This window comes from Streptococcus sp. SM5 (assembly GCF_027497975.1).
Genome location: NZ_JAJNSC010000011.1, coordinates 1 through 57,671 on the forward strand (window position 1 = coordinate 1; position 57,671 = coordinate 57,671).

The window sequence follows — 57,671 nt, forward strand, 5'->3', positions numbered from 1 at the left end:
CCATCATAAACGAACTTTGCTGAAAAGAATGGTTTATCTTCTAAAAGCCACTCTACAAAGGTGTGGTCCCCTTCCCAAGTCGGCTTGTTTAGAACCTCATCATAGGGAACCCATTCTAAAGTCCCTTCATTACAGTCAATCAAATCACCCTCAAACTCCGTCACCTTAAACACATAGGTGTACCAGTCCAGGTCAGGAGTGAATTCAGGAAAAGTGATAACTCCCTTTAAAACCGGCTTAGCTTTCAACCCTGTTTCTTCCAAAATCTCACGTGCAGCACATTCTTGTGGAGTTTCTCCACGCTCTAACTTTCCACCTACACCGATCCATTTTCCTTCATGGACATCATTAGGCTTTTTATTTCGATGAAGCATGAGTAATTCTTTTCCGTTATCAATGTAGCAAATCGTCGCTAACTGAGGCATATTCTCTCCTTATCTAAGCCAATCAATTGACTCTTGTCCTGTTTCTTTTAAGAATGTATTGGCCTTAGAATAAGGCTTGGAACCCCAAAATCCTCTGTAAACAGAAAGAGGACTTGGATGGGCTGATTCAATAATCAAATGTAGAGGATTGGTCACTAAAGCCTTCTTCTTACGTGCATAAGCACCCCAAAGTATAAAAATGACTGGTCTATCTAGGTTATTGACAACCTTAATCACAGCATCTGTAAAAGGTTCCCATATCTGACCAGCATGACCATTTGCTTGACCAGCTGGAACTGTCAAACAAGCATTAAGAAGCAAGACTCCCTGCTCGGCCCAAGAGGTCAAATCATGTGAAGATTTAGATCCAACATCATCTGCAAGTTCTTTTAGAATATTTTGCAAGGAAGGAGGTGCTGGAATACTATCTGGAACAGAAAAACTCAATCCCTGCGCCTGACCTGGTCCATGATAGGGATCTTGACCAAGGATAACCACCTTAACCTTTTCTAGAGGAGTTGTCAAAAGAGCTTGAAAAACTTTATCTTTTGGTGGATATACAGTTCCATTTTTATATACTTGCTCCATAAAATGATTAATCTGAGTAAAATACCCTTCAGGAAGTTCTTGCTTAATCAATTCATGCCAAGATGAGTGTTGCATAGCTTTCTCTCCTTTATCGAATCCATCTAAAAGCACGTCTTAATTCATCCGTGCCATTTTTAAAAAAGCATAAGCCATGTGCAAGTATGATTTTATCCGGTTTCCAGTTTAACATACGGGAAAAGGAAACCTTTGCTTCCCTTTGTCTTCCTAAAAAAGTCATCCGATAATCGATAGGAGTTTGACCATCAGGGGATGTTACACGAGCTAAACGATAGAATCTTCTGCGGATTGGACTAGCTATCTTTTCAGGTTCAAAGTTCTCTATGAGGTCTGTTACAATCAGTGTTTTAGTTGATTTATGAAAAAACACTACCTCTTCAATGACTGAACTTCCCTTAAAAATGAGTTGATCAATCTCATCAGACCATAAGTTGGGAGCCTTATCTGTTAAGGCAGCATCAAATACAACCTTGACTTTCTGACTTTCCGCTCTCTCTTCTACTCCTGGACTAGACCATGCTTGCGCATGAGGATATCTTTGTTTCCAATCTACAATATAGGAATAGTGAATTTTATTTGGTGAAATCAGGTAAGCGACTTTTCCCAAAGCGTCCAGTTCAGTAAACAGTTCCTCATTTGGCGCAATCGGAGAGTGAATCCAAAGTTTGCCATCATTTAACTTAATCACAGTCATACGTGTCTGAAAAGGAAGTTTGAAGATCTTCATATCCATTTGAATCAAATCACCGTCTACTATCCAGATATTTTGATCAACTTCCTTTAGTGAATACAACGGTTCATAAAGAGAAAGAATTGGCCTAGACATCATTTACTGCTACCGTTCCTTCATTTATATTGCCTCTATTATAGCAAAAAGTGGCTATCTAAACCACTTTTTACACTTTCTCTAAGCAATCAAGCAAGTCTTCGTAAGAATGAACTTCATAAGTCGGCTGAGCTTGTGTATTATTTTCTAAATGGTAGGGATTATACCAAACTGTATCAATACCAGCATTATTTCCCCCTTGAATATCAGCTGATAAAGAATCACCAATCATAAGGGCGTCGTTTTTATCAAAGTTAGGGATTAGAGCCCCGATTTTCTCATAAAACTCAGTATTTGGTTTTTGAGTATGAAGTTGTTCTGAAATAAAGATCTCCTTGAAAAATGGTGCAATACCAGATTGCTCTATACGCCCTGTCTGGATAAAGGTTATTCCATTTGTTGCAGCATAGAGCTCATATCCCTCATCAATCAAAGTTTTTAATAGATTTTCAACGCCAGGAAAAATTTGTCCCTGTTTTGATAAAAAAAACTGATAACGTTTAGCTAAGTATACCCCATCTTTTTGAATTCCAAAGTGAGAAAACAATTTTGAAAAACGAGTGTTAACCAGATCTGCTTTTGCAATTTTTTTCTGTTCTAAATCCTTCCAGAGAGCCTTATTCATAGGCACATAATAATCCTTGTACGCTTGGATATCCTCTACTCCTTCTTCTTCTAGGAGTTGCGTTAAGGCTATATTCTCGGCACTATCAAAATCAAGCAAAGTGTGATCGAGATCAAAAAGTAAAAATTTGTAAGTCATAAAAATAGTATCCTAAAGTTTCTAAATAATGATTGTTAAAATACCTTCACAATCCTTTGCTCTAAGTATATCATATTGACTACCTTATTTCTAAAACTAAGTTCATATCTAAACTAAATCATTAACACTGTATAGATAAAATTAGTTTAAAAGTTTGTAAAAAATGAACAATCTTTTTCCAATTTTTAAAAATTTATCGGAAATTTCTTATTATTTTGTGTTATTATTTGCCCTATAATATTTATTGTGATACAATTCACTTTAAAGGATGGTTTTTATTTATAGATTGGAGGAGGCGATATGTTGCTTGTCTAAAAATTTTCCTATAATTTTTCAGTTGTCTGTCTACGAAATTTATCGTGCTATATCTATCAATCGTTAACTATACTCTATCTTCAATAGAAAGGGCGAAATATGAATAAGAAAAAAATAAGAATATTTGCATTTTTTGTATGCTTACTAACTACATTATTTTCATTAGGCTATAGTAAAACTTTTGCTGAAAGTCCTGAAGTATCAGTATCTGGAAAGTTTGTTGATACAATTACTAGTGTCAATGTCACTAACAATGAAGGTGGTAACCTAACTTGGGATTTGGAACAATGGGCTACTTTCAGAATAAATGCTACTTATGATTTGTCAGGTAAAAGCGTCAAGGCTGGCGATACTACAGTTCTAACTGTTCCTGAGGCTCTAATCATCACTTCAGATACTTTTACGATTCGAGACATTAATACCAATGAAGTTATTGCTAACGCCAAAGTAAGTGCTGATAATAAATCTATTTCTATTACATACACAGACTATGTTGAAAAACACTCAGATACTAATGGTTCATTCTTCTTCTATTCGAGAGTAGATTTTAAAAAACATCCTCAACAAGGAGAGATTCCGATAGAAATTACCATCAACAAGGAAACTAAAGTTGCTGGTAAAATTACTTTTAAAGGTATCGGAGATGGTAACCCAAGACTCTTGACTAAGACTAGCTGGGTAGACAATACAGATTATAAAACAGTTGAGTATACAATCTCAGTTAACCGCACAAGAGAGAATATTCAACAAGTGACAATTGAAGATCAATTAAAATTTACAAATGCAAGCTACATCAAAGATAGTATTAAAATTATTAAGGGTAAATTCGCATTTGTTGAAGGTGAGTGGCAATTTACTGATAGAACTGATGTAACCGACCAACATACTATCACGATATCTGAAGATGGTAGTTCTTTTGTAATCGACTTAGGAGATATCACTGAACAAGATCAGTATCGTATCGCTTATAAAGTTCGAATGAATTACCAACCTGTAGACGGTGAGTTATTGAAAAATGATGTAACTTTGAAAGGTAAGGGCATTGTCCTTAAAGAAGCTAGCAATACTGCTGCTGTTCAAATAGCTGGTGGAGCTGGTGTTGGTTATGTTTACTCAATCAATATTCACAAGATTGATGATACTAACCAGCCACTTAAAGGAGCCAAATTTAAAGTAGTTCGTCAAGCCAATAATCAGGTAATAGGTGAGTTTGAAACAGATGAAAATGGTAATATTGCTGTAAACAAACTTTTGAAAGACAAGTATATCTTAACCGAGATTGAAGCTCCTTCAGGATATATTATTCAAGATGCTGATACAATTGTCAATGTTGAGGATTTCGGAAGTGATCATGCGGTAACAAAAACCATTGTAAATACTAAAGAAGAACCTACGACTACAGTTACGACTACTGAAGCTCCAACTACGACTACAGTTACGACTACTGAGGCGCCAACTACGACTACTGTAACGACTACTGAAGCGCCAACTACGACTACAGTTACGACTACTGAAGCGCCAACTACGACTACAGTTACGACTACTGAGGCTCCAACTACGACTACAGTTACGACTACTGAGGCTCCAACTACGACTACAGTTACGACTACTGAAGCGCCAACTACGACTACAGTTACGACTACTGAAGCTCCGACTACTACTGTTACAACCACAGAAGAACGAAAGACAACAACAACAACTGCAGATGTACCTACAACAACAGTAACTACAACTGAAGAAAAGCCTGGACTTCCATTCACTGGGGAGAGCAAAGGAACTCTTATGCTAGTTCTTGGTTCACTTGTTCTAGTTTCTTCTATTACGGTTCTTGCAAAGGCTCGTAAAACTGAAAATGAGTAGGGTTATGAAAACTAAGATTTAGTATTTTAAGTCTTTAATCATAATAAAATTAAAAGGATTTACATATAAAGTAAATCCTTTTATATTTCTTTTAACATTTTGAATAAAAAAATTAACTAGAATAAGTATAAAAAAACGATAACTAAACTATTAAGTTATCGTTTTTATATATTAGTCTTTATCACCGAGTCTACTGTTGATAGTCATCATGATACTAGCAATCTTTTCTCCCCAATAAGGATCAGAGGCATAAAGAACATTCATTCCAGATGATTTGTTTCCTAGGTGAGTTCTACCTTGATCATAATAGTTCTGTCTAATCCATTTAGCAGCTCCTAAAATTCCTTTATCGACATTATCAAAGCTCTTAGCTGATTGATAGGGTGTTGAATCATAAGCTGCTATACCAAAGAAATTATTCTTATCCTTTGCAATTTGACTACGTCCCCATGAACTTTCTAGAGCACTATGAGCCATCAAATATAGGGCATTAATCTGATAACGTCTTTCAGCTTCCTTAAAAATAGCTCCCTTACCAGCTAAGCGACTACCTTTGATATTCATAAGAGAGTATACTTTGTCTAACTCTTCAGCAGTATAATTAGTAGGTTTACTTAAATCTCTAAATTGGAATGGATTATTAATTGTGAAGTTGTCAAAATTAATTCCATCTGCAGAATAATATTTTTTGCCAACTGTCATTGACGAATGATGTGGCGCAACACGAATACTAGAATAAGGTGACAGTTCATGATATACATAGTGTCCATCACTAGTATAATGAGGAATGAACTCGTTGCTAGCGCTAACTGATGTTAAATCACTTTTATTCATATAACCTGACAAACCAGAAACTTGAACTGGTATTCTGCCATTTTGAGTTTCAGAACCAGTGACAGTAACAATACTACCTTGGTTAATATAGCTCAGACGTGTACCTGATTCACTATAAATATAAGCCGTAATTGGTTTCACTTTATAATGTGTCGATTGATCAGAAATCCATTTTCCATTACTATGGAAAGTGTAGTCTTTACCTTTTATATTATAAGTACCAGTTACATACGCACCATTTTCTTTCAAATAATACCAAGCATAGTAGTTTTTATCATAAATCCATTCATTTATGGCCATGTAACCACCAGACTTAAGATAGTACGCTCCCTGCCAGTCATTTTCAGCGTATGTTCCATCAGGTTTTATATAAAACCAGCTATTGTATTTCTGATCAAAAATCCATTCGGCTGAGGCCATGGCTCCACTATTTTTAAGGTAATATTTGTTTTTCCAGGTGTTACTTTCCATGATGCCATCAGTATCAAAATGATACCAGACACCTTTAATTTTTTCCCAATTATCTCGAGAGATTTTACCTTCTTGATTAGCATAAAACCAGTTGTCACCTAGTTTAACCCAACCATTTTCTACTAAAGCACCACTAGCATTAAATAAATAGTTATTGTAAATGGTGTTATTCAGCATGATCCCATCTTGATTGAAATAATACCAAACACCAGAAATCTTCTTCCATTTATTTTTAGCTATTTTACCTTCTTCAGAAGCATAAAACCAGTTGTCACCCAATTTTATCCAAGAATTCTTAACTAGTGCACCACTTTTGCTAAAAATATAATCATCAAAGACTGTATTACTAAGCATGACCCCATTTTGATTGAAATAGTACCAAACTCCACCAATCTTTTTCCAATTGATCACTGGTTGATTATTTTCGTAAAAAAGCCACTGACTATTTTCTTGTCGCCAACCTTCTTTTTTTACCTCAGATACTTTTTCTTTTGGCTGAGCTTTCTCAGCTTCTTTTTTGGAATCTTTTTCCTTTTCTGTATCTTGCTCAGGTTTTACAGTAGTTTGAGAAGTTTCCTTTTCACTTTTATTTTCTTCTTTTTGCTCCTTAGCTTCACTACTAATGACTGATGTTGTAACTTGTTTATCTTTATTTGTAACATTAGACTCATCAGCAAAAATAGAAGATTGTGAAATACTTGCTACCGAAAGAGAAAGAGCGCATAAAAGCATTACTTTTTTCATTCTAAACTCCTAATAAATATATTCTTTCTGTATATATTTTTCTAGATATTATTTTTAATAGGGATATTATCCATTATATTATACATTATTATTTTAAATATAAAAGCTATTTTGGGGGAAGAAAGAAACTTGTAATCTATTTAAAATATTTTAGAAACAAACGTAAAAAAATAGTCGTACATGAGCTGTATGACTACTTTTATTAATGATGTTTATACCTGACTATAGACTTCTTTGCGTTTTGTTTTGCTTGCTTTAGAAGAATTCTTCCAAATATTTGGATTTAAAAAAATCGATACGATAGATAGTGCTGCAAACGCAATTCCTACATACCAATAGGGCGAATCTAACGTTGTTGAACGTCCCGATAAACTGACAATTCCACGGAAAAGAGTGCCTGCTGTAACAATCGCTACAGCCGAATTCCATAAATTAAGACTAATACGAGAGAAATGAGGAATCGTCTTAAGTAATACTGCTAAAATAATTCCACCTAGAAGAGGTACTGCAAATAAATAGTGCATATGAAGGGAAACTTCCCCGAAACTAAATGCTTCATAAATTCTAGAAAAAGCAAAGAAGAAAATCGTAATTAGTGTATAAGAGATGACAGTTTTTTTTAAGCGTATTTTGTTTGGATTAATAACCGATGTAGACAATATCACTCACCGCCCTTTCTGAAATTTTATTTCCTCCAGTCGTTGGCTTGTTAATAACCCGACTGTTGAAGTAAAGCGTAGATGATCCACCACCATCAAGGTTGTAGGCGGTTTTTACACCGTATGATTTCATGACTTCAGCCATTTGGTATAGGGATAGGCCCTTGCTTTCGGATGTACGTCCGTCAGAAACTACGATAATATAGTGGTTTTCATCAATGATTCCAATCGCAGTACGAGGATTTGAAGCCATAGCTTGACCAACTTCTTCATTTGTTCCTACCGCAATCTCACCATTTTCAACTAAAGCTGGGCCAAAAGCCAAGAGATTAACAACACCATCTTTTACTAGTTGGTCAGCTGAAATTTGATCTTCGTAAATAATCTTGAAAGAACCATCCTTGTAAATAGCTAAATCACCATTACTAGAATCTTCTCGTACAGTATCTCGATAGACGACTCCATTACGAATAACATATCCAGTAGAGTTGGCACCGTAGTAGTCTCCATTGACTGCTAAAATAGCATAATTAGTAGCAGCTGTTTCAGAAGTTTTTGCAGTTACGTTGGTACCGAAGGCATTTTGAGCGAATGCCGTTTTAAGATAATCTGATGAACTAACCGTAACATCTGCAATGTAAACCTGGGTATTATTAACCGTCGTTTCTGATAAGTTAATGGAAATATTATCATCTTTGTAACTTGAGTCTGTTACTGTTGCTGATTTAGCTGCTTGGCTTGCCGTGGCAGTATTTGTACTAGTGCTAGTTGTTGCTACTGTTGAAATAGTCTCAGCGAGAACAAAGGTCTTCAGCATAGAGTAGCTAAAGGATCCTGTTAAAAACAAGCCAAGAACCGTGGCATAAGCATATCGTTTCTTTAAAAATTTCATAGTACAGTTGATGTCCTTTCCTTAAAAATGAATTTCTTCTGAACGGTCCAAGAAACAGCAAAAAGAAGAATTCCAACAATAATCTTAACGATTAAGAGATTCATTCCAAAGACTGCATTGAATAGACGAATAAGAAGCGTGTCTAAAACAAAGAGTCCTACTGCCAGACCAAAGTATCCCATACCTGTTTTTACAAGACTATCCTCGTTTTTAAAGACTAGTTTTTTATTGGTTGAATAGTTAAAAATCGAGCTAGTCACACGGGCTAATCCATTAGCAAGAAAAATCCGTAAACCAGTTGGGACTGTTGATAAAAACAAGATTGCAATGGCGTAGACAAGGTAGTCTACAAGAAAACTACTGAATGATGACAAGGCGAATTTGAAAATATTTTTATAAATCATTAACCCATCTCTAATCGGACGGAAGTGGGATCCTTCATTATCGTTGATATAGACAGTTTCGATTGGCACTTCTAAGATTTCATAATGTCTGCTTGCTTCCAGAAGCATGTTCATTTCGTATTCATAACGTTGACCTTCTATTTCCAACATAAAAGGAATGAGATTTGTTGTAAAAGCACGAAGTCCTGTTTGTGTATCTGTTACTCCTAGTCCTGTTTGTAATTTAAAGAGTGCTTTTGTCAAGCTATTCCCAAAACGGCTACGGAGAGGAACTTTACCTGTGAAGGCACGCACACCCAAGATTAGTTTGTTAGGATTTTCAGAAGCTTTGTTAGCCGTACGGAAAATATCCCAAATCTTATGCTGACCATCTGCGTCTGCTGTGACTACTGTTCCATAGATGTTTTGTTCTTGGATATAAGAAAAGGCTGTTTTAAGGGATTGTCCTTTCCCTTGATTTACTTGGTGACGGAGTACTGTAGCGTATTGCTCAGCTTTATCAAAGATTTTTTGGCACTTTGATGAACTACCGTCGTCGATAACTAGAATATGAAAATCACTCTTTTCGTGAATTTTTTCGATGAGTGTGATAAGTTTATTATCAGGTTGATAAGCTGGAATGACTATATAGTTCATATCGATACCTCTTTCTTTGATGATGGAATAACTATACAGAACATCGCTTAAAGATAACTTATATCAGTTTTCTTTAAGAAAAAGTTAAAGAAACTTTATGATAAGGACAGGTTTTCTCTAGCAAGTAAAAATATTCAAGGTTAATAAATATACAAAAAAATCCTCAAATAGCAAGTCTACTTGAGGATAAAATTTATTATAAAATAGAAAATTTACTCTAATTTTTCTCTTAATTTCTCAACGAAGAGATAGGCCGCAGGACAGGTTAAAGTGTTTTTGATAGTCAGATTATTGATTTGATAAATCTTTTTTCGGTCGGTATGTGGAAATTCTCTACAAGCCTTAGGACGAACATCATAGATAGAACATAGATTATCGCCACCTAAGAAGGGACAAGGCATTGACTTAAAGACTTTATCACCGTCTTCATCTACTTGGAGAAACTCAGCTTCGAAAGCAGGTAATTTCATTTTAAAGTACTTGGCAATGCGTGTGATATCTGCTTCTTTAAAGTCCGGTCCAAGGCTCTTGCAGCAATTGGCACAGGCTGTACAATCAATTTCTGAAAACACTTCTTGGTGAATCTCCAGCGCAATCTTATCCAAATTTTTAGGAGCTTTCTTTTTCAGATTTCCAAGAAATTTACGATGCTCTTTTTGCTTTTGTAATGCTAATTGGTGATAGTATTCGATATCGATTTCTTTTGGCATAGATTCTTTTACATCCTTTTCTGAAACTAGTATACCATAACTGAAAATAAATAAAAACTACTGTCAAGTATGACAATAGTTTTTACAAGATTAGTTCACCTCGACCACTTCAACCATATCTTTGCCAAGCAAAATCAGATATTTTTCAACCTTGTCTATCTGATAAGAACGGGATAAGGCTTCTGCATATAGAGATAATTGACCTCTATAACGTTCAATCAGTTGACTTGGATATTCATAATGATCTGTCTTGTAGTCAAAAAGAACAATTTTATCCTCATAGAGGAGATAACCATCTAAGATTCCACGAACAACAAAGTCTTCCTGACTCTTAGCATCTCTTTTTAACATAGAGAAGGGTTGTTCTCGATATAGTTTATCTTGATTTGCAAGAATCTCTTGACCAAGAGCTGTATCAAAGAAAGACAAGATTTTATCAAGATTAACTTTATCTTTAACAGCTGAAGTTGCTTGAACTTGCTCCAAGGCTTCTGTCAAGATTTCCAAAGTAGATTCTTTATCGAGATTGATTCGCTGCATGAGTTCATGGGTAGCACTACCAATTTCAGCTCCAGTGACTTTTTCTGTCTTGGAGAAGTCTGGAAGTTCAAACTGAATAGTATTTTCTTTTGGTTTACTTTGACCTGCTACTACTACACCTTCCATATCCATGACTGGTTCATAAAACTTCTTAATCTGACTCGGTGTCTGAACACTTGGAAGATTGATTGCTGCACGGTGGATTTCGTTATAGACTTCCACTTCTTTCAGCATTTGTAGAGCTTCCCTGATGGTATCGGATTGACGATTGTCTGCTTGGGACTGATCTTGAAGTTGACTTTTATGTTCCAATTCTCCGATAGCTTCTTTGGTTAGGTCTTCTTCACCTTCAAAGCGCACACTAAAGTGCAAATCCTCTTTAGAAAATGCTTGATAGATGGCCCAAATCCAATCCTGGAAATTTTGAGCGTCTAGTCTAATTTCTCGACTCAAAAGACCTTTTCCATTTGTCGGATATTCTTTAGACTCTAATTTTTCACGTGATCCTTTTCCAACTAGATAGAGTTTTTTCTCAGCACGTGTCATGGCTACATAGAGCAAACGCATGAGTTCAGAATAACTTGCTAATTGGAGTTCTTCCTCATTTTGCGTATATGTTAAGCTTGGGATAGATAACTTAATCGTAGATGGAACATATTCCTCTTTTGCATTTGTAGCGACTCTAGCTACATAATTTAATCCAATTCCATTTGTGCGACTGAGGATAACCTCAGACATAGTATCCTTCTTGTTGAATTTTTGATCAATATTGAGGATAAAGACATAAGGAAATTCAAGCCCTTTACTCTTATGAATACTCATAAGTTCTACTGCATCCTTAGGTGGTGCTACAGCAACATTGGCAAGATCATGCTGGGCTTCCAAGACTTGGTCAATCATTCGAATAAAGCGAGATAATCCCTTAAAATTACTCTTTTCAAACTGATCAGCTCGTAAAGCTAAGGCATAGAGGTTAGCCTGTCTAGCCTGACCATTTGGCAAAGCACCAACATAATCATAGTAGTAACGTTCGCTATAGATTTTCCAAATAAGGTCATAAAGCGAATGAGTTTTTGAGAACAAACGCCAAGAATTAACAGTTTCCAAGAAAAGGTTAAGCTTTTTATGGAGTTCAGATTTTATTAAATCCTTTTGGAGGCTAGTTTGTGCTTGAGCATTGACTAATTTTTCATAAAAGTTCTCTTGAACTTTATCCTCAGATTTTTGAAGTGCGAGACGTGCTAATTCATCCTCATCAAAGCTAAACATCGGAGACTTCATCAGAGCTACCAAAGCGAAGTCTTGCAGAGGATAATGGATGACACGAAGAGTATCCAACATCACCTGCACTTCTAGGGATTGCAAATAGTTTGCTTGAGCACCGTCTGTCTTGACAGGAATACCATATTCAGACAAGGCTAGCAGAACTTGATCATTACGACTTCGACTAGCAGTTAAGAGAGCCATGTCCTTGAAAGGTACACCCTTATCATTATGAAGATGCAATATCTCCTTAATGACCATTCGCATTTCACCAGTCAGTTTGTTGGTCGAAAACTCTTCCTCTTCCTTAGAATCACCGTCAACATCCTTATCATACAAGAGGACTTCTGCCTTGTTCTCTAGATCTGGTTGTAAATCAGTATTACCGAAAACAAGCTGGTGCATACCATCATAAGTAATCTCTCCAACTTCCTCGTCCATAAGATGCTTAAAGACGTCATTTGTAGCATCTAGAACTTCTGAACTACTACGGAAGTTTTCCTTGAGCAGTATTAACTGACCTTCTTTGCCATCCTGAGCAAAGCTGTGGAATTTTTCATTGAAGATTTGGGGATCTGCCTGTCTAAAACGATAAATAGACTGCTTAATATCTCCCACCATAAAACGGTTATGGCCGTTTGAGAGGAGTTCCAACATTCTTTCCTGGATATGGTTGGTATCTTGGTACTCATCGACCATGACTTCGTGGAAGCGTTCCTGATACTCTTTTCGAACTTGAGGGAAGTTTTCCAATATCTCAATCGTATAATGGCTAATATCCGCAAATTCAAAGGCATTTTCTTCACGTTTACGCTTTCGGTAGGCATCAATAAAATCACTCATGAAAACTTGAAAAGTCTTTGCTAAGTCCCAAGACTCTTGATGATATTTTTCCTGGAATTTCAATAAAGTAATTTGGTCATTTAGTGCAATTAGCTTTTCAAATTTATCTTTTCTCTCTTCATTGTAGGCTTCTTTCAGTTCTAGGAGTTCAGCCTTGCGACTAGAATTTGTGAGAGCACGGCCACCCTTATCCTTAGAAATATTCACAACTCGCTCTAGAACTTCTTGATATTGATGAAAAGTTGATAAGTTGGTTAAAGCTCCAATTTCATCAAGAACTTGTTGAACAGCCTCTAAATACGCTGCTTTACCAAATTCCTTGGCATCATTCTCTAGATGGTAACGGAAGAAACTTTCCAAATCCCAGAGTCTTTGCTGAATGTCTTGAGCCAGCTTTTCTTTAGAACTTGTAAAATCGGCCTTTTCGAAACCTTTTAAGAAAGATTCCTGTAGCCAAGTCTGAGGATTACTTGTAGATTGCAAAAAGTCATAAATCATATAGACCTGTTTACGCAAACCACGCGCATCCTTGCTTTTTCCTGCAAAGTTTTTGACTAGCTTACTAAACTGTTCTTGTTCCTTACTTTGGTAGTGACTTTCGAAAACTTGTCGAAACACATCATTCTTTAAGAGGAGTTGCTCACTTTCATTCTCAAGAATGCGGAAGTTTGGAGCAAGATCGAGAAGATAACCATGTTTAGCCAGGAACTTCTGAGTAAAAGAGTCCATGGTTCCAATCGCAGCGTTTGGTAAATCAGCTAATTGTCTTCCAAGATGCTTTTTTAGCTCCATATCTTGAGTCTCTTGGATTTGTTGGCTGATTTTCTTTTCCAAGCGTTCTTTTAACTCGGTTGCTGCCTTTACCGTAAAGGTTGAGATAAAGAGTTGGCGAATTTCTACACCACGCGCTAGTTGATCAAGAATTCGTTCAGCCATGACAAAGGTTTTTCCTGAGCCAGCTGATGCTGAGACCAGAATGTTTTGACCATAACTGTAAATAGCTTGAATTTGCTCAGCAGTTTTCTTTGGTTTCTTGTCAGAATGAGCTTCTGCTACTTGCAACTCTTCAATCTCTTCTTGGGATAAAAATTTCATCGCTCCAACTCCTCTCTAATTTTATTAAACCATGTTTCCTTATCATTGCTCTTAGCAACCTTATCTAACAATCTAGCCTGACCTAAATGGTAATTAGCTTCAAAACCAGTTATCGACTGGTATTGTTGGACATAAGGGGCAATACTTCTGCCGTCTTCTGTATAGGGATTGATAGCAAATCTACCAGATAAAATCTTCTCTGCTGCTTTCTTATAAATAAGGGCGTTATAGTCAAGCAATAACTGGAATTCCTCATCAGACAACTGATAGGTCTTGTTTTTATTATATAGTTCCCCAAGGTTCTTTATCTCTTTTTCGAGAAATAGCCCTTGATATTTCATACTCTTTGTCGTTTCTGCTAAAGCCTTTGAAAGAGTTTTAACAGATTGTAAGGACTGAACTAGTTCAGCCATCTCTAAATACATGGCACCAAAGAAGTCTGTATTTCCTTCTTTCTTAAGAGCAGCTAGATAGGTTGGTAATTGTGAATTAAGGCCGTTATAGAAGAGAGGGAAATTAAACTGAGTCGCAGAAGATTTGTAATCTACAACACCAATAGTTTCACTGGTCTTTAAGCGATCGATACGGTCAACTTTCCCACGGACATAGACATTTCTGCCGTTATCTAACTGAACAAAGGCTTGTTCCTTACCACCAAAGACTGCTTCTTCCTGAATCGTTTCAATTTCAGAATTGTGACGAAGGATGTGACCTGTTGCACGCGCAACATCCAAAAGAACATCCTTGGTGAATTGAGCTTCTAAACTATCTTGATAAATGGCTTGAAATTCTCGCTCTTGACTGGTTTCAGAGATTGCTTGTTCTAAACGACGATCAAAAGGTGTATCAGCAGGAAGTTTCATAGCTCGTTCAAAAATACGATGTAAGAAATTCCCGTGACTTCTTGCATCAGGTCGTAGACGCAATTCTTCTTGCAAGCCTAAGACATATCGAAGGAAATAACTATATTCGTTTCGATAAAACTCCGTTAGTCCAGAAGTTGATAGATAAAAATCTTGATCTTGAGGATACAAGGCTTCCAAAGTTTCAGTAGCTAAGGTCTTACTTTTTGGACTTGTCGGTAGGACAGGATTATCAAGACCTTGATCTTCTAATTTTCTCCCCATAACACGAGCTAGAACCTTAATAAAGGTTAAGTCCTGCTCACTTGTCTCCGACTCACCTTGCTGGTGATAGGCAACAAGACTAGACAAAAGACTGTGATAAGAACCAATATCATCCTTTGATAGGTTTCTTCGATCGATTCTCTTTTCAATCTTGGTAAAACCAAAATCCTGCAATTCTTTCAGATAAACTGACTCTTTACTCTCGTTTTCATTGAGCAAGCTTGGCGCTGACAAGACTAACTGTTTACGAGCAGAATTGACTAAAGAAAGCATGGTATAGCGATTCTTCTTAAGATTTTCATGACTAGCAATCAATAATTGAGAGCCTTCTTCAGTACCTTGGTTTAAAACTTCTCTTTCTTCATCACTTAAAAGACTAGTATTTTGGGTGATTTTAGGTAGATGGTCCTGGGTTAAGCCAAGTGCATAGATGTAATCAGAAGTCAAAGGCGAAATCAAATCATAACTTTGCACCAGAACCGTATCTACCGTTGCTGGGATTGTACGATAATTTGATAAGGACATCCCTGAATGAAGAAGAGCCAAGAAATCATCTAAAGCGACCTGAGAACCTTCAAATACAGTCGCAAATTGCTCCATTACGTGGCAAAATGCCTTCCAGACCTCTTCTTGTCTTTCTTGCTCTGTCGCATCCATCGTTTCGGATAAGGATTGTAATTGCTTGGTCACAGATGCATCCTTCAAAAAGTTGTTCCATTTTGTAAGGATATTTTCAGTCTTTTGCTTACGACTGGATAATAAAGTTTCTAGTGGGTTTAGGACACGGACACGCAGATCATTTAATTTTTCTAAATCAAATTTTCCATGATGATTTTTTGTAAATTCTTGTTTAAAGTTAGAAAGTCCATCAATACCTAAATAGCGGATATATTGTTCAAAGCTATCGATTTCTTCCTGAGTAAGATCGGTGTATAATCCGGTTCGCAGGAGATTAATCAAATCTTCTTGACGGAAATAGTACCGTTTGAGACGTCCCACAGATTCTACAAATTGAGTCAAAGGATGATGAGCCATAGACTCGCTTCTCCCCAGATAGAAAGGAATCTGATATTGATTAAAAATTGTCTGCAAGGACAGTTTATAAGACTCTACGTCTCCTAGTAAGATACGAAAATTCTTATAGCTAAGTTCAGGTTCTTGGTGCAATTTCTGGCGAATGCTACGAGCAACGAGCTCCAGCTCTTCTTTCTGTGTCAGACAAGACCAGATTTGCAAGTCTTCTCTATCCTTAGCATCCACTTCTATACTGATTTCAGAATAATCATAAGCACTTTCCAGTAATTTTGAGGCCTTGGCAAAAGCATCAATATCTTTATGTTCTTGACATGCATCTTCTGCCTTGGTCTGATATTTAAATGCCAAATGACCTAGAAATTCAACACTAGCTTGATAGAGATTCCCTTCACTAAAAGGACTAGTGTATGCTTTCTTAGTTGCATATACACCAATAATAATTTCAACACCCTTACGATGAAGCAAATCCACTAGGTGTTCCTCTTCTGCAGAAAAACGGGTAAAACCATCAATGACTAGGGCTATCTTACTAAAATCACTACTTACCTTGCTTTCTTCGATAGCATCAATCAGATGAGATAATGGACTCCCTTGTGAAACTTGACCTTGGTTGAGATAAGCTGTTACCTTTTCAAAAATCAAGAGTAAATCAGAACGTTTATCAGCATCTGTCAAACTTTCCAAGTCCAAAAAACTCATCTTTGCAGTTGAAATTTCATGATAAATCTCAATCAGTTGCTGGATGAATTGAGGATCTTGTTTAATAGCCCCGTAAACACGTAAATCCTTCGGATCAATCTCGGACAGACATTTATAGAAAGCCATACCAAGACCGATATCATCGAGACTTGACCTCTCAGGAATATCATTTAAAACCAGATAACGAGCCATTTGAGCGAAGCGCGTGACTGTGATAGCAAAAGAAGCATGCTGACTCAAGCACTCCAGCACGGCACGTTCCTTTTCAAAAGAAAGAGAATTAGGGGCGATATAAAAGACTCGTTTTCCTTGGTCAACTAGTCCTTGAGCCTCCTTGGTTAGGATTTCTGTCAAAGAAGTCCGAATATCGGTATAAAGTAGTTTCATCTCTGCCTCGTTTGTTTTTGTCATTACCTTTTATTATATCATTTTTTAAGTAAAAACAGATTGATATAAAGCACTAATTTTAACCTGTCCCATATCAAAAAAGTCGGAATAAAATCCGACCTTTTATAGTTATTAACTACCAGAAAACAAGAGTACCCATAATTCCCAAAATGCTAAAATGTTAATCATGATATGGAGCAAAATGGGATAATAGAGAGAATGAGTTTTTCGGTAGAGGAATGCTACAATCGCTCCTCCGCTTGCATAGGTGAAAAAGGCAAGTGGTGTTATACCATCAGAAACATGCACATAGCCAAAGACACAGGCTGATAGTAAAACATCTCCATACCAAGGTGAATCTTTCAAAAATGTATTCATGAGAACTCCTCGATAAACCAATTCTTCTGTAATTGGTCCTAGCAGACAAGTAATAAGCAATAAATATAGTAACTCTTGTCGCCCTGTCATCTCAACTAATTCATTTAAAGACATTTGATTGGACGTTGCTGGGGTTAAAAAGGAAAACACAATACCTGAAATATGATTGACTCCATAAGCAAGAAGCAAATAAACTGGATATCTCCATTTCCACTTCAACTCAAGAATTCTTCCACCTTCGTATACTAGTAAATAAAGAATAGCTAGAAAAGTAACGCTAAACTCTAAAAAAGAAAGAATTTGAAAAAATTCTCTACTAGCAGGCACAAGCCTACCTGCAAAATGATTAAAAATCCACCAAAACCATGTCTTCCTATAAATAATTACTAACAAGGCTAGTAAAATCTGTACTGTTCTTCTTTTCATGATAAATCCTTTGATTATTTATCCATTATCAGTATAATATTAAATATATTACTAATTTAGTATATCATATTTTTGTTATCTATCTACTAAAAACCTAAATAGAAATGGCATTTCACTTAGCTTTAGACTTATTTGCCTCAAAATATGCTATAATATATGCAAAACACGTGAAAAGGAAATACTATGATTAAACTACTTGCCCTGGATATGGATGGAACTCTGCTCAACGAAGCCAAGGAAATCCCTCAGGCTCATATTGATGCCATTCATAAGGCTATCGAAAAAGGTGTCAAACTGGTTCTATGTACTGGGCGTCCTCTCTTTGGAGTTCTTCCCTACTACAAGAAACTAGGCCTAGATTTGCAGAATGAATACGTTATTGTCAACAATGGTTGTTCTACCCACCAAACTAGTGATTGGGGACTAGTTGATTGGAGAGAACTTAGCAAATCTGATATTGAATACCTGAATGACCTTGCTGAAAAAAGTGAAGTTCAATTGACTCTCTTTGACGAGGAACACTACTTCGTTCTCGGAGGCAAACCAAATCCTATCGTTCAATATGATGCGACACTCGTCTTTGCCGACCTGACTGAAATCACACTGGAAGAAGCTACTAGTGGGAAGTATCGTATGTTCCAGGGAATGTTTTTAGGGACAAAAGAACAGACAGATGACTTTGAACAACGTTTCGCTGAAGAACTTTGTCAAAAATTTAGCGGTGTTCGTTCACAACCAGTGATTTATGAGGCAATGCCACTCGGTACAACTAAGGCTTCTGCTCTTTCTCGTTTGGCTGAGATTTTAGATATCCAACCTTCTGAAATCATGGCTATGGGTGATGCCAATAACGACATTGAGATGTTAGAGTTTGCTGGGCTGGGGATCGCCATGGGTAATGCCAGCGACTACGTCAAATCTCTCGCTGATGCCGTAACTGATAGCAATGAAGAAGATGGTGTTGCACGTGCTATTGAGAAATATATTTTGTAAACAAATAAAAAGCAACTAACAGATAACTCTGCTAATTGCTTTTTATTTTTAGAATATTGCTGTCAATGCGGTAATAATCCCAAAAACGATACCTGGTGCATTAGCTGCTGCCAAAGGGATATCACGTTCTTTTTTAAAGAGTCCGTAGTAAACCCAAAGACTGCAGTTAAGTGCAGCTACTGCTGGTTGGATAAAATTCCCTTTTTGACCAGCAAGGTTATTCATAATTTGAGGAATATAAGAGACATACATCATTACAGACATAAAGGTTGCAATCCAACCCAAAGTTTTCATTTTTTTTTCAGACATTTTCTACTCCTTTTATAAACAGTTTCAATTATATACTATTTTTTTAGATAGTGAAGTTAAAAAGCTATTTGTTAAAAACTTGTAAACTATCACAATCTTGTGATAAGAGAATCAAAAAAAATACCCTCTTGCTATTTCAAGAGGATATTTTATTCGTTTAGAAACTTACTTTTTTCAATCGGTGCTACACTAGCCAAAAGTTTTTTCAAACCGACTTCTGAGAAATTGATTTTTAATTCCTGTGTTGAGCCACTACCTGATACTTCAAGCACAGTTCCTTCACCCCATTTTTTATGAAGAGCAATATCTCCGATAGACCAACTAGTTTCACTAGATGACGATTTACTAGTAGATGCAAATTGTCCAAATGGTAAACCACTTGATTGGATAGATGTGGGCGCAGTATTGCGTTTACGCTCTTGAAAAACCTGAGCCAGACTCATTCCTTGACCAAATGTAGTACCACCACTACTATATGACGCTTTAAAGCTTGTATTTGTCGGACGAGCCAAACCTTGATAGGTCAACAAATCTGAACTAATCTCGTTGATAAAACGGGTCGGACGATTATAACTAGTACGCCCAAAAAGCAAACGTGAGTTAGCATTAGTCAGATAAAGAATTTTCTCGGCGCGCGTGATTCCTACATAGGCGAGACGACGTTCTTCTTCTAATTCATCTGGATCTTCAGAGGCACGACTAAGAGGAAAGACATTTTCTTCCATACCGATAATAAAGACAACTGGAAACTCGAGTCCTTTGGCAGCATGTAAGGTCATTAAGGTTACTTCTGACGTCTCCTGACTGCCTGAGTCCGTATCTGCAATTAAGGCAAGGTCGTTCAAGAAACGACTCAGCTTATCTAGTCCTGTTTCCTCTTCTTGGCTTTCAGGATTGTCATCGAAGTTTTTGGTAACAGAGAGGAACTCCTCGATATTTTCAACCCGAGCCTTACTCTCCAAGGTTGCTTGGGCATTCAGGATATCAACGTAGCCTGTTTTTTCTAATACTGCTTCTACCAACTCAGTAATTGAAAGTCGATCAAGTTGTTCCCTCAAATCAAGGATCATATTTGCAAAGTCCCAAATAGACTGAGCCGCTTTACCTTTGATACCTGATAACATGATATTTGCCGAAGCATCCAGCATAGACATCTCTTGCATATTAGCAAAATCACGAATCTTCTCAACAGTACCTGGACCAATACCACGTTTTGGTTCATTGATAATACGCTCAAAACTGATATTGTCGCTCAAATTGGCAATGAGGTTAAGATAGGCAATGATATCACGAATTTCCTTACGGCTGTAGAATTTTGTCCCACCAACCATGGTATAAGGAATATTAGACTTGAGCAGAGCTTCCTCAATGGTACGTGACTGGGCATTGGTACGGTAAAGCACAGCAAAGTCTTTATGAAGGAAGTTATGAGTGCGACCAAGTTCATCGATGGTTTTGGCTACAAAAACAGCCTCGTCTTGTTCATCATTAGCACGATAGTAGACAATTTGTTCCCCATCCGCATTTTGAGTCCATAGATTCTTAGGACGGCGATTGTTATTGTTTTTGATAACGTCATTAGCCGCTTGGAGAATGGTTTTGGTTGAACGGTAATTCTCCTCTAACAAGACAACCTTTGCATCAGGATAATCCTTTTCAAAATCAAGGATATTTTGCATATCAGCACCACGCCATCCGTAAATAGACTGGTCAGCATCTCCAACCACACAGATATTTTTGAAGCGAGAAGCTAAAAGTTTAACGAGTTGATATTGAGCGTGGTTGGTATCTTGGTACTCATCAACATGGATATATTGAAACTTTTGCTGATAGTAAGTCAAGACGTCAGGATTTTGATCAAAGAGACGCAAAGTCAACATAATTAAATCATCAAAGTCAACAGATTCTGATTGACGAAGTTCTTTCTGATAGGCCGTATAACACTTAGCTACAATATCTGTATACAAATCACCAGCTTGGGCAGAGTATGCCTCATCGTCAATCAGATCATTCTTAGCATTTGAAATGGTTCCTAATATAGTCCGTTCATTCCATTTTTTTGGATCCAAGTTTAGCTGATTGAGAATGCGTTTCATCAGTGTTCGCTGCTCACCTGGATCGATAATGGTAAAGTTACGATTGTAACCAATATGATCCGCATCACGACGTAATATACGAACGCACATAGAGTGAAAGGTCGCTATCAAACAGTCCTGTGTAGCTGAATTTAGCCCATAGGCTCGTTCTTTCATTTCACGAGCAGCCTTGTTGGTAAAGGTAATGGCTAAAATATTCCAGGGATTAACCATCTTTTCATCAATTAAGTAGGCAATACGATGGGTCAAAACTCGTGTCTTACCAGAACCAGCCCCCGCCATGATCAGCAGTGGACCTTCTGTTGTTTGGACCGCTTCTGCCTGTCTGTCATTCATACCATATAATAAAGAATTCATTTTCTCTCCCAATTCTTCAAATCAATGTTTCTATTATATCAAAAAAGACTAAAAATAACCGCACTTGGAATAATCTAGCTTGTTTTCAAAAAAAGAACACTAAACAGTGTCCTTTTGATTTTATTCATGAATTGATTGTAAAAGTGTCAACAAGGCTTGAGCCGATCTGCGTCCTGCTTCTACGATAAATTCATCAAATGAAATAGAAGCTTCGTGGTTAGCATTATCACTCATGGCACGGACAACTAAGAAAGGTAGATTCAGCGCGTGAGCTGCTTGAGCGATAGCCGCTCCTTCCATCTCAACCGCAAGCACCTGAGGAAAATGTTCTTTTATAGCTTTAATCTTATCTTCACCCGCAATAAAACTATCACCGGTCGCAATCAAACCTAAATGCCATTTTTGGTTAAGTTTAGACAAACTCTCTTGAATCATTCTGACAAACTTCTTGTCAGATTCGAAATAGAGTGGTTGTTGGGCCATTTGACCGTATTCATACCCAAAAGCAGTTACATCAACATCATGGTAGGCAAGCTTTTCAGCAATAACCACATCACCCACTGAAATGCCTTCAGCAAGGGCACCGGCCGAACCTGTATTGATAACAGCATCTACTTTAAAGTGCTTAGCTAAGATTGCTACACTCATAGCAGACATAACTTTACCAATTCCACTCTCGATTAAGACAAGCTCGACTGAACCAATTTTACCTGTATGATACTTGTTTCCTAATACCGTCTCTTCTTGAGCGTTTTCTAAATGTTGAATCAGATAAACCAGCTCTTCTGGCATAGCTGCTATAATTCCAATTTTCATGATAGTCCCCTTAAATAAATCTCATTGCTAAAACTAGCAAAATCAAGAGTAAAATAACAGCAAAAAGAATCTTATTCAACTTAGAATTAAAGACGTTTCTCTTAGTATTTTCAATTCGACGGCTCTTATGAATTGAAGGCTCGACTTCAATTGTTAAAGTTTCCTGACTAAAACCATGATCTTTAGATTGATTGTAGGAAACACCTCGAGAAGAAGTCGGTAGAATCTTTGTCTCCTCGCTATCCAGCAAGGGAGCACCCGAGATGTCCTCTCCTCGATTAGCTCTTTCAATCATTTCATCAGTCAATAAAGGTTTTCCCATGGGTTCCTCCTCTATTTTTCTTGTAATTCCCAGTACTGGATTGCCATGATAGTCTTAGCATCACAGATATGACCAGACTGGATAAGTGCTTTTGCTTCTTCTAAACTAACTTCTAGTAGCTCTATGGTCTCATCTTCGTCCTGAGGACGTGGGTTTTCAACCTTGGCTAAGTCACTGGCTAGATATAATCTTAGTCTTTCGTTACAAAAACCAATTGCCGAATAAAAGTCATACAAAAGACTTAATTTACCAGTGTAAGCTGCTTCTTCTTCTAATTCACGAAGGGCTGCAGCTTCAGGGTTAGTATTTTCACCAATTTCTAGTTTACCTGCAGGAATTTCAACAGAAACTTTTTCAATCGACTTACGATATTGCTTGACCAAGACGATTTTATTTTCTGCAGTAACAGCTAAAACACAGACTGCACCATTATGAAAAATCAAGTCTCGCTGAGCAGTTCCCTTTCCAGCAGGTAATTCAACTTGATCCTGAACCAGCTGGAAAATTGGGCCTTTATAAATTTCTTTACGACTAAGTGTCTTTTCTTCGAATTCCATTAGAAACTCCTATTTATTCTTAGGATGATGAGGTAAACGAGTTGCAAGTTTTTCTTTGTTAGCTTGACGTCCACGTCCAATTGCTACAGCATCTGTTGGTACATCCTTGGTAATAGTTGAACCAGCGCCTACTAGTGAATTGTCTCCAAGTTCTACAGGTGCAATGATGGTTGAATTCGAACCAACAAATACATTGTCTCCAATAATAGTCTTATATTTCTTTTGACCATCGTAATTGACAGTAATCGTACCAGCACCAATGTTTACATCTTTACCAATCTCGCTGTTGCCAATGTAAGTTAGATGACCTGATTTAGTGTTTTCACCGATGCTCGAACCTTTGACTTCAACAAAGTTACCGATGTGCACATTCTTATCAAGGTTTGATCCTGGACGAATATGAGCGTAAGGACCTACTGTTACACCATCAGCTAAGCTACTTTCTTCAATAGTAGAGTTGGTGATTACAGCTCCTGAACCAATAGAACTATCTACGATGTAGGTACCATTAGTGAGAATAGTTTCAGCGCCAATCTTGCTAGCTCCTTTAATAGTTACATTAGCTTCAATTTGAACTTCTGGAGCAATTTCAACGTCAATATCAATATAAGTGGCTTCAGGATTTACAAAACTAACACCATTTACCATATGGGCTTGGTTAATACGACGGCGCATTACAGCTTCAGCAGTTGCAAGAGCTACACGATCATTGACGCCGAGACTTTCATCAAAGTCTTTTAATGTATAAGCACCAACTTTTTCTCCCGCTTCACGGAAAATACCAATTACATCCGTAATGTAATACTCTCCCTGTGCATTATTCGTATTGATATTTTTTAGAGCTTCAAAGAGACGAGCATTATCAAAAACGTAAGTTCCTGTATTGATTTCTTTGATTTGTTTTTCAAAATCAGTAGCATCCTTTTGCTCAACAATTCTAAGAACCTCAGCATTTTCATTACGTATGATACGTCCATAGCCAAATGGATTATCCGCTTCAGCAGTTAAAATCGTAGCAACATTTTTATGATTCACATGAAAATTAATCAAGTTCTTCAAACTTTCACCAGTAATTAAAGGAGTATCACCAGCAATGACTAAAGTTTGTCCAGTCAAACCTTCAAGGATTGGCTCAGCCATCATAACTGCGTGACCAGTTCCTAGTTGTTCTGTCTGTCTTACAAAATCTGTTTGACCTGCTAAGACTTGTTCAACTAGATCTGCCTTATGTCCTACTACTGTAACTGTTTTTTCAGGATTAATTACTCCCACGCTACGGAAAACATGCTCAAGCATAGAAATCCCAGCAACCTTGTGCATGACTTTTGGAAGATCTGATTTCATGCGAGTACCTTTACCCGCTGCTAAAATAATTGCATAATTTGCCATATTTTTCTCTTTTCTATAGAATTTCCATTACATTATACCATATTTTACCTCTTCAAACATAAAATTGGCTAAAACACATGGACACTTATTGCTTCAAACTGCCAGTTTTGAGTGTTTTTTTTGATTTTTTAACATATTTACGATAAACTAGAGGAGTATGAGAAAAAAAATTCATCCAGCTTTTGTTTTTACTATTCTAGCTGTGTTCATCGGGATTTTAATTATAAACCGACCAAAGTTTGAAGAGCATCCTGTTAAAACTAAACCGAATCCAGTACAAGTAGAAAATCAAGCATTACACAATTTAGATAAACCTATAATCGATTTATCTGGTTGGCAAAGACCAGCTGAAATAAATTATGATATTTTATCAAAGAATATTTCGGGTGCAATCGTTCGGGTTCATAGTGGAAATCAAATAACAACCGAGAACGATGCATCATTTACCAATGGTACAGATAAAGCTTATAGAAGCCATATAACAGAATTACAAAAAAGGAATATTCCTGTAGCAGTTTATGCTTATGTATCTGCGAAAAATGTTCAGGATATGGAAAAGGCTGCTGAGGCTTTCTACAACGCCGCATCTCCATATAATCCAAGTTACTATTGGCTCGATGTCGAAGAAAAAACCATGTCAGATATGAATAAAGGGGTCGAAGCTTTTCGTGCTAAACTAGCTGCCCTTGGCGCTAAAAACATTGGCATCTATATTGGAGTCTACTTCATGCAAGAGCATAGTGTCAGCACTGATAACTTTACTGCAGTTTGGATTCCAACTTATGGTACTGATTCAGGTTATTTTGAAAGTACTCCGGTGACAGACCTTGATTATGATCTTCATCAGTATACATCTAAGGGGAGACTTGTAGGATTTGATCACCATTTAGATTTAAACATGATTTCCTTAAATAAAGATAAGGAAGAAACATTTAGAAAATTATTTTTAAAACCATAAATATATACTTCATAAAGCAAGTCAGATATTCCTTCTGCTTGCTTTTCTTAATTTAGTCTACTTTGTGGTATAATATAATTTGAGATTATTTAAAAGAAAAACGGAGGAATTCCATGTTATCTTGGATTTCAAAAATGATTAAAGGAATAGTAATTGCTCTAGGGTTTATCTTACCTGGAATTTCCGGAGGTGTCCTAGCTGCAATTTTGGGGATTTATGAACGTATGATTCGTTTCTTAGCCCATCCCTTCAAGCAACTAAAAGAAGACGTTCTTTATTTCTTACCAGTTGCTATTGGTATGTTACTTGGTATTGGGTTGTTCTCTTACCCCATTGAGTACTTACTTGAACACTACCAAGTATATGTCTTATGGAGTTTTGCTGGTGCAATTATCGGTACTGTTCCTAGTTTAGTAAAAGAAGCTAATCGTGATTCTGAAAGGGATAAAATAGACCTCATTTGGTTTTGGACAACCTTTATAGTTTCAGGTATTGCACTTTACGGACTTAATTTCGTAGTAGGAAGTTTATCCGCATCTTTCTTAAACTTTATACTTGCAGGTTCCTTACTAGCACTTGGAATTCTTGTTCCAGGTCTAAGCCCATCAAACTTACTCTTGATTTTAGGACTATACGGACCTATGCTTACAGGTTTCAAATCTTTCGACCTATTTGGCACGTTCCTACCAATTGGTATCGGAGCTGTTCTTACTCTCATAGCTTTTTCAAAATTTATGGACTATGCTCTTCGCGTCTACCACTCTCGTGTTTATCACTTTATTATTGGTATCGTACTTTCAAGTACTCTACTAATTTTATTACCAAATGCTGGAAGTCCTGAAAGCATAAGTTACAGTGGCTTATCAATTGTATCCTATGTTATCATCGCCTTCTTCTTCGCTCTTGGTATCTGGTTGGGTATTTGGATGAGTCAATTAGAGGAAAAATACAAATAATGGCTAAAAAAACAAAAGTAAAGAAAACATTAGTTGAACAAATTTTAACCAAATCAGGAGTAGCCCATACCGGGATTCAAATTAATGCTCTTGAGGGACAATTGCCAGAAGGGATTGAAAGAAACCATATTTTTAAAACCTTAGCTCTTTTAGGAGATAAGTCAGGACCTATTATCGGTATTCTACCTATTACTGAACATCTATCTGAAAAGAAACTTGCCAAAGTTTCAGGCAATAAAAAAGTTAGTATGATTCCTCAAAAAGATTTGGAAAAAACGACTGGCTATATACACGGAGCCAATAATCCCGTTGGTATAAGACAAAAACATCAGTATCCAATTTTTATAGATCAATCCGCTCTTTCTCTTAATGAGATAATCGTGTCAGCCGGTGAAGTTGAACATAGTATTATCATTAATCCTGAAGATTTGGCTCAATTTGTCAGAGCTGAATTTGCTGATATAATGTTAGATTCAGAATAAGAAAAATTTACCGTTAAGAAACAAAATTTTGTTTCTTCTTCAAAGAACTTGACTCGCCAGTTAAGTTCTTTTTAGTTTTTATAGAATATCCGTGAATTTCTCGACTATTTATGATAAAATGGAGTATCGTGAAAATTTGATTTATTATTTCAAAATTCGATTAAAATTAGGAGGAACTCATGTCAACAGAACATATGGAAGAATTGAATGACCAGCAGATCGTTCGCCGTGAAAAAATGGCTGCGCTCCGTGAACAAGGAATTGATCCATTCGGTAAACGTTTTGAACGTACTGCTAACTCTCAAGAACTAAAAGATAAATTTGCTGACCTTGATAAAGAACAACTACATGAATTAAACGAAACTGCTACTATCGCTGGACGTTTAGTAACAAAACGCGGTAAAGGTAAAGTTGGATTTGCTCACCTTCAAGACCGCGAAGGTCAAATCCAAATCTACGTTCGTAAAGATGCTGTCGGTGAAGAAAACTACGAAATCTTTAAAAAAGCTGACCTTGGAGACTTCCTTGGGGTCGAAGGTGAAGTCATGCGTACAGATATGGGAGAACTCTCTATCAAAGCTACTCATATCACACACTTGTCTAAAGCACTACGTCCGCTTCCAGAGAAATTCCACGGCTTAACAGACGTTGAGACAATCTACCGCAAACGTTACCTTGATTTGATTTCAAACCGCGAAAGCTTTGAACGCTTTGTTACCCGTTCAAAAATCATCTCTGAAATCCGTCGTTACCTTGATGCTCAAGGATTCCTTGAAGTTGAAACTCCAGTTCTTCACAACGAAGCTGGAGGTGCTGCTGCCCGTCCGTTTATCACTCACCACAATGCACAGAACATTGATATGGTACTTCGTATCGCGACTGAGCTTCACTTAAAACGCCTTATCGTTGGTGGTATGGAACGCGTTTATGAGATCGGTCGTATCTTCCGTAACGAAGGAATGGATGCCACACACAATCCCGAGTTCACTTCGATCGAAGTTTATCAAGCTTATGCAGACTTCCAGGACATCATGGACTTGACTGAAGGTATTATCCAACACGTTGCTAGAGCCGTTAAAGGCGACAGTCCAGTTATCTATCAAGGAACTGAAATCAAGATTCACGAGCCATTTAAACGTGTTCACATGGTTGATGCTATCAAGGAAATTACTGGTGTAGATTTCTGGCAAGACATGACTTTCGAAGAAGCTAAAGCTATCGCGGCTGAGAAGAAAGTCCCAGTTGAAAAACACTACACCGAAGTTGGTCACATCATAAATGCCTTCTTTGAAGAATTTGTCGAAGAAACTTTGATTCAGCCTACCTTTGTTTATGGTCACCCAGTAGCTGTATCTCCACTTGCTAAGAAGAATCCTGAAGACGAGCGCTTTACTGACCGTTTCGAGCTCTTCATCATGACTAAAGAATATGGAAATGCCTTCACAGAATTGAACGATCCAATCGATCAGCTTAGCCGATTTGAAGCCCAAGCAAAAGCTAAAGAACTTGGAGATGATGAAGCAACAGGCATTGACTACGACTACATTGAAGCCCTTGAATATGGTATGCCACCAACAGGTGGTTTGGGAATCGGTATCGACCGTCTCTGCATGCTCCTCACTGATACTACTACTATCCGTGACGTACTTCTTTTCCCAACTATGAAATGAAATAAAATTAAACTCCTAGAAGATTTCTAGGAGTTTTTTCTAATACAAAAGACAACCTTATCAAAGAGGTTGTCTTTTTGTTATTGAACTAGAATAATCCAAGAACAGTTCCATCACTTTCAACATCCATGTTGAGAGCGGCAGGTCTTTTTGGAAGACCAGGCATGGTCATAACATCACCAGTAAGGGCAACGATAAAGCCTGCACCAAGTTTTGGTACCAATTCACGAATAGTAATTTCAAAGTTTTCAGGTGCACCAAGAGCATTTGGATTATCTGAAAAACTGTATTGAGTTTTAGCCATACAGATTGGCAGTTTATCCCAACCATTTTGTACGATTTGTGCAATTTGAGTTTGGGCTTTCTTCTCGAAGTTTACTTTGCTACCACGGTAGATTTCGGTAACAATCTTTTCAATCTTTTCTTGAACAGAGAGTTCATTGTCATACAATCTAGTATATTTTGCAGGAGTTTCAGCAATCGTTTTGACAACAGTTTCAGCAAGCGCTACTCCACCTTCTGCACCATTAGCCCAAACACTTGCTAATTCAACCGGCACATCAATAGAGGCACAAAGCTCTTTCAAGGTTGCTATTTCAGCTTCTGTATCTGATACAAATTCGTTGATAGCAACAACTGCTGGGATACCGAACTTACGGATATTCTCAACGTGGCGTTTCAAGTTAGCAAAACCTGCACGAACTGCTTCTACATTTTCTTCTGTCAGAGCATCTTTAGCAACTCCACCATTCATCTTAAGAGCACGAAGAGTTGCTACGATAACGACCGCAGATGGAGCAGTTGGCAGGTTTGGAGTCTTGATATCCAGGAACTTCTCTGCACCAAGGTCTGCACCAAAGCCAGCTTCAGTTACTGTGTAATCAGCTAAGCGAAGAGCTGTTTTTGTAGCCAATACAGAGTTACAACCGTGGGCAATATTTGCAAAAGGACCACCGTGTACAAAGGCAGGTGTACCATAGATTGTTTGAACCAAGTTTGGCTTGATAGCATCTTTCAAAATCAATGCCAAAGCACCCTCAACCTGCAAATCACCAACTGAAACAGGTGTACGGTCATAACGATAGCCGATGACGATATTAGCTAAACGACGTTTTAAGTCATCAATGTCTGTTGATAAACAAAGAATTGCCATAATTTCTGAAGCTACAGTAATATCAAAACCATCTTCGCGCGGAATACCATTTAGAGGACCACCAAGTCCAACAGTCACATGACGAAGGGCACGGTCGTTCAAGTCAACTACACGTTTCCAGAGAATACGACGTTGGTCAATTCCTAGCTCGTTTCCTTGGTGCAAGTGATTGTCAATCAAGGCCGAGAGAGCATTGTTAGCAGTTGTGATAGCATGCATATCACCGGTAAAGTGAAGGTTGATATCTTCCATTGGTAATACTTGAGCATAACCACCACCTGCTGCACCACCTTTAATCCCCATTACAGGACCAAGAGAAGGTTCTCGAATAGCAATCATGGTTTTCTTACCAATCATATTCAAAGCATCAGCAAGACCAATGGTTATAGTTGACTTCCCTTCACCTGCTGGTGTTGGGTTAATAGCAGTAACCAAGATTAACTTACCAACTGGATTGCTCTCAACCTCACGGATTTTATCAAAGCTAAGTTTAGCCTTGTACTTACCATACAACTCCAAATCATCGTAAGAAATCCCAAGTTTCTCAACAACATCAACGATTGGTTTTAGCTCTATACTCTGCGCAATTTCAATATCTGTTTTCATATTAAACTCCTATGCCCTATTATCTTTTAACTCATTATAACACAAAACAAGATTTTTTTATATAAAAACGAACTTAATGTTCGTATTTTTCTCTTTAATTCTTTAATATAACAAAAATTATCTATTTTTTATATGTCTTTATAGATAATAACTATAATAACTCAAAGCTAAACTAAACCGCTTTCTTTGACTTAAAACATTTTTTTGTGTAGAATGGTTCTATGAAAATTTTAGTAACTTCTGGTGGTACTAGTGAGTCTATAGACCGTGTTCGCTCTATCACTAATCACTCTACAGGTCGTCTTGGCTTGGTTATAACAGAAGCTTTAATAAAAGCAGGTCATGAAGTTTGCTTGATTACAACTTCTCATGCAATTAAACCAGCTAGTCATCCAAATCTTAAAATTATAGAGATTAAGAATACTTTGGATTTACTTGAGGAGATGCGAAATCTTGTTAAAGATTACCAAGTTTTAATTCATTCTATGGCTGTATCTGACTATACCCCGGTCTACATGACAAGTATAGATGAGGTACAAGCAAGCCAAGATCTATCGGAATTTCTAACTAAGCATAATACTGAGACCAAAATTTCTTCAAAGGAAGATGCTCAGATTCTTTTTCTTAAGAAAAATCCTAAGATTATTTCTCTGGTCAAAGAATGGAATCCTAAAATTCATCTAATAGGTTTTAAACTCCTGGTTGATGTTACAAAGGATCATTTGATAGATGTTGCTAGAGAAAGTCTTAAAAAGAATCAAGCGGACATTATTGTTGCTAATGATTTGACTCAAATAAACTCTGATCAACACCTGGCTTACTTAGTTGAAAAAAATGATTATCAAACAGCATACAGCAAACAAGAAATCGCTGAGCTAATAATTAAAAAAATTCAAGGATTTACTTTTTAGAAAGGAAAGTTATGGCTCACATTACTCTTGCAATTACTGGTTCAATTGCTTCATACAAGGCTGCTGATTTAGTCAGTTCTTTGAAAAAGCAAGGACATAGTGTATCAGTCTTGATGACAAAAGCTGCTACAGATTTTATACAACCATTAACACTGCAAGTTTTGTCCCAAAATCTGGTTCATCTCGATGTCATGCAAGAACCTTATCCAGACCAAGTCAACCACATCGAGAGAGGAAAAGAAACTGACTTGTTTATCGTTGCTCCAGCAACTGCTAATACCATTGCAAAATTAGCACATGGTTTTGCCGATAATATGGTGACTAGTACTGCTCTGGCATTACCAAAAAATATTCCTAAATTATTAGCACCTGCTATGAATACAAAAATGTTTACCCACCCTGCCACACAGACAAATCTTAAAACTCTTGAAAGCTATGGATACGGGATTATCTCTCCTAAAGAATCTCTCTTAGCTTGTGGCGACTTCGGAAGCGGCGCTTTAGCCGATTTGGAAATTATTATAGAAAGAATAAAGGAAACTCTCAATGAACAAACGCTCTAACATCGCACCTGTTGCTATCTTTTTTGCAAGTATGATTGTCATCCATCTACTTAGCTCTATCTTATTTAATGTATTACCATTCCCAATTAAACCAACTATTGTACACATTCCTGTTATTATTGGAAGTATCATTTACGGCCCACGTATTGGAGCTATTCTTGGATTTTTAATGGGTATGATTAGCTTAACAGTTAATACAATTACTATCTTACCAACTAGCTATCTTTTCTCACCGTTTGTACCAAACGGCAATATCTATTCATTAATCATCGCTATTGTTCCTCGTATCCTCATCGGTTTGACTCCTTACTTTGTTTATAAACTTTTTAAAAACAAAGCTGGTCTTATCTTTGCTGGTGCTCTTGGTTCTCTAACAAATACTGTATTTGTATTAGGTGGAATCTTCTTCCTTTTCGGAAGTGTATTTGATGGAAATATCCAAAAACTATTAGCTACTGTTATCTCAACAAACTCAATTGCAGAATTAATTATCTCGGCTGTTTTAACTGCACTCATTGTTCCAAGACTTGAGAAAATTAAACAATAAAAGAAAACCTGTATCCTATTGATACAGGTTTTTTGAATAATTTTTAATTAGATAAGCGTGCTTCTGCTAAAATCTTTTCAATCTTAGTAGTCAACAAGTCAATAGCAACTGTATTTGTCACACCTTCAGGGATTACAATGTCGGCGTAACGTTTAGTTGGCTCGATAAATTGGTGATACATCGGTTTAACCACACCAAGGTATTGCTCAATGACACTATCGAGGCTACGTCCACGTTCTTCCATATCACGTTTAATACGACGAATAATACGTACATCATCATCAGTATCAACAAAAATCTTGATATCCATTAGATCGCGTAGACGTTGATCTTCTAAAACTAAAATACCCTCAACAATGAAAACATCTTGTGGTTCTTGACGGTATGTTTTTGAACTACGAGTATGTTCAGTATAATCATAAGTCGGGATGTCAACTGGTCGCCCTGCCAACAACTCTTTGATTTGCTCAATCATTAAGTCAGTATCAAAAGCAAATGGATGATCATAATTTGTTTTAATTCTCTCTTCAAAGGTTAAATGAGATTGATCCTTATAGTAGGAATCATGCTCAATCATGGCAATTTTTTCATTTGGAAAATGTGACAGAATTGCCCTAGAAACACTAGTTTTTCCCCCACCAGATCCTCCAGTTACTCCGATAATGATTGGTCTGTTTTGCATAGTCGCCTCCGTATTTTTCCTTTGTCTATTCTACCATATTTTTAGGAAATTTTACAGGTGGACATTTAAAATATAAAGCAAAAAACCCTGTAGTTGATGCTACAAGGTTTTAAATAATATTAGTCAAAATTAACGTATTCTTTAGAAAGCTCAAGAACTTCTTCCATTGTTGAACATTCAGTAAGAGCACGGTTAGCGTATTCTTGCATCTTAGCTGTGTCCAGTTTCTTCATCAAGCTACGTGTACGAAGTACAGATGTAGCTGACATAGAGAACTCATCCAAGCCCATTCCAACAAGTAGTGGAACAGCAGTTTGGTCACCGGCCATTTCACCACACATACCAGCCCATTTACCTTCAGCGTGAGCTGCTTTGATTACGTTGTTAATCAAGCGAAGGATTGATGGGTTATATGGTTGGTAAAGGTATGAAACTTGCTCGTTCATACGGTCAGCAGCCATTGTGTATTGGATAAGGTCATTTGTACCGATTGAGAAGAAATCAACTTCTTTAGCAAATTGGTCTGCAAGCATAGCTGCGGCTGGGATTTCAATCATGATACCAACTTGGATATCATCTGCAACTGCGACACCTTCAGCAACCAATTTTGCTTTTTCTTCTTCAAGAATAGCTTTAGCAGTACGGAACTCTTTCAACAAAGCAACCATTGGGAACATGATACGCAATTTACCGTGAACAGATGCACGAAGCAATGCACGCAATTGTGTACGGAACATTTGGTTACCAGTTTCAGAGATAGAGATACGTAAAGCACGGTAGCCCAAGAATGGGTTCATTTCTTTAGGAAGATCGAAGTAAGGAAGTTCTTTATCCCCACCGATATCCATTGTACGAACAACAACAGGTTTACCGTTCATACCTTCAAGAACTGCTTTATACGCTTCGTATTGATCATCTTCAGTTGGGAAGTCTTGAGAATCCATGTACAAGAACTCTGTACGATAAAGACCTACTGCTTCTGCACCGTTATCATTAACACCCTCAACATCTTTAGGTGTTCCAATGTTTGCAGCCAACTCAAAGTGTTTTCCATCTGCAGTAACTGTTTTAGCATCTTTCAAAAGAGCCCATTCTGCTTTTTGTTGAGCGTAAGCTTCACCAGCTGCTTTAAATTCTGCAATTTGTTCTTCACTTGGGTTAATAACAACTTCACCAGAGATACCTGAAACAGCCAAAACATCGCCATCTTTTACAAGCTCAGTAATGTTGTTTGTACCCAAAACAGCAGCAATTTCAAGTGTACGAGCCATGATAGCTGAGTGGCTTGTACGTCCACCGATGTTAGTTACAAAAGCTTTTACAAAGTTTTTGTCCAATTGAGCAGTATCAGATGGAGTCAAGTCGTGTGCAATGACGATTACTTCTTCATTAATAGAAGCTGGGTTTGGTAATTTCTTACCAAGAAGATTTGCCAAAACACGTTTAGTAACGTCTCGAATATCAGCTGCACGTTCTTGCATGTATGGATTGTCTTCCATGCCTTCAAAAATCGTGATAAACATGTCTGTAACTTCTTTAAGACCTGCTTCTGCATTCACTTTTTTAGCACGGATAGTTTCTTTAATTTGACCGATTAATTCAGGGTCAGAAAGAACCATTAAGTGAGCGTCAAAAACTTGCGCTGCTTCTTCACCAAGCGTACCTACTGCTTTTTCACGGATAAGAGAAAGCTCGTTTTGAGAAGCTTCAAGAGCAACATCTAAACGAGCTTCTTCAGCATTTGTATCTTCGACTGAAACAGTTTCGAATGATAAATCCGGTTGTACAAGTAGATATGCTTTTGCAACGGCAACACCATCAGATGCTGCAATTCCTTTAAGCATTTCTGTCATTTCTTATGCCAATCCTTCTTTTTCCATTGTTTCTGAGATAGCAGCGATAGCGTCATCAGCGTCTGCGCCTTCAGCAGTAATTGTAACGTCAGCTCCTTGACCAACACCAAGGCTCATAACACCCATGATAGATTTAAGGTTAACTGATTTACCTTTGTACTCAAGAGTAATGTCTGAAGCAAATTTGCTAGCAGTTTGTACCAACAAAGTTGCTGGACGTGCGTGAATACCTGTTTCTGCCACTACGTGGAAATCTTTAGAAGCCATAGTTTGACTCTCCTTTAATTGTTTTCTTGTTGAGTTATATCTGATAACCCTTACAGTTTTGTATTATATCATTTTAAAGTATCTTTTTCAAGTATTTTATGGACTTTCTCCAATTTACTTTCAGATAACTTGCAGAAAATATTTCAAATTTTTTAAGCCTACACCTTATGTAGTTTTTTTATTTTTTCTTGATTCAAGAAACCTACATATAAAGCGTTTTCCATTTTTAGAATCACTATATATTGTGTTTTTGAATAAAATATTAAAAAGAATTATACAATATTTAGTTTTCTTTCGTTGACAAAGATTTTTTTTCTGATATACTAAGAAGGGTATAATTAATTTGAAAGAGGAGTTCTATAAATGGTAACCGTATATTCTAAAAATAACTGTGTCCAATGTAAGATGACAAAACGATTTTTAGACAGCAATAATATCGCATATCAAGAAATCAATCTTGATGAACAACCTGAATATATCGAACAAGTTAAAGGACTCGGCTTTAGTGCTGCTCCTATCATTCAAACACCAACTGAAGTGTTCTCTGGTTTCCAACCAGCAAAACTCAAGCAACTTGTATAAAATCAGGATTTAAAAAGCTTCTATGTAAACCTTAGAAGCCTTTATTTTGTAATTAGATAAGGGAAATTTTATGGGATTAAAACAACTTGAAGACGTAACATACTTCCGTCTAAATAATGAAATTAACCGTCCAGTCAATGGACAAATCATGCTTCATAAAGATAAAGAAGCCTTAGATGCATTTTTTAAAGAAAATGTTGTACCGAACTCAATGGTATTTGATTCAATTTTAGATAAAATTGACTACCTTGTTAAACACAACTACATTGAAACAGGCTTTATTAAAAAATATCGCCCAGAATTTTTTGTAGAATTGTATCAATTTATAAAAGAACAAAACTTCCAATTCAAGTCTTTTATGGCTGCCTACAAATTCTATAATCAGTATGCTCTTAAGACAAACGACGGAGAATACTATTTAGAGAATATGGAAGATCGTGTCTTCTTTAATGCTGTCTACTTTGCAGATGGTGACGAAGCAATTGCAACTGATATTGCTAACGAGATTATCCATCAACGTTATCAACCAGCCACTCCATCTTTCTTGAACGCTGGTCGTGCACGTCGTGGAGAGTTAGTATCTTGTTTCTTGATCCAGGTTACAGATGATATGAACTCTATTGGCCGTTCTATCAACTCTGCTCTTCAACTTTCACGTATTGGTGGTGGCGTTGGGATCACCCTTAGTAACCTACGTGAAGCTGGTGCTCCTATCAAGGGTTACGAAGGAGCTGCGTCTGGTGTCGTTCCAGTTATGAAGCTCTTTGAAGATAGCTTCTCTTACTCAAACCAATTGGGACAACGTCAGGGGGCTGGAGTGGTTTACCTCAACGTCTTTCACCCTGATATCATCGCATTTCTTTCAACTAAAAAAGAAAATGCCGATGAGAAAGTTCGTGTTAAGACTTTGTCACTTGGTGTTGTAGTACCAGATAAATTCTACGAATTGGCTCGCAAGAATGAAGATATGTATCTCTTCAGCCCATACTCTGTTGAGAGAGAGTACGGTGTAGCATTTAACTATATCGACATTACTGAGAAGTATGATGAACTAGTAGCAAATCCTAACATTCGTAAGACAAAAATCAAGGCACGTGATTTAGAGACTGAAATTTCTAAATTGCAACAAGAATCTGGCTATCCTTATGTAGTCAACATCGATACTGCTAACCGTGCAAATCCTGTTGATGGGAAGATTATCATGAGTAACTTGTGTTCTGAGATTCTCCAAGTCCAAGAACCAAGCTTGATTAATGACGCGCAAGAATTTCTTGAGATGGGAACCGACATTTCATGTAACCTTGGTTCAACCAACGTTGTCAACATGATGACATCGCCAGACTTTGGACGCTCTATTCGTGCTATGGTTCGTGCTCTTACCTTTGTTACTGATAATTCTCATATCAAAGCTGTACCAACAATTGACTATGGAAATAGCTTAGCTCATACATTCGGTCTTGGTGCAATGGGACTACATAGCTACCTTGCGCAACAATTGATTGAGTATGGATCAGAAGAGTCTATCGAATTTACAAGCATTTATTTCATGCTCATGAACTATTGGACTCTGGTTGAATCAAATAACATCGCACGTGAACGTGGTGTAACCTTCCATAATTTTGAAAAATCTGACTACGCAAATGGAACTTATTTCGATAAGTATACGTCTGGTCAATTTGTTCCAAAATCAGAACGCGTGAAAGAACTCTTTAAAGATATCTTTATCCCAACTGCTGCAGACTGGGCTGAGCTTCGTGATAAGGTTCAAGCTGATGGTCTTTACCACCAAAACCGTTTAGCTGTAGCACCAAATGGATCAATCAGTTACATCAACGATGTTTCTGCTTCTATCCACCCTATAACGCAACGTATCGAAGAACGTCAAGAGAAGAAAATTGGTAAGATTTACTATCCTGCTGCAGGATTGTCAACAGATACCATTCCTTTCTACACTTCAGCCTACGATATGGATATGCGTAAGGTTATCGATGTATACGCTGCTGCTACTGAACACGTGGATCAAGGACTTTCACTCACTCTCTTCATGCGTAGTGACATTCCAAAAGGTCTTTACGAATGGAAGAAAGAAAACAAACAAACCACACGTGACCTATCTATCCTACGTAACTATGCCTTCAATAAGGGCATCAAGTCTATCTACTACGTCCGTACCTTTACAGATGACGGTGGTGAAGTAGGCGCTAACCAATGTGAGAGCTGTGTAATTTAGAACATCTCTCAAATCGAATCTGGGTTTTCATACTCACTTATAATTAAGTTGATGTGATTGATAAAATCATGATACAATTAAAAAGTCGGTTTCCCGACTTTTTGTGCGATACTCCTTTGAAATATTAGAATAGGAAGAACTAACTTATCGCATTACTACACACAGAAAGAGATTTCAAATGCAAACTTACTACAAAGCCATTAACTGGAATGCTATCGAAGATGTCATTGATAAATCAACTTGGGAAAAACTGACTGAGCAGTTCTGGCTCGATACTCGTATCCCTTTATCAAATGACTTGGATGACTGGAGAAAATTATCTAACAAAGAAAAAGACCTAGTTGGTAAAGTCTTTGGTGGATTAACCCTTCTTGATACCATGCAATCTGAAACAGGGGTTCAGGCCCTTCGCTCTGATATTCGCACACCTCACGAGGAAGCTGTTTTTAATAACATCCAATTTATGGAATCTGTCCACGCAAAATCCTACTCTTCTATCTTTTCAACTTTGAATACTAAGTCTGAAATCGAAGAAATCTTTGAATGGACAAATACAAATCCATATCTTCAGAAAAAAGCGGAAATCATCAATGAAATTTACCTAAATGGTACACCACTTGAAAAGAAGGTAGCTAGTGTTTTCCTTGAAACCTTCCTCTTCTATTCTGGTTTCTTTACACCACTCTACTATCTTGGTAATAATAAGCTAGCTAACGTAGCTGAAATCATTAAACTGATCATTCGTGACGAGTCTGTACACGGAACCTATATTGGTTACAAGTTCCAGCTTGGTTTCAACGAATTACCAGAAGAAGAACAAGAAAAACTCAAAGAATGGATGTACGATCTCCTTTATACTCTTTATGAAAACGAAGAAGGTTATACAGAAAGTTTATATGATGGTGTTGGTTGGACTGAAGAAGTTAAAACTTTCCTTCGTTATAATGCTAATAAAGCCCTTATGAATCTTGGACAAGATCCACTTTTCCCAGACTCAGCAGACGATGTAAACCCAATCGTTATGAACGGAATTTCAACTGGTACATCTAACCATGACTTCTTCTCTCAAGTTGGTAATGGCTACCTGCTTGGTGAAGTTGAGGCTATGCAAGACGAAGACTACAATTATGGATTAGATTAATAACTATCTTTTAAAAAAACATCTAAGTTTGTTTGAAAACTCAGATGTTTTTTTGTTTTTTGTTTATTTATGTTCTTTAAATTGATTGATTTTTTACTTTGTGGTATTATAGTATTGGATATGGAGGTAATCCAATGCTTAAACAAGAAAAACTAGATAGAATTTTAGAAACTGTTAATACCAAGGGAACTATCACTGTTAAAGAGATTATGACTAGTCTGGATATATCAGATATGACAGCTAGACGATACCTTCAGGAATTAGCTGATAAGGATCTACTTGTCCGTGTTCATGGAGGTGCTGAAAAACTTCGTACTGGTTCTCTTCTATCTAATGAAAGATCCAACATTGAAAAACAAGGTCTTCAGACTGCTGAGAAACAAGAAATTGCTAAATTTGCTGGTCATCTAGTTGAAGAAAGAGAAACCATTTTTATTGGTCCTGGTACTACTCTAGAGTACTTTGCTCGAGAACTACCAATTGACAATATCCGAGTTGTTACCAATAGTTTACCTGTATTTCTGATTCTAAATGAACGAAAACTAACGGATTTGATATTAATCGGTGGTAATTATCGTGATATTACAGGAGCTTTTGTAGGAACTCTTACCCTACAAGACCTTGCTAGCTTGCAATTTTCTAAAGCTTTTGTAAGCTGTAATGGAATAAAAGAACATGCTATTGCTACTTTCAGCGAAGAAGAAGGTGAAGTTCAAAAAATAGCTCTTCAAAATGCAAATAAAAAATATCTCTTGGCGGACCACAGCAAATTTGATAAGTTTGATTTTTACACATTTTATAATATCGCTGATATTGATACAATTATTTCAGATTCAAAATTAAATGATAAAACTCTTAAAGCTTTGGAAAAAGAAACACAAATTATCAAGTCTAAGCCATAAAAAAGTCTCACTATATGTGAGACTTTTTTATTTTTAAATGATTTCAAAGGATACCTTACACACGTTCAGTCCATGAAGTTGCTGTTGTTTTAAGAACTTTGTTGAGTTCATCGATGTTCTCAAAACCAGTTGTACGAAGCCATTCGCGAGCAGCTGCTTCACCGTCTTTGATATAAGCTTCAACTGATCCAGCCCATGTTGCACGTCCACAAAGAACACCATTGAAGTTTGCACCTGATTCGTGGGCAAATACAAGAGTTTCTTGGAAGAGCTTAGCTGATACACCTGCACTCAAGTATATGTATGGCAAGTTAGTAGCTTCGTCTTGAGCTTTAAAGAAGGCTGCTGCTTCTTCACGTGTATGAACGATTTCGCCATCGCCAAATCCTTCAACGTATTTCACGTTAACTGGAACTTCCACTTTCAAGACATCGATGTTAAAGCGTGGGTCTGAGAAGACCTTCATAGCACCAATAACCTTGCGTGGTTTTACTTTAGCGTATTCTGCAGAACCTGCGTCCGCAATCTTTTCATCGTAAGCCAAGATTTCAAGGAAGAATGGAATATCTTCAGCTACACACTCAGAACCAATACGTTCAATGTAGGCTTGTTTTTGTTGGTTGAGTTCGTCAGAGCTATCTACGTCATAGTAAAGCAAGAATTTAACGGCATCTGCACCTTGTTCTTTGATACGTTTTGCAGACCAAACGTCCAAGCAGTCTGGCAAGCGTTTTGTACTTGTTGTATCGTATCCTGTTTTTTCATAAGCAAGGAGAAGACCTGCATTTGGATCAAGTGCTTTTGTAGCTGGAAGCCCGTACTCAGGGTCAAGTAGCATAGATGAAGCATATTTAGTCAATTCATCTGCTACCAATACTTTAAGTTCTTCCATTTGAGCAACTGTTGGCTCTTCTGTTTGGTATTGAGCCATGAGGCGTTTCAAAGCACCACGTTGGTCAAAAGCGAGAGCTGAGATGATACCATTCTCATCAGAGAGTTTTTGCATACAAGCGCGTTTATTTTCTGTTAAAACCATTTTATACCTCTTTCACAATTAATTGGTCATATAGACCTTGATAGTTAGCCATATTGACATGACCGGTCATTTTTTCTTGAGCATTAAGCATACCAAGGACATTTGCCTTGATCAACAGTTCTTGATCCGTTTCTTTATGGAAAAGACCTGAAGCAATACCTGCCACTGTAGAATCGCCAGAACCGACTGGATTTACTACTTGAATTCTTGGAATATCTACTTTGTAGAAAGTGTTACCGTGTTTGGCAAAGGCACCATTAGCGCCTAAGGAAACGATAATCCACTCGATTCCATCAAATAGTGGTTCTTGAAGGACTTCTTTTAATTCATCCAAATCTTTAGAAATTTCTCTTCCTAAAAGTTGAGATAATTCTTCATTATTTGGTTTGATGACTGTTGGTTTATGTGGAGACTCAAGAACTGCCTGAAGTGCAGCGCCTGAACAGTCCAAGACAACAGGTTTACCAGCTTGGTTAGCAAGTTCAACTAAACTAGCATAGTAATCCACTGGAAGTCCTGCTGGTAGACTACCTGAAATGGCCACTACCTCTACAGTCTCTAAAAGTTCTTTGAAATGAGCCAAGAAATCTTGACCTTCTTTTTCTTGAACTTCAGGACCTTTTTCTAGGATTTCTGTTTGGTTTTCTCCATGTAGAATTGCGATACAGTTACGGGTTTCACCTTGAATAGAGAAGAAACGTTTGCTTACTTTATCATCAATATTCTCTACTAAAAAATCACCAAGTTTACCACCGACAAGTCCTGTTGCGACTACGGAGTCACCAAATTCTGATAGGACACGAGTAACGTTAAGACCTTTACCACCAGCCGTTTTAGTGACATCTACAACACGGTTGACAGTGTCAATTTTCAATTCATCCAAAGGATAGGAAATATCAATGGATGGGTTCATTGTGACTGTTAAAATCATAAGTCACCTCTTAGTCGTGGTATTCACCACGATCCCATTTTTCAAGGAACTCTGTAAAGAAGTTGGCATCAGTTTGATGATCGTTATGAGTTTCAACGTGTTGGATTTTAGCGATCAATTTTTTGTTTTCTTCTGATGGTTTGTATTCAGCGTTGATGAAAGCTTCAATGATATCACACATGAGCAATTCACCAGTGATTTTACCACCAAATCCGATTACGTTGGCATTCAATTGTTCTTTAGCGTAAAGAGCTGTTGTCATATCACGAACTAATGCTGAACGAACACCAGGAACCTTGTTAACTGCGTTATTGATACCTACACCAGTACCACAGATACATACACCAAGATCAGCTTGGCCACTAACTACTGCTTCACCAACTTTTTTACCAAAGATTGGATAGTGGGTGCGAGCGTGGTCATAAGTACCAAAGTCGATAACTTCATGTCCTTTTGATTTCAAAAATTCTGAAACAGCCATTTTTTCATTTGTTACGATGTGGTCACATCCGATTGCAATTCTCATTTTATCTTACCTTTCTTTCAATATCAAAATTAGCACATTTTATTCAACATGTCGACACGGATTTGGTGACGACCACCGTCGTATTTACCATTTACAAAGCCTTTAGCAATGTTTTTAGCCAATTCATCACCAACAAGTTGAGCACCCATCGTAATCATACGTGAGTTGTTGTGACCGCGAGTCATATAAGCTGAACGTTCATCAGATACTTCTGCAGCAACCATTCCTTTGATTTTAGTAGCAACCATAAACGGACCTGCACCATAAGCATCAATGACGATACCAAGGTTTTGTTCTTCTTTCTTAACTTCTTCCGCAACCGCAAGAGTTACATCAACGAAGTCTTGACCTTCTGCTGTAACATCCACTACGTGGAAGTTTTCTTTTTCTAAGAAGTTTTTTACAACTTCTTTCAATCTTAAACCTGCAGCATCTGCACCAATAACAATAGCCATATTGTATACTCCTTTTTTATAATAGACCAGTAAAACTTTCTGATTCTAGCCTAAAAGAGACCTTTCTCAAATAGTTACTAGTAGTTTTGTTGACAATCATTTAAATTAAGAACAAATATCTTATTCGTTTCTTAATAAGCTTTCTTCAGAGAAAAGCCAGAACAGTAATATTGTTAAAATAAACACAAATTGTTCTTTATAAACATAATATACTACTATTAGTTGGAAAAGTCAACAATTTATGTTTGTTTTTGTTTATTTTTTATAAAATCTCGATATCAAATCCAATCTGATCAAAATCACTAGGTTTTATAATCTTAACATCTTTCTTATCTTCCAGTCTATCTCCTTCTTCTATTGAAGTAGACAAACCTGACCATGGTTCCAAGGCAATAAAAGGACCTTTATTAAGAGTTGACCATACGATTAAATTTGGAAACTCTTTAAAATGTAGTTTCAAACCTTTATCATGTTTTCGTGAACGCAAAGCTACTGTGCGAGATTCCAACTCATCTAATGTCACAGCATCATAGCTAAAGAAGTCATAATTCAAGTCTATTTCTTTTTGTTTGTTTAACCAAGAACTTCTATCTTTGAAATCCAACATTCCTGTTTCTGGGAAAGGTTTTGGAACTGTACATGTTTCTGGCTTTTCAAATTCAAGATAGTAATCCTCATACACTTCACCATCTAATAATGGACAGTTAAAACCAGGATGCCCACCAATAAAATATGGCATACTCTTTTCTAATTCTTTATTATAGACTTTATACTGAGTACGTATGGTTTTCCCAGTCACTGTATAAGTGATTTCTAAACGAAAATGATAAGGGTAATTTTCATACATTTCTTCATCGTCTTCAATAGCGAATGTAACAGAATTATCTGTTTGTTCTACTAATGTAAAATCTTTTTTTCTTACTAAGCCATGTCGAGGGATTTTTCCTTCTTTTTGACTACCATCTTCCTTATCATAAAGGACCGTATCATTTCTTACTGAACCACATATTGGGAATAATACGGGTGCTTGCCCACTCCAATAAGTTGGATCCCCCTGCCACAAATACTCTACATCATCTTTATCTTTTATAGAGGATAGAGCTCCTCCAAGTGTTTGAAACTCAACATTTAATTGATCTGATTTTAATACAATCATAAGTCTTACCTCCAATTTTCTAAAAAAACTAGGCTGACTGCTTCATAGTGGAAACTGACAACCTAGTTTTTACAATTTACATTTTTAGGAGCAAATTATTTTGCGTTTGCTGCGTATTCTTCGTTACGTTTGATCATTTGTTTTCTGTACCATGCGAAAATACCGATATAGAAAGTAAGGAAGATCACTGCACCAATAATTGCTTTGATATCACCTGTTGTAGTGTTACCAATTGTCCAGCCAAGAAGTTTTTCGATTGGTCCTTCAAGTGTTGAGTGAGTGATCAATTGAGTTTGGCTCACACCTTCTGGGAAGGCACCTACACTTTTAGCAAGATCTGTTGCAAATGGTGCGATAAGTGTACCTGAAAGAAGGAAGAGTGGCAACAATAGTGTTCCGAAGATAATCATACGAAGCAATTTACCACGAGTAACTACCAAGAGAGCTGGAGTTACACCCATTGCGATGATACCAGCAAGTGGCAAGATACCATTTCCGACGTTTGAAAGAAGCACTGCTTCAATCAACATGATTGGTGCAAGAACGTTCGCACAAGCCCAGATTTCAGCGCGACCAGCTACGAATGGCCAGTCAAGACCGATGTTGAATTTACGTCCTTGAAGACGTTTAGTAGCAACGTTTGTAATACCTTGTGAAAGTGGCTCTACGGCTGCGATGAACCATGAACCAATAAGTGAGAAGAGCTCCAAGCAGACACCGGCAGTCAAACCAAGTGACAACCAACCTTTAATTACAAGTTCCCATTTATCAGCACCTTCTACACCTGCAACCGGATGTGGAGTACCCATCAAACCGATAACGATACCAAGGATGAAACCGATGAAGAATTTAGATCCCCAGAAACCGATTCTCTTGTTCAATTTAGCAGCGTCAAAGTCATATTTATCAAGACCTGGGAAGAATTTATCAAAAATCTTATCCAAAACCATGATAACTGGGTTCATCATGTAGTTCATGTGAGTTGAAGTCATTGGTGATGAACTTGGTGCGTTAAGTAGGTCATCAAATGTAGGTTTCATCAAGTCAGAGTTAATAATTTTAAGAACCCCTACAAGAACAACTGCTGCAGTCGCGATGAAAAGAGAAACCCCTTGACCAACTCCACTCTTGTCAGCATACCATTTAATCAAAAGACCTGTGATAGACAAGTGCCAGATATCGAAGATATCAACGTCAAGTGTGTCTGTTTTCTTCATTGCAAGCATTACAATGTTGACAATCAACATAACTAGCAAGAAGTATAGAGTCCATGCAGATCCCCAAGTGATTGTTGCAAGTGGTGCCCAACCAACGTCGGTGATTGTCAATTGAATACCAGTATTTTCAACGAATTTTGCAAGTGAAGCTGAGAAAGCTCCGTTAAGCATTCCGATGATAGCACCGATACCAGTAAGTGCGATGGCAAGTTTGATACCACCTTCAAGTGCTTTAGAGAATTTAACTCCGAAAAGCAAGGCCAATACTGTCAAAATGATCAGCATGATAATTGGGCCACCCATAGCCAAGATTGGCTTGAATACTTTATTGGCCAACTCAATAATGAAATCCATAATTTTTCCTCCCTTTATGATGTGTTATGGAATATTAACAAAATAATAATTAACTTAATCCGTGTTCTTTGATTGCTGCTTCAATATTGTCATAAACTGGAGCGCTCATAGCTGGAATACGGAACAAGATTGGGCCAGCTTCAACTACTGGGATACCAGGGTCAAAACCTAAGTCTGTTGCAGCAATTGGTGTGAAGATATCATAACCTTTAATCAAGTCTTCGTTGACATCTTTAACCATAACTGCGTCACACTGTACGTCGTATCCACGGCTAGATAGCTCTTCTTCTAGAGCGCTTTTAATTTGGTGGCTTGAGTTAACACCTGCACCACATGCAGCAAGAATTTTAATCATTTGGATTTCCTCCGATTTTTATTTACTATTTATTTATGAATTTAAGCAGTTGCTTCTGAGATATACTGGAACAAAGCTTCTGGTTCTGTAATCTTAGAAAGTGCTTCTAGATGACCATTACCTGTAAAGAAGTCCATCAATTGAGCAAGAATATTTGTTTGACTCGAACTTGAATTATTGATGATAAAGAAGAGTAATGATACTTCTACTTCCTTGTCAGGAGCAATCATGTTGTGGAATGTTACTGGTTTCGCTAAGCGAACCACAACAACGTTTTCAGTTAAATTATGAATCGTGTCTGTGTGAGGGATTGCTACATTCGGCAAGTCCTTCCCAAGAAATTCCATATCTAAACCGGTTGGGAACATTTTTTCACGTTCAATCAATGCCGATCGATAGGTATCCGTAACAACTTTCTTTTCTTCCAATAGGGTTGCAACTTGATCAAATAGTTGCTCTTGATTATCTGCTTCTAAACAAAAAACTAAGTCTTTGCTGAAGAAATGATCTAATCCCATGACCTTCTCCCTTCATATTTAACTTTTATGATAAAAGTATAACACTATATGAAACCGTTGTCAATATTTTTTTGTTTTATTTTGTTTGAAATTTATCTTTTTATGTTTGACATATTTTACTTACTCAACTACAAACAAATATCTTACAGATATATATTTCTTTAGACTATAAAAAAAGCAGGATTCAATCCTGCTTCTACATTTATGGTTTTTTATTGGTCCAACTTTCTTCTACCATTGGAGTAATTTCGTTTACGATTTCTAAATTACCTTCAAGAGTAACTAATCTAATCATATTATCATCCGACTCGAATAACCACATAACTACTTTTCTGCTATTACTATTATAATCTGCATAAATTTTGACGGCATCATAACCACCAATTTTCCCTTGATCAGTCGTAACATTTGTAAATCTAGGATTTTCTTTTATCTTTTGTTCAAAATTGGCCTGCAAATTAGTGAAATCTTTTCCTTCTGCATTTATACTTTTAACTGAAATGGCATTCTTGTTAGTACCATCACTGTACATAAAATCAACATTAGTCCCACCGGCATTACTTTGAACCCAAGATTTTGGTACTTTCAAGTATCCATGACCATCTGATCCAATCCATTGAGTATCTTTAGTTGGAGCGGTTGTTGTAGCTTCCGCTGTTTCCTGACTAGTAGTTTCCTGAACAATTGTGGTAGTTTCAGCTGTTACATCTTTTTTTCCAGTATTTGTATTACAAGCAGCAAGAGTGATACCACAAAGCAAAAGTGTCGATAAAGTTATTACTTTTTTCATACTAATTCTCCTTTCACTACTATTCTAAAGTAAGAACATTAAAGTGTCAAATATATACTGTAAGCTGGGAGTATTGTCTAAAATACAATAAATCTACTATTATATTTACAAAAACTCATTCTTTTTATTTTCATTGAAAAAAGCTCTAATCAGGAAATATATTTGATATCGTAAATAAAACTGGATAAAATAAAAAGCAGGAAATGTCCTGCCTTTTATGGTTTTTTATTTGTCCAACTTTCTTCGATAGTCGGTGCTAGTTCTTTAATAGTATCTAAATTCCCTTCAAGTGAAACATATCTGAACTTACCATCATCCGACTTGAAAATCCAAATAACTAAATATTTACCAGTTTTGGCAATACAGTTAACTTGATAGGCATCATAGCCTCCGATCTTTGACTTAGAGCCCCAAACCTTAGAGAAATCAGGACTTTCTGATTTAGATTTATAAATACTATTTGAAATTTGAATAGGATCTACCTTTTCAAGTTCGCTTTCAGAAATACCAAACTGCTCTGCTTTAAATGTATTTAAGGTAACGATATTGATATCTGTACCGTCAGAATATTGAATATCATCTCCACCATTAACATCTTTAAATTGAATCCAAGATTTTGGAACTTTCACGTATCCATAATCATCCGATCCAATCCATTGAGTGTCTTTTATAGGAGATGTTGTTGTTGCAACTGTAGTCTCTTGAACTGTTGTTTCTTGAACACTAGTAGCTTCAGTTTTTTCCGCACTAGTATTTTTTGTTGTATTACATGCAGCAAGACATAGAGAGCATAAAAGTATCGTAGATAAAGTTATTACTTTTTTCATAGTAATTCTCCTTTCACTACTATTCTATAGTAAGAATATCAAAGTGTCAAAGATAAACTGTAAAATGGCATTATTTTCGAAAATACAATAAATCTACTATTGAATGTAAAAAAATACTAATACGTCTATTCTAATTAAAAAAACGCTCTATTTAGAGCGTTTTAATATTTGATAATCTTGGGAGAGTATTACTCCTCATCCATAGAAAGAACAGACAAGAAGGCTTCCTGTGGTACTTCTACGGACCCAATGGCCTTCATGCGTTTCTTACCAGCTTTTTGTTTTTCAAGAAGCTTACGTTTACGTGATACGTCACCACCATAACACTTGGCCAAGACGTTCTTACGAAGAGCCTTGATATCTGTACGTGCAACGATCTTATGACCGATAGCTGCTTGGATAGGCACTTCAAACTGTTGACGAGGGATAATCTTCTTGAGCTTCTCAACAATTAATTTACCACGTTCATAGGCAAAGTCCTTGTGAACGATAAAGCTGAGAGCATCGACGGTATCGCCATTGAGAAGGATATCCATTTTAACCAATTTAGATGGACGGTATTCAGACAACTCATAGTCAAAGCTTGCATAACCACGAGTAGAGGACTTCAATTTATCAAAGAAATCAAAGACAATTTCCGCCAGTGGGATTTGATAGATCACGTTAACCCGATTTTCATCGATGTAGTCCATGGTTACAAAGTCCCCACGTTTGCGTTGGGCCAATTCCATGACAGCTCCGACAAACTCTTGCGGCACCATGATTTGAGCTTTAACATAAGGTTCTTCGATTGAAGCAATCTTAGTAGGATCTGGAAACTCTGATGGATTCGATACATCAATTGCTTCACCATCTGTTAAATTAACCTTGTAAATTACAGACGGCGCCGTCATAATCAGATCGATATTAAATTCGCGCTCGAGACGTTCTTGGATAACATCCATATGAAGAAGTCCCAAGAATCCACAACGGAAACCAAATCCAAGTGCCTGAGAAGTTTCTGGCTCAAATTGCAAGCTTGCATCATTTAATTGCAATTTTTCTAAAGCTTCACGAAGGTCATTATATTTGTTGGATTCGATCGGATAAAGACCCGCAAATACCATTGGATTCATCTGCTTGTAGCCATCGAGTGGCTCAGTTGCAGGATTGTTAGCCAGGGTCACTGTATCACCGACACGTGTATCCTGAACAGTCTTGATAGATGCAGCAATATAACCTACGTCACCTGTTGCAAGAAAATCACGTCCAACAGCTTTAGGAGTAAAAATACCTACTTCAGTAACATCAAAGGTCTTGCCATTACTCATAAGCTGAATCTTATCCCCAGGTTTGACTACTCCATCCATGACACGGACTTGAAGAATAACACCACGATATGAATCATAAACAGAGTCAAAGATCAAGGCCTTGAGTGGCGCTGTTACATCACCAGTTGGTGCTGGTACCTTCTCAACTACTTGCTCAAGGATTTCTTCAATACCTATACCAGCTTTAGCTGATGCTAGAACTGCTTCACTAGCATCCAAACCGATTACATCTTCAATTTCTGTACGAACACGCTCCGGGTCAGCAGCAGGCAAGTCAATCTTATTAATGACAGGCATGATTTCCAAATCATTATCTAAAGCCAGATAAACATTGGCAAGCGTTTGTGCTTCAATACCTTGAGCAGCATCGACAACCAAGATTGCCCCCTCACAGGCAGCAAGTGAACGGGAAACTTCATAGGTAAAGTCCACGTGCCCTGGTGTGTCAATCAAGTGGAAAATGTAGGTTTCCCCATCTTTTGCTGTGTAGTTAAGCTCAATAGCGTTTAGTTTGATTGTAATCCCACGCTCACGTTCTAAGTCCATACTATCAAGTAGCTGGGCCTGCATTTCACGACTTGAGACTGTCTCAGTCTTTTCTAAAATACGGTCGGCTAAAGTTGACTTCCCATGGTCGATATGGGCGATAATAGAGAAGTTACGGATTTTCTCCTGTCGTTTTTTTAATTCTTCTAAATTCAAGATTCTCTTCCTTTCAGGGTATCTATTAATTATAAATTGTTTTTTTATTTTTGACAAGACCATAATACCCTGTGGAGAGTATTAATCTTCCGCAATGAATCCATCATTTTCGATGAAATAACGTTCTGTCATTCCATTTTCAGTAAAAACAATACCATGAAGAACGCCACCATAAACAGCTCCTCCATCCATTCCAATTTTACCATCATCAGTAATCCAAAGTTCAGATGTGCCAGGTTTTTGGTTTAACAAACCGTATACAGGAGTATGACCAAATACAATTGTTTTTCCTGTATGATTTTCAGCTTCGTGGAATGGTTTTCTTAGCCAGACTTTCTTATAGTCTGTAGTCTCATGCCAATCATCTAGGGTCAAATCAATTCCCGCATGAACGAAAATATAGTGGTCTGTTTCAATCACGAATGGCATTTGTCGGATAAAAGTAACCAAGTCTGCTGCTTCAGTTTCTACACGTTTGGCATCTTCTATCGGATCTACCGGAGCATCCAAAGGACGTCCTAGTATAGAATTAATCGTCGTATCTCCACCATTTCTACGATAATGGTCATAGCTTTCCTCAGGATTGTCAAGCCAAGTTAAAAACATGTATTCATGGTTACCGGAAATGCAAATCGCATTTTGATGATCTACCAAGTCCTTGACCATCTCTAAAACACGACGACTATCCTCACCTCTATCTATTAAATCTCCAAGAAATAGTAACTGTGTTTGACCATCCCATGTTTTGAGGAGGTCTTCCAACATTCTAGCTTTTCCATGAACATCTCCGATCACATAGTAATCTGTCATTTATTTCTCCTTGTGTTTCAACAATTCTTTTGCTTGTGTTAGAGCAGCGTCTGTTACATCATCACCTGCTAACATCTTAGCCACTTCTTGCACGCGCTCTTCGATAGTTAAGAGACGTACGATTGATACAGTAGAATGCTCATCACTAATCTTTTCAATAAAGAACTGATAATCTGCAATCGCAATCACTTGTGCTAAGTGAGAGATTGCTAAAACTTGGCCATGCTGCCCAATCTTATGAATCTTCTGGGCAATAGCTTGCGCCACACGCCCTGAAACCCCTGTATCTACTTCATCAAATACAATACTAGTCTTACCTTCCTTACGTGAAAAGGCTGATTTAATTGCTAACATTAGCCGTGATAATTCACCACCAGAGGCAACTTTTACTAGAGGTTTGAAGTCTTCTCCAGGGTTAGTTGAAATAAAGAATTCAACCGTTTCGTTCCCTTCACGACTAAATTTACCTTTAGTAAAGCGGACTTGAAACTGAGCTTTCTCCATATAGAGACCCTGCAATTCTTTCTTGATATCAGCTTCTAAATCTTTCGCTAAATCGTGTCGAGCAAGAGATACTTGATTAGCTAAATCTACTAATTGCTTTTCAAGTTTCTTAAGTTCTAGTTCCATTTCTTCTGATGAAAGATTATTTCCGGTTAAGAGATTATACTCATCCGTAATCTTAGCAAAGTAATCTAAGACCTCATCCACACTACCTCCATACTTTCGTGTAATAGTATGAATTAAATCCAAGCGACTTTCTATCTGTAACAAGTGATTCCCATCAAAATCTAAATCATCTATAATATTCTCTAGTCTTTTGGTGATGTCTTCTAAAACATAATAAGACTCTGATAGAGATGTTGAAATTTCTCGGTATTCTGGATCAAACTCTTCTAAACTTTCCATATCATTCATTGCAGAACGAACATTAGCTAAGCTAGAAAACTCTTCATCATCAAGCATACTATAAGCATTTGTCAAGGTATCCGCTATATTTTTATGATTGAGAAGTTTATCTCTTTCTTTGTTTAGAGCTATATCTTCACCAGCTTTTAAATTTGCTGCTTCAATCTCAGATATCTGAAACTCTAACATTTCAATGCGAGCTTTGTGTTCCTCTTGGTTTTTCTTAATATCAAGAACTTGTTTACGCATACGACGATAATGATCAAAACTTTCTTGATAGGCTTCCTTTAATTCAAAGAAAGTAGCATCTCCAAATTCATCCAACATTTGAATATGTCTTTGAGGGCGCATTAGTTCTTCTTGATCGTGTTGACCGTGAATATCGACTAGGTGCTGACCGATGAGTTTTAGAACAGAAAGATTGACTAGTTGACCATTAACTCGACTAATACTACGACCATTGCGCAATATTTCACGTCGAATAATAATGTCATCACCAAGCTCTAGTCCTTGTTCATCAAAAAGTTCTTGTAAAACCCGACTATTCTCTACAGAGAAAAGACCTTCAATTTCTGCCCTTGGAGCGCCATGACGAATAACATCAGTCGTTGCTCTTGCTCCTAACATCATATTCATAGCATCAATAATAATTGACTTCCCGGCTCCTGTTTCACCAGTCAAAACCGTCATCCCTTTTTCAAAGTTTAGGGAGATGGCTTCAATAATGGCGAAATTTTTTATCGAAATTTCCAGTAACATATAAACCTACCAATTTTTAACTTTTTCAAAAACTTCCTTGGCTTCTTCTTCAGTTCTTAATACCATAAGAATCGAATTATCATCAGCTATACAACTAAAAAGTTTTTCTGAAAAAACCTCTAATAATTGACTTTTAACAAAAAGAGTATTCCCTGGAATAATTTGAAGATTAATCATCTGTCCCAAACGCTCTGAATGTACAATATTATTCTCAGCTAATTGCAGACTTTTAACAACCGATTTTGGGAGTTCATAGATATAGGTATTATTTTTCAAAGGAATTTTTACGATTCCAAGTTCTTTAATATCTCTTGAAACTGTTGCTTGGGTAGCTGAAATCCCAGCCTCTTTTAAATACTCTACAATTTCTTCTTGAGTCCCAATTTGATAATCGGTAACAAATTTTCTGATTTTTTCTAGTCTAATTTTTTTATTCATCTTTAAACTCTCTATGTGCTTCTTCTACTAGTTGATTAATTTGCGAAGAGACCTGATTAATTGCCTGGTCTTCTTTTTGTAAATAAGCTAAAAATTCTATATTCCCATGGCCACCTTGTATCGGAGAGTAGCTCAATCCTAGAACTGAAAATCCTTCTTGAACAGCCATATCTGTCACTGATTCTATGACATGTTGGTGAATCTTGGCATCTCTGATAATACCATTCTTACCAATTTGTTCACGTCCAGCTTCAAACTGTGGTTTAATCAATGCAACGACTTGTCCTTGATTTGCCAAAACTCTATGAAGAGCAGGAAGGATAAGACCCAGAGATATAAAACTTACATCAATACTCGCAAAAGATGGCTCTTGTTCAAAATCAGTTTTTTCAGCATAACGGAAATTAAACTGCTCCATACTAACAACCCGCTCATCTTGGCGTAATTTCCAAGCAAGTTGGTTAGTACCGACATCCACAGCATAGATAAGCTGAGCACCATTTTGCAACATAACATCGGTAAAACCACCTGTAGACGCTCCAATATCAATCGTTATTTTCCCTTCAACTGATATACCAAACTCTTTCAATGCTTTTTCGAGCTTTAAACCACCTCGACTGACATACTTAAGCTTTTCACCCTTAAGCTTTAACTCAGTATCATCAGGAATTTTTTCTCCAGGTTTATCGAATCGTTCACCGTTAAGAACAGCAACAACTAAACCAGCCATAACTCCTCTTTTAGCTTGCTCTCTTGTCTCAAACAAACCTTGTTTATAAGCTAGTACATCTACTCTTTCTTTAGCCATTGATTCTCAAACTTTCTACTATTTTTACAATTGGTTCTTTATCAAAGTCGACTAATTGGCTAATCTCGTCTAATTTTTCATTAGCATGATCCAAAGTTCGGTTACAAAAAATTTTTGCCTCATTCAATCCTAACAAAGCAGGATAGGTTGATTTCTCAGCTTGTAAATCTTTTTTCGGAGTCTTACCAATTTCTTCAAAACTAGCTGTCACATCTAAGACATCATCTCTAACTTGGAAAGCAAGTCCAATCAACTCCCCAACTGTTTTCAGCTGTTTTTGAAGATTTTCATCCAATCCTGCAATAATTCCTGCTGCTTGAAAAGGAAAGGCTAAAAGTTTACCAGTCTTATTGGCATGGATGGTCTGAAGTTCTTCTAAGTTTAAGTGTTTCCCTTCACCTTCCATATCTAATACTTGACCAGCTACCATTCCCATACTACCCGAAGCAAGGGACAAGGAAGCTATCAAATCTACCTTAGTCTGACTTGATAATTCAGCTTGTGCAATTAGAGCATATGGATCCAAAAAAAGAGCATCGCCTGCTAAAATAGCTAAGGCTTCACCAAACTTTTTATGGTTAGTTAAACGCCCACGACGATAATCATCATCATCCATTGCGGGAAGATCATCATGGATTAGACTTCCTGTGTGAATCATTTCAAGGGCTGCAGCAACCTGGGAATGAGCTAATGTAATAGGAACCTTTAAGGCCTCTAAAACTTCTAAAAGCAGATATGGCCGAATCCTTTTACCTCCAGCATGTATGGAATAAAGAACTGCTTCTCTTAAGCTTAATGCAAATTGCTGGTCACCATAAAACTCTTCAAGAGCTGACTCGACCATAGCTAATTTTTCTTGCTTGTTCATAGAAGTTCGCTTTCTGTTCCATCCTCTTGCATGACTTTAACCAAGGTCTTTTCAGCTTTATCAAGCGTCGCTTGCAATTCTTTTGATAATATCATCCCTTTTTGAAAAGCAGCAATAGCATCTTCTAAAGCAATTTCACCATTTTCTAAACTCTGAACAATCGTTTCAAGTTCTGCTAAATTTTCCTCAAATTTCTTTTGTTTTGACATCTTTAACCTCTAAATCTACTTGACCATCTCGCATCATCAGCATAACTTGGTCATTTACTTTTAAATCTTCTGCCGAAGATACCACTGCATCTTCTTTTTTGACAATAGCAAAGCCCCTTGCCACAATTCTACTTGTATCTAGCATAAGAAGAGCCTCTGAAAGGCGTTTTACTTCAGCAACTTTAGCATCATATGTCACAGCCATCTGACTACGCATTAATTTTTGTAATTGTTGAATACGGTCCTGGTAACGCTGAAGCTTAACGATCGGCGATAATTGCTCCAAACGGTGAATTTGAACTTGAACCTTCTGTTGATTTCTAACTAACTCTCCATTCAATCCCTGCTTCAGTCGAAGTACTAACTGATCCAAGCGTTGTAGATATCCATCATATAAACGCTCTGGTTGCCTGAAGATGACTGATTGACTAAGTCCTCTCAAGGCTTCTTTTTTCTTTGATAAAGTATTTTGTACTGCAGTAGCCATTCGTTTTTCTTGATTCTGAAGATAGGTCAGAAGATCTAACTTAGTCACAGGCGTTGCCAGTTCTGCTGCAGCCGTCGGTGTAGCAGCCCTCCTATCTGCTACAAAGTCAGCTAAAGTTACATCCGTTTCATGACCTACACTAGAGATAATCGGTAAGCGTGATTCAAAAATAGCACGTACAACAATCTCTTCGTTAAAGGCCCAAAGATCTTCGATGGAACCTCCACCTCGACCAATAATAAGGACATCTATATCGTCACGTTCATTTGCTCTAGCAATGTTACAGGCAATCTCCTCCGCCGCCCCTTCGCCTTGAACCTTGGTAGGATATAAAACAATCTCTATCCCTGGAAAACGTCTGCTAACAGTGGTAATGATATCCTGGATAACAGCTCCACTACGACTAGTCACAACCCCGATACGTTTTGCAAACTGAGGGATTGCTTGTTTAAAGCGGTCTTGAAAAAGGCCTTCTTCTGATAGTTTCTTTTTTAATTGTTCGAACTGAATCGCAAGCGCACCTATGCCATCCGGCTCAGCCTTTTCAATGATAATCGAATAGCTTCCGCTTGGTTCATAGATTTGGATACGACCGATCACATTGATCTTCATCCCTTCTTCCAAATCAAAACCTAGTTTCTGATAAATACCTGACCAAATAGTCGCTTGAATAACAGAACGGTCATCTTTGAGAGAAAAATACTGATGAGTTGGACGCTTACGAAAGTTAGAAACTTGACCAGTTAAATAGACCCGTTCTAAGTATGGGTCTTTATCGAATTTCATTTTTAAATACTTGGTCAAAGTTGTAACCGATAAATACTTTTCCATCTATACCTTCAATTCATTTTCTAGCATTTCCTGGGTATTATTATACCAAAAAAACGTTTAAAAATCTCTTTTTTCACCTCTAGAATACGAAAAGAAGACTGGATTTCTTTGACCTTGTCTTATAATATACAAAAGCCCTTGGAAAAATCCAAGGGCTTTAATTAGTTCACTGAACTATTTTATTTTTTTAAGTTGTAGAATGATTTCAATCCACGGTATTCAGCTACTTCACCAAGTTGGTCTTCGATACGAAGCAATTGGTTGTATTTAGCAATACGGTCAGTACGTGAAAGTGAACCAGTCTTGATTTGTCCTGCGTTTGTTGCAACTGCGATGTCAGCGATTGTTGAATCTTCAGTTTCACCTGAACGGTGTGATACAACGGCAGTGTAACCAGCTTCTTTAGCCATTTCGATAGCTTCGAAAGTTTCAGTAAGAGTACCGATTTGGTTAACTTTGATAAGGATTGAGTTAGCAGCACCTTCTTGGATACCACGTGCAAGGTAGTCAGTGTTAGTTACGAAGAAGTCATCACCAACCAATTGGACTTTCTTACCAAGACGTTCAGTAAGAGCTTTCCAACCGTCCCAGTCATTTTCATCCATACCATCTTCGATAGTGATGATTGGGTATTTGTTAACCAATTCTTCAAGGTAGTCGATTTGCTCTTCAGATGTACGAACAGCAGCTCCTTCACCTTCAAATTTAGTGTAATCGTAAACTTTACGTTCTTTATCGTAGAATTCTGATGAAGCACAGTCAAATCCGATAAATACGTCTTTACCTGGAACGTATCCAGCAGCTTCAATCGCAGCAAGGATAGTTTCAACACCATCTTCAGTTCCTTCAAAACGAGGAGCGAATCCACCTTCGTCACCTACGGCAGTTTCCAAACCACGTGATTTAAGAATTTTCTTAAGAGCGTGGAAGATTTCAGCACCGTAACGAAGAGCTTCTTTGAATGTTGGAGCACCAACTGGCAAAATCATAAACTCTTGGAATGCGATTGGAGCATCAGAGTGAGATCCACCATTGATGATGTTCATCATTGGAGTTGGAAGAACTTTAGTGTTAAATCCACCAAGGTAGCTGTAA

General features: G+C 37.2%; 54 protein-coding genes (1 of these 54 running past the window's edge). 13 read left to right on the forward strand and 41 right to left on the reverse strand.

The features are described 5' to 3' along the window. The 4 genes from PAN07_RS09335 to PAN07_RS09350 form a co-directional block, all read right to left on the reverse strand. Window positions 1–425 (reverse strand): 8-oxo-dGTP diphosphatase (locus tag PAN07_RS09335; protein ID WP_269797739.1); only part of this gene is annotated, 425 nt, incomplete at its 3' end. Window positions 426–434: 9 nt separating this feature from the next. Then, window positions 435–1,088, reverse strand: coding sequence for a uracil-DNA glycosylase (locus PAN07_RS09340; protein ID WP_269797740.1), 654 nt, complete (start codon window positions 1,086–1,088; stop codon window positions 435–437). A 13-nt stretch (window positions 1,089–1,101) separates the two neighbouring features. Further along, complete coding sequence (locus PAN07_RS09345; protein ID WP_269797741.1) at window positions 1,102–1,857, reverse strand: DUF4336 domain-containing protein; 756 nt, start codon at window positions 1,855–1,857, stop codon at window positions 1,102–1,104. 70 nt (window positions 1,858–1,927) lie between these two features. Further along, the gene (locus PAN07_RS09350) at window positions 1,928–2,620 is read right to left on the reverse strand and encodes a YjjG family noncanonical pyrimidine nucleotidase (protein WP_269797742.1); all 693 of its coding nucleotides are present in this window, start codon (window positions 2,618–2,620) and stop codon (window positions 1,928–1,930) included. A gap of 414 nt (window positions 2,621–3,034) precedes the next feature. Here PAN07_RS09350 and PAN07_RS09355 point away from each other — a divergent pair, with 414 nt between their 5' ends. After that, window positions 3,035–4,795, forward strand: coding sequence for an Ig-like domain-containing protein (locus PAN07_RS09355; protein ID WP_269797743.1), 1,761 nt, complete (start codon window positions 3,035–3,037; stop codon window positions 4,793–4,795). A gap of 171 nt (window positions 4,796–4,966) precedes the next feature. On the opposite strand, the gene PAN07_RS09360 is transcribed toward PAN07_RS09355, so the two are convergent. The 8 genes from PAN07_RS09360 to PAN07_RS09395 form a co-directional block, all read right to left on the reverse strand. Continuing rightward, a complete protein-coding gene (locus tag PAN07_RS09360; RefSeq protein WP_269797744.1) occupies window positions 4,967–6,844 on the reverse strand; it encodes a glucosaminidase domain-containing protein in 1,878 nt (625 codons plus the stop codon). Between the two features lie 212 nt (window positions 6,845–7,056). Next, entirely contained in the window at window positions 7,057–7,503 is a 447-nt protein-coding gene (locus PAN07_RS09365; protein ID WP_269797745.1) for a hypothetical protein, read from the reverse strand. Beyond that, window positions 7,484–8,395 carry a phosphodiester glycosidase family protein gene (locus tag PAN07_RS09370; RefSeq protein WP_269797746.1) on the reverse strand — a complete coding sequence of 304 codons (912 nt, stop codon included), beginning with the start codon at window positions 8,393–8,395 and terminating at the stop codon, window positions 7,484–7,486. Before PAN07_RS09370 ends, PAN07_RS09365 begins: the two co-directional genes overlap by 20 nt. Further along, window positions 8,392–9,435, reverse strand: a complete 1,044-nt coding sequence (locus PAN07_RS09375) for a bifunctional glycosyltransferase family 2/GtrA family protein (RefSeq protein WP_269797747.1) — start codon at window positions 9,433–9,435, stop codon at window positions 8,392–8,394. Before PAN07_RS09375 ends, PAN07_RS09370 begins: the two co-directional genes overlap by 4 nt. A 212-nt stretch (window positions 9,436–9,647) precedes the next feature. Continuing rightward, on the reverse strand, window positions 9,648–10,145 hold the full coding sequence (locus tag PAN07_RS09380; RefSeq protein ID WP_269797748.1) for a YkgJ family cysteine cluster protein: 498 nt from the start codon (window positions 10,143–10,145) through the stop codon (window positions 9,648–9,650). Window positions 10,146–10,235: 90 nt separating this feature from the next. Next, entirely contained in the window at window positions 10,236–13,886 is a 3,651-nt protein-coding gene (gene addA, locus PAN07_RS09385; protein ID WP_269797749.1) for a helicase-exonuclease AddAB subunit AddA, read from the reverse strand. Next, window positions 13,883–17,134 carry an ATP-dependent nuclease subunit B gene (gene rexB, locus PAN07_RS09390; protein ID WP_269797822.1) on the reverse strand — a complete coding sequence of 1,084 codons (3,252 nt, stop codon included), beginning with the start codon at window positions 17,132–17,134 and terminating at the stop codon, window positions 13,883–13,885. Before rexB ends, addA begins: the two co-directional genes overlap by 4 nt. Window positions 17,135–17,266: 132 nt before the next feature. Then, window positions 17,267–17,938, reverse strand: coding sequence for a CPBP family intramembrane glutamic endopeptidase (locus tag PAN07_RS09395; RefSeq protein WP_269797750.1), 672 nt, complete (start codon window positions 17,936–17,938; stop codon window positions 17,267–17,269). 183 nt (window positions 17,939–18,121) lie between these two features. Between PAN07_RS09395 and PAN07_RS09400 the strand changes: the two genes are divergently transcribed. Beyond that, window positions 18,122–18,931 (forward strand): Cof-type HAD-IIB family hydrolase, encoded by an 810-nt coding sequence (locus tag PAN07_RS09400; RefSeq protein WP_269797751.1) that lies wholly within the window; start codon window positions 18,122–18,124, stop codon window positions 18,929–18,931. Window positions 18,932–18,979: 48 nt separating this feature from the next. Here PAN07_RS09400 and PAN07_RS09405 read toward each other — a convergent pair whose 3' ends face one another. The 6 genes from PAN07_RS09405 to glmU all read right to left on the reverse strand — a co-directional run bounded on the left by PAN07_RS09405 (window position 18,980) and on the right by glmU (window position 24,777). Beyond that, entirely contained in the window at window positions 18,980–19,240 is a 261-nt protein-coding gene (locus PAN07_RS09405) for a SemiSWEET family transporter (protein ID WP_269797752.1), read from the reverse strand. 149 nt (window positions 19,241–19,389) lie between these two features. Then, on the reverse strand, window positions 19,390–21,693 hold the full coding sequence (gene pcrA / locus PAN07_RS09410; RefSeq protein ID WP_269797753.1) for a DNA helicase PcrA: 2,304 nt from the start codon (window positions 21,691–21,693) through the stop codon (window positions 19,390–19,392). Window positions 21,694–21,813: 120 nt separating this feature from the next. After that, window positions 21,814–22,509 (reverse strand): 5'-methylthioadenosine/adenosylhomocysteine nucleosidase, encoded by a 696-nt coding sequence (locus tag PAN07_RS09415; protein ID WP_269797754.1) that lies wholly within the window; start codon window positions 22,507–22,509, stop codon window positions 21,814–21,816. 10 nt (window positions 22,510–22,519) lie between these two features. Continuing rightward, window positions 22,520–22,831, reverse strand: coding sequence for a cell wall synthase accessory phosphoprotein MacP (gene macP / locus PAN07_RS09420; protein ID WP_269797755.1), 312 nt, complete (start codon window positions 22,829–22,831; stop codon window positions 22,520–22,522). A gap of 11 nt (window positions 22,832–22,842) precedes the next feature. Continuing rightward, window positions 22,843–23,388: an NUDIX hydrolase gene (locus PAN07_RS09425; RefSeq protein WP_269797756.1), complete on the reverse strand. Its 546-nt coding sequence runs from the start codon at window positions 23,386–23,388 to the stop codon at window positions 22,843–22,845. A gap of 9 nt (window positions 23,389–23,397) precedes the next feature. Further along, window positions 23,398–24,777 carry a bifunctional UDP-N-acetylglucosamine diphosphorylase/glucosamine-1-phosphate N-acetyltransferase GlmU gene (gene glmU, locus PAN07_RS09430; protein WP_269797757.1) on the reverse strand — a complete coding sequence of 460 codons (1,380 nt, stop codon included), beginning with the start codon at window positions 24,775–24,777 and terminating at the stop codon, window positions 23,398–23,400. A gap of 157 nt (window positions 24,778–24,934) precedes the next feature. Here glmU and PAN07_RS09435 point away from each other — a divergent pair, with 157 nt between their 5' ends. The 4 genes from PAN07_RS09435 to lysS all read left to right on the forward strand — a co-directional run bounded on the left by PAN07_RS09435 (window position 24,935) and on the right by lysS (window position 28,843). After that, on the forward strand, window positions 24,935–25,735 hold the full coding sequence (locus PAN07_RS09435; RefSeq protein ID WP_269797758.1) for a GH25 family lysozyme: 801 nt from the start codon (window positions 24,935–24,937) through the stop codon (window positions 25,733–25,735). Between the two features lie 113 nt (window positions 25,736–25,848). Further along, complete coding sequence (locus PAN07_RS09440) at window positions 25,849–26,691, forward strand: DUF368 domain-containing protein (RefSeq protein WP_250307247.1); 843 nt, start codon at window positions 25,849–25,851, stop codon at window positions 26,689–26,691. Beyond that, window positions 26,691–27,173, forward strand: coding sequence for an aminoacyl-tRNA deacylase (locus PAN07_RS09445; RefSeq protein WP_269797759.1), 483 nt, complete (start codon window positions 26,691–26,693; stop codon window positions 27,171–27,173). Before PAN07_RS09440 ends, PAN07_RS09445 begins: the two co-directional genes overlap by 1 nt. Before the next feature lie 179 nt (window positions 27,174–27,352). Beyond that, a complete protein-coding gene (lysS, locus tag PAN07_RS09450; protein WP_269797760.1) occupies window positions 27,353–28,843 on the forward strand; it encodes a lysine--tRNA ligase in 1,491 nt (496 codons plus the stop codon). Window positions 28,844–28,931: 88 nt separating this feature from the next. On the opposite strand, the gene PAN07_RS09455 is transcribed toward lysS, so the two are convergent. Then, complete coding sequence (locus PAN07_RS09455; RefSeq protein WP_269797761.1) at window positions 28,932–30,602, reverse strand: formate--tetrahydrofolate ligase; 1,671 nt, start codon at window positions 30,600–30,602, stop codon at window positions 28,932–28,934. Between the two features lie 221 nt (window positions 30,603–30,823). Between PAN07_RS09455 and PAN07_RS09460 the strand changes: the two genes are divergently transcribed. Genes PAN07_RS09460 through PAN07_RS09470 form a run of 3 tightly spaced genes read left to right on the forward strand, consistent with a single transcriptional unit; the run spans window position 30,824 to window position 32,623 of the window. Continuing rightward, window positions 30,824–31,513 (forward strand): phosphopantothenate--cysteine ligase, encoded by a 690-nt coding sequence (locus PAN07_RS09460; protein WP_269797762.1) that lies wholly within the window; start codon window positions 30,824–30,826, stop codon window positions 31,511–31,513. Window positions 31,514–31,524: 11 nt separating this feature from the next. Next, a complete protein-coding gene (coaC, locus tag PAN07_RS09465; protein WP_269797763.1) occupies window positions 31,525–32,076 on the forward strand; it encodes a phosphopantothenoylcysteine decarboxylase in 552 nt (183 codons plus the stop codon). Next, window positions 32,060–32,623 (forward strand): ECF transporter S component, encoded by a 564-nt coding sequence (locus tag PAN07_RS09470; RefSeq protein WP_269797764.1) that lies wholly within the window; start codon window positions 32,060–32,062, stop codon window positions 32,621–32,623. Before coaC ends, PAN07_RS09470 begins: the two co-directional genes overlap by 17 nt. Window positions 32,624–32,666: 43 nt before the next feature. Here PAN07_RS09470 and udk read toward each other — a convergent pair whose 3' ends face one another. The 3 genes from udk to PAN07_RS09485 form a co-directional block, all read right to left on the reverse strand. After that, on the reverse strand, window positions 32,667–33,305 hold the full coding sequence (gene udk, locus PAN07_RS09475) for a uridine kinase (protein ID WP_269797765.1): 639 nt from the start codon (window positions 33,303–33,305) through the stop codon (window positions 32,667–32,669). A 119-nt stretch (window positions 33,306–33,424) separates the two neighbouring features. Further along, complete coding sequence (gene ptsP / locus PAN07_RS09480; RefSeq protein WP_269797766.1) at window positions 33,425–35,158, reverse strand: phosphoenolpyruvate--protein phosphotransferase; 1,734 nt, start codon at window positions 35,156–35,158, stop codon at window positions 33,425–33,427. Window positions 35,159–35,161: 3 nt separating this feature from the next. Then, window positions 35,162–35,425: a phosphocarrier protein HPr gene (locus PAN07_RS09485; protein ID WP_000146952.1), complete on the reverse strand. Its 264-nt coding sequence runs from the start codon at window positions 35,423–35,425 to the stop codon at window positions 35,162–35,164. 363 nt (window positions 35,426–35,788) lie between these two features. Here PAN07_RS09485 and nrdH point away from each other — a divergent pair, with 363 nt between their 5' ends. The 4 genes from nrdH to PAN07_RS09505 all read left to right on the forward strand — a co-directional run bounded on the left by nrdH (window position 35,789) and on the right by PAN07_RS09505 (window position 40,280). Further along, window positions 35,789–36,007 carry a glutaredoxin-like protein NrdH gene (gene nrdH, locus PAN07_RS09490; RefSeq protein WP_075567610.1) on the forward strand — a complete coding sequence of 73 codons (219 nt, stop codon included), beginning with the start codon at window positions 35,789–35,791 and terminating at the stop codon, window positions 36,005–36,007. Between the two features lie 70 nt (window positions 36,008–36,077). Further along, the gene (nrdE, locus tag PAN07_RS09495; protein ID WP_269797767.1) at window positions 36,078–38,237 is read left to right on the forward strand and encodes a class 1b ribonucleoside-diphosphate reductase subunit alpha; all 2,160 of its coding nucleotides are present in this window, start codon (window positions 36,078–36,080) and stop codon (window positions 38,235–38,237) included. 178 nt (window positions 38,238–38,415) lie between these two features. Next, the gene (gene nrdF / locus PAN07_RS09500) at window positions 38,416–39,378 is read left to right on the forward strand and encodes a class 1b ribonucleoside-diphosphate reductase subunit beta (protein WP_075567612.1); all 963 of its coding nucleotides are present in this window, start codon (window positions 38,416–38,418) and stop codon (window positions 39,376–39,378) included. A gap of 134 nt (window positions 39,379–39,512) precedes the next feature. Next, window positions 39,513–40,280 carry a DeoR/GlpR family DNA-binding transcription regulator gene (locus PAN07_RS09505; protein WP_269797768.1) on the forward strand — a complete coding sequence of 256 codons (768 nt, stop codon included), beginning with the start codon at window positions 39,513–39,515 and terminating at the stop codon, window positions 40,278–40,280. A 55-nt stretch (window positions 40,281–40,335) separates the two neighbouring features. Here the strand turns inward: PAN07_RS09505 and lacD are convergent, their stop codons facing one another. The 19 genes from lacD to eno all read right to left on the reverse strand — a co-directional run. Continuing rightward, entirely contained in the window at window positions 40,336–41,316 is a 981-nt protein-coding gene (lacD, locus tag PAN07_RS09510) for a tagatose-bisphosphate aldolase (protein WP_006152000.1), read from the reverse strand. Window position 41,317: 1 nt separating this feature from the next. Further along, window positions 41,318–42,247 carry a tagatose-6-phosphate kinase gene (locus PAN07_RS09515; RefSeq protein WP_006152191.1) on the reverse strand — a complete coding sequence of 310 codons (930 nt, stop codon included), beginning with the start codon at window positions 42,245–42,247 and terminating at the stop codon, window positions 41,318–41,320. A 10-nt stretch (window positions 42,248–42,257) separates the two neighbouring features. Then, the gene (lacB, locus tag PAN07_RS09520; RefSeq protein WP_001216925.1) at window positions 42,258–42,773 is read right to left on the reverse strand and encodes a galactose-6-phosphate isomerase subunit LacB; all 516 of its coding nucleotides are present in this window, start codon (window positions 42,771–42,773) and stop codon (window positions 42,258–42,260) included. A gap of 29 nt (window positions 42,774–42,802) precedes the next feature. After that, the gene (lacA, locus tag PAN07_RS09525) at window positions 42,803–43,228 is read right to left on the reverse strand and encodes a galactose-6-phosphate isomerase subunit LacA (RefSeq protein WP_006151484.1); all 426 of its coding nucleotides are present in this window, start codon (window positions 43,226–43,228) and stop codon (window positions 42,803–42,805) included. A gap of 262 nt (window positions 43,229–43,490) precedes the next feature. After that, window positions 43,491–44,384 (reverse strand): aldose 1-epimerase family protein, encoded by an 894-nt coding sequence (locus PAN07_RS09530; protein ID WP_269797769.1) that lies wholly within the window; start codon window positions 44,382–44,384, stop codon window positions 43,491–43,493. A gap of 95 nt (window positions 44,385–44,479) precedes the next feature. Further along, window positions 44,480–45,955 carry a PTS galactitol transporter subunit IIC gene (locus PAN07_RS09535; RefSeq protein WP_269797770.1) on the reverse strand — a complete coding sequence of 492 codons (1,476 nt, stop codon included), beginning with the start codon at window positions 45,953–45,955 and terminating at the stop codon, window positions 44,480–44,482. Window positions 45,956–46,004: 49 nt separating this feature from the next. After that, entirely contained in the window at window positions 46,005–46,310 is a 306-nt protein-coding gene (locus tag PAN07_RS09540) for a PTS sugar transporter subunit IIB (RefSeq protein ID WP_006151856.1), read from the reverse strand. A 41-nt stretch (window positions 46,311–46,351) separates the two neighbouring features. Beyond that, on the reverse strand, window positions 46,352–46,828 hold the full coding sequence (locus PAN07_RS09545) for a PTS sugar transporter subunit IIA (protein ID WP_006148588.1): 477 nt from the start codon (window positions 46,826–46,828) through the stop codon (window positions 46,352–46,354). 202 nt (window positions 46,829–47,030) lie between these two features. After that, complete coding sequence (locus tag PAN07_RS09550) at window positions 47,031–47,618, reverse strand: hypothetical protein (protein ID WP_269797771.1); 588 nt, start codon at window positions 47,616–47,618, stop codon at window positions 47,031–47,033. A gap of 215 nt (window positions 47,619–47,833) precedes the next feature. Continuing rightward, on the reverse strand, window positions 47,834–48,445 hold the full coding sequence (locus PAN07_RS09555; RefSeq protein WP_269797772.1) for a hypothetical protein: 612 nt from the start codon (window positions 48,443–48,445) through the stop codon (window positions 47,834–47,836). A gap of 188 nt (window positions 48,446–48,633) precedes the next feature. After that, a complete protein-coding gene (gene lepA / locus PAN07_RS09560) occupies window positions 48,634–50,457 on the reverse strand; it encodes a translation elongation factor 4 (RefSeq protein ID WP_269797773.1) in 1,824 nt (607 codons plus the stop codon). Between the two features lie 81 nt (window positions 50,458–50,538). Continuing rightward, window positions 50,539–51,267 (reverse strand): metallophosphoesterase family protein, encoded by a 729-nt coding sequence (locus tag PAN07_RS09565; RefSeq protein ID WP_269797774.1) that lies wholly within the window; start codon window positions 51,265–51,267, stop codon window positions 50,539–50,541. Next, window positions 51,268–52,935, reverse strand: a complete 1,668-nt coding sequence (gene recN, locus PAN07_RS09570) for a DNA repair protein RecN (protein WP_269797775.1) — start codon at window positions 52,933–52,935, stop codon at window positions 51,268–51,270. 6 nt (window positions 52,936–52,941) lie between these two features. Beyond that, a complete protein-coding gene (locus tag PAN07_RS09575; protein WP_269797776.1) occupies window positions 52,942–53,373 on the reverse strand; it encodes an arginine repressor in 432 nt (143 codons plus the stop codon). After that, on the reverse strand, window positions 53,366–54,181 hold the full coding sequence (locus PAN07_RS09580; RefSeq protein WP_269797777.1) for a TlyA family RNA methyltransferase: 816 nt from the start codon (window positions 54,179–54,181) through the stop codon (window positions 53,366–53,368). The genes PAN07_RS09575 and PAN07_RS09580 overlap by 8 nt, the downstream gene beginning before the upstream one ends. Beyond that, window positions 54,174–55,049, reverse strand: a complete 876-nt coding sequence (locus PAN07_RS09585; protein WP_269797778.1) for a polyprenyl synthetase family protein — start codon at window positions 55,047–55,049, stop codon at window positions 54,174–54,176. Before PAN07_RS09585 ends, PAN07_RS09580 begins: the two co-directional genes overlap by 8 nt. Then, entirely contained in the window at window positions 55,046–55,258 is a 213-nt protein-coding gene (locus PAN07_RS09590) for an exodeoxyribonuclease VII small subunit (protein ID WP_075567625.1), read from the reverse strand. Before PAN07_RS09590 ends, PAN07_RS09585 begins: the two co-directional genes overlap by 4 nt. Next, on the reverse strand, window positions 55,236–56,576 hold the full coding sequence (gene xseA / locus PAN07_RS09595) for an exodeoxyribonuclease VII large subunit (RefSeq protein WP_269797779.1): 1,341 nt from the start codon (window positions 56,574–56,576) through the stop codon (window positions 55,236–55,238). The genes PAN07_RS09590 and xseA overlap by 23 nt, the downstream gene beginning before the upstream one ends. Before the next feature lie 179 nt (window positions 56,577–56,755). Then, a protein-coding gene (eno, locus tag PAN07_RS09600) for a surface-displayed alpha-enolase (RefSeq protein WP_006148599.1) crosses the window boundary here: on the reverse strand, window positions 56,756–57,671 show its 3' portion. It continues 389 nt past the right edge of the window; only the last 916 of its 1,305 coding nucleotides appear in the window; the start codon falls outside the window, past its right edge; its stop codon occupies window positions 56,756–56,758.

Excerpts from the sequence above, each read along its gene's own strand:
- PAN07_RS09340 (WP_269797740.1), bottom strand. The coding sequence starts at position 1,088 with ATGCAACACTCATCTTGGCATGAATTGATTAAGCAAGAACTTCCTGAA.
- PAN07_RS09345 (WP_269797741.1), bottom strand. The coding sequence starts at position 1,857 with ATGTCTAGGCCAATTCTTTCTCTTTATGAACCGTTGTATTCACTAAAG.
- PAN07_RS09350 (WP_269797742.1), bottom strand. The coding sequence starts at position 2,620 with ATGACTTACAAATTTTTACTTTTTGATCTCGATCACACTTTGCTTGAT.
- PAN07_RS09355 (WP_269797743.1), top strand. The coding sequence starts at position 3,035 with ATGAATAAGAAAAAAATAAGAATATTTGCATTTTTTGTATGCTTACTA.
- PAN07_RS09360 (WP_269797744.1), bottom strand. The coding sequence starts at position 6,844 with ATGAAAAAAGTAATGCTTTTATGCGCTCTTTCTCTTTCGGTAGCAAGT.
- PAN07_RS09370 (WP_269797746.1), bottom strand. The coding sequence starts at position 8,395 with ATGAAATTTTTAAAGAAACGATATGCTTATGCCACGGTTCTTGGCTTG.
- PAN07_RS09375 (WP_269797747.1), bottom strand. The coding sequence starts at position 9,435 with ATGAACTATATAGTCATTCCAGCTTATCAACCTGATAATAAACTTATC.
- PAN07_RS09380 (WP_269797748.1), bottom strand. The coding sequence starts at position 10,145 with ATGCCAAAAGAAATCGATATCGAATACTATCACCAATTAGCATTACAA.
- addA (WP_269797749.1), bottom strand. The coding sequence starts at position 13,886 with ATGAAATTTTTATCCCAAGAAGAGATTGAAGAGTTGCAAGTAGCAGAA.
- rexB (WP_269797822.1), bottom strand. The coding sequence starts at position 17,134 with ATGAAACTACTTTATACCGATATTCGGACTTCTTTGACAGAAATCCTA.
- PAN07_RS09395 (WP_269797750.1), bottom strand. The coding sequence starts at position 17,938 with ATGAAAAGAAGAACAGTACAGATTTTACTAGCCTTGTTAGTAATTATT.
- PAN07_RS09400 (WP_269797751.1), top strand. The coding sequence starts at position 18,122 with ATGATTAAACTACTTGCCCTGGATATGGATGGAACTCTGCTCAACGAA.
- PAN07_RS09405 (WP_269797752.1), bottom strand. The coding sequence starts at position 19,240 with ATGTCTGAAAAAAAAATGAAAACTTTGGGTTGGATTGCAACCTTTATG.
- pcrA (WP_269797753.1), bottom strand. The coding sequence starts at position 21,693 with ATGAATTCTTTATTATATGGTATGAATGACAGACAGGCAGAAGCGGTC.
- PAN07_RS09415 (WP_269797754.1), bottom strand. The coding sequence starts at position 22,509 with ATGAAAATTGGAATTATAGCAGCTATGCCAGAAGAGCTGGTTTATCTG.
- macP (WP_269797755.1), bottom strand. The coding sequence starts at position 22,831 with ATGGGAAAACCTTTATTGACTGATGAAATGATTGAAAGAGCTAATCGA.
- PAN07_RS09425 (WP_269797756.1), bottom strand. The coding sequence starts at position 23,388 with ATGGAATTCGAAGAAAAGACACTTAGTCGTAAAGAAATTTATAAAGGC.
- glmU (WP_269797757.1), bottom strand. The coding sequence starts at position 24,777 with ATGGCAAATTATGCAATTATTTTAGCAGCGGGTAAAGGTACTCGCATG.
- PAN07_RS09435 (WP_269797758.1), top strand. The coding sequence starts at position 24,935 with ATGAGAAAAAAAATTCATCCAGCTTTTGTTTTTACTATTCTAGCTGTG.
- PAN07_RS09440 (WP_250307247.1), top strand. The coding sequence starts at position 25,849 with ATGTTATCTTGGATTTCAAAAATGATTAAAGGAATAGTAATTGCTCTA.
- PAN07_RS09445 (WP_269797759.1), top strand. The coding sequence starts at position 26,691 with ATGGCTAAAAAAACAAAAGTAAAGAAAACATTAGTTGAACAAATTTTA.
- lysS (WP_269797760.1), top strand. The coding sequence starts at position 27,353 with ATGTCAACAGAACATATGGAAGAATTGAATGACCAGCAGATCGTTCGC.
- PAN07_RS09455 (WP_269797761.1), bottom strand. The coding sequence starts at position 30,602 with ATGAAAACAGATATTGAAATTGCGCAGAGTATAGAGCTAAAACCAATC.
- PAN07_RS09460 (WP_269797762.1), top strand. The coding sequence starts at position 30,824 with ATGAAAATTTTAGTAACTTCTGGTGGTACTAGTGAGTCTATAGACCGT.
- coaC (WP_269797763.1), top strand. The coding sequence starts at position 31,525 with ATGGCTCACATTACTCTTGCAATTACTGGTTCAATTGCTTCATACAAG.
- PAN07_RS09470 (WP_269797764.1), top strand. The coding sequence starts at position 32,060 with ATGAACAAACGCTCTAACATCGCACCTGTTGCTATCTTTTTTGCAAGT.
- udk (WP_269797765.1), bottom strand. The coding sequence starts at position 33,305 with ATGCAAAACAGACCAATCATTATCGGAGTAACTGGAGGATCTGGTGGG.
- ptsP (WP_269797766.1), bottom strand. The coding sequence starts at position 35,158 with ATGACAGAAATGCTTAAAGGAATTGCAGCATCTGATGGTGTTGCCGTT.
- PAN07_RS09485 (WP_000146952.1), bottom strand. The coding sequence starts at position 35,425 with ATGGCTTCTAAAGATTTCCACGTAGTGGCAGAAACAGGTATTCACGCA.
- nrdH (WP_075567610.1), top strand. The coding sequence starts at position 35,789 with ATGGTAACCGTATATTCTAAAAATAACTGTGTCCAATGTAAGATGACA.
- nrdE (WP_269797767.1), top strand. The coding sequence starts at position 36,078 with ATGGGATTAAAACAACTTGAAGACGTAACATACTTCCGTCTAAATAAT.
- nrdF (WP_075567612.1), top strand. The coding sequence starts at position 38,416 with ATGCAAACTTACTACAAAGCCATTAACTGGAATGCTATCGAAGATGTC.
- PAN07_RS09505 (WP_269797768.1), top strand. The coding sequence starts at position 39,513 with ATGCTTAAACAAGAAAAACTAGATAGAATTTTAGAAACTGTTAATACC.
- lacD (WP_006152000.1), bottom strand. The coding sequence starts at position 41,316 with ATGGTTTTAACAGAAAATAAACGCGCTTGTATGCAAAAACTCTCTGAT.
- PAN07_RS09515 (WP_006152191.1), bottom strand. The coding sequence starts at position 42,247 with ATGATTTTAACAGTCACAATGAACCCATCCATTGATATTTCCTATCCT.
- lacB (WP_001216925.1), bottom strand. The coding sequence starts at position 42,773 with ATGAGAATTGCAATCGGATGTGACCACATCGTAACAAATGAAAAAATG.
- lacA (WP_006151484.1), bottom strand. The coding sequence starts at position 43,228 with ATGGCTATTGTTATTGGTGCAGATGCTGCAGGTTTAAGATTGAAAGAA.
- PAN07_RS09530 (WP_269797769.1), bottom strand. The coding sequence starts at position 44,384 with ATGATTGTATTAAAATCAGATCAATTAAATGTTGAGTTTCAAACACTT.
- PAN07_RS09535 (WP_269797770.1), bottom strand. The coding sequence starts at position 45,955 with ATGGATTTCATTATTGAGTTGGCCAATAAAGTATTCAAGCCAATCTTG.
- PAN07_RS09540 (WP_006151856.1), bottom strand. The coding sequence starts at position 46,310 with ATGATTAAAATTCTTGCTGCATGTGGTGCAGGTGTTAACTCAAGCCAC.
- PAN07_RS09545 (WP_006148588.1), bottom strand. The coding sequence starts at position 46,828 with ATGGGATTAGATCATTTCTTCAGCAAAGACTTAGTTTTTTGTTTAGAA.
- PAN07_RS09550 (WP_269797771.1), bottom strand. The coding sequence starts at position 47,618 with ATGAAAAAAGTAATAACTTTATCGACACTTTTGCTTTGTGGTATCACT.
- PAN07_RS09555 (WP_269797772.1), bottom strand. The coding sequence starts at position 48,445 with ATGAAAAAAGTAATAACTTTATCTACGATACTTTTATGCTCTCTATGT.
- PAN07_RS09565 (WP_269797774.1), bottom strand. The coding sequence starts at position 51,267 with ATGACAGATTACTATGTGATCGGAGATGTTCATGGAAAAGCTAGAATG.
- recN (WP_269797775.1), bottom strand. The coding sequence starts at position 52,935 with ATGTTACTGGAAATTTCGATAAAAAATTTCGCCATTATTGAAGCCATC.
- PAN07_RS09575 (WP_269797776.1), bottom strand. The coding sequence starts at position 53,373 with ATGAATAAAAAAATTAGACTAGAAAAAATCAGAAAATTTGTTACCGAT.
- PAN07_RS09580 (WP_269797777.1), bottom strand. The coding sequence starts at position 54,181 with ATGGCTAAAGAAAGAGTAGATGTACTAGCTTATAAACAAGGTTTGTTT.
- PAN07_RS09585 (WP_269797778.1), bottom strand. The coding sequence starts at position 55,049 with ATGAACAAGCAAGAAAAATTAGCTATGGTCGAGTCAGCTCTTGAAGAG.
- PAN07_RS09590 (WP_075567625.1), bottom strand. The coding sequence starts at position 55,258 with ATGTCAAAACAAAAGAAATTTGAGGAAAATTTAGCAGAACTTGAAACG.
- xseA (WP_269797779.1), bottom strand. The coding sequence starts at position 56,576 with ATGGAAAAGTATTTATCGGTTACAACTTTGACCAAGTATTTAAAAATG.